Origin of the sequence: uncultured Gemella sp. (genome assembly GCF_963525875.1) — a bacterium.
Lineage (GTDB): Bacteria > Bacillota > Bacilli > Staphylococcales > Gemellaceae > Gemella.
The window spans coordinates 1-41,187 of record NZ_CAURMG010000015.1; the positions used below are offsets into that span (position 1 = coordinate 1).

At 30.6% G+C, this 41,187-nt stretch carries 32 protein-coding genes and 3 pseudogenes; 4 read left to right on the top strand and 31 right to left on the bottom strand.

What is annotated here, in order from left to right; all coding sequences use genetic code 11:
• The 10 genes from RWQ73_RS04150 to RWQ73_RS04195 all read right to left on the bottom strand — a co-directional run.
• On the bottom strand, positions 1-835 hold an 835-nt coding region (locus tag RWQ73_RS04150; protein WP_314406802.1), incomplete at its 3' end, for a YSIRK-type signal peptide-containing protein.
• Positions 836-1,550: 715 nt separating this feature from the next.
• Entirely contained in the window at positions 1,551-6,500 is a 4,950-nt protein-coding gene (locus RWQ73_RS04155; RefSeq protein WP_314406803.1) for a YPDG domain-containing protein, read from the bottom strand.
• 363 nt (positions 6,501-6,863) lie between these two features.
• Positions 6,864-7,247: a hypothetical protein gene (locus tag RWQ73_RS04160; RefSeq protein ID WP_314406804.1), complete on the bottom strand. Its 384-nt coding sequence runs from the start codon at positions 7,245-7,247 to the stop codon at positions 6,864-6,866.
• A 359-nt stretch (positions 7,248-7,606) separates the two neighbouring features.
• Entirely contained in the window at positions 7,607-9,274 is a 1,668-nt protein-coding gene (locus tag RWQ73_RS04165; protein WP_314406805.1) for a SulP family inorganic anion transporter, read from the bottom strand.
• A 328-nt stretch (positions 9,275-9,602) separates the two neighbouring features.
• Positions 9,603-10,502: a tRNA (adenosine(37)-N6)-dimethylallyltransferase MiaA gene (miaA, locus tag RWQ73_RS04170; RefSeq protein WP_314406806.1), complete on the bottom strand. Its 900-nt coding sequence runs from the start codon at positions 10,500-10,502 to the stop codon at positions 9,603-9,605.
• Positions 10,503-10,510: 8 nt separating this feature from the next.
• Positions 10,511-12,637 carry a DNA mismatch repair endonuclease MutL gene (gene mutL / locus RWQ73_RS04175; protein ID WP_314406807.1) on the bottom strand — a complete coding sequence of 709 codons (2,127 nt, stop codon included), beginning with the start codon at positions 12,635-12,637 and terminating at the stop codon, positions 10,511-10,513.
• 5 nt (positions 12,638-12,642) lie between these two features.
• The gene (gene mutS / locus RWQ73_RS04180; protein WP_314406808.1) at positions 12,643-15,405 is read right to left on the bottom strand and encodes a DNA mismatch repair protein MutS; all 2,763 of its coding nucleotides are present in this window, start codon (positions 15,403-15,405) and stop codon (positions 12,643-12,645) included.
• 410 nt (positions 15,406-15,815) lie between these two features.
• Positions 15,816-16,934, bottom strand: coding sequence for a Fic family protein (locus RWQ73_RS04185; protein ID WP_314406809.1), 1,119 nt, complete (start codon positions 16,932-16,934; stop codon positions 15,816-15,818).
• 316 nt (positions 16,935-17,250) lie between these two features.
• On the bottom strand, positions 17,251-17,487 hold the full coding sequence (locus RWQ73_RS04190) for a hypothetical protein (RefSeq protein WP_314406810.1): 237 nt from the start codon (positions 17,485-17,487) through the stop codon (positions 17,251-17,253).
• A 22-nt stretch (positions 17,488-17,509) separates the two neighbouring features.
• Positions 17,510-17,692 (bottom strand): hypothetical protein, encoded by a 183-nt coding sequence (locus RWQ73_RS04195; protein ID WP_314406811.1) that lies wholly within the window; start codon positions 17,690-17,692, stop codon positions 17,510-17,512.
• 514 nt (positions 17,693-18,206) lie between these two features.
• Here RWQ73_RS04195 and RWQ73_RS04200 point away from each other — a divergent pair.
• Positions 18,207-19,490 (top strand): FtsW/RodA/SpoVE family cell cycle protein, encoded by a 1,284-nt coding sequence (locus RWQ73_RS04200; protein ID WP_314406812.1) that lies wholly within the window; start codon positions 18,207-18,209, stop codon positions 19,488-19,490.
• Between the two features lie 41 nt (positions 19,491-19,531).
• On the opposite strand, the gene RWQ73_RS04205 is transcribed toward RWQ73_RS04200, so the two are convergent.
• The 15 genes from RWQ73_RS04205 to RWQ73_RS04275 all read right to left on the bottom strand — a co-directional run bounded on the left by RWQ73_RS04205 (position 19,532) and on the right by RWQ73_RS04275 (position 33,469).
• Positions 19,532-20,593 (bottom strand): M42 family metallopeptidase, encoded by a 1,062-nt coding sequence (locus RWQ73_RS04205; RefSeq protein WP_314406813.1) that lies wholly within the window; start codon positions 20,591-20,593, stop codon positions 19,532-19,534.
• Between the two features lie 4 nt (positions 20,594-20,597).
• Positions 20,598-20,867: a hypothetical protein gene (locus RWQ73_RS04210; RefSeq protein ID WP_314406814.1), complete on the bottom strand. Its 270-nt coding sequence runs from the start codon at positions 20,865-20,867 to the stop codon at positions 20,598-20,600.
• A 10-nt stretch (positions 20,868-20,877) separates the two neighbouring features.
• Positions 20,878-21,750 (bottom strand): 2-oxoacid:ferredoxin oxidoreductase subunit beta, encoded by an 873-nt coding sequence (locus RWQ73_RS04215; protein WP_314406815.1) that lies wholly within the window; start codon positions 21,748-21,750, stop codon positions 20,878-20,880.
• A 1-nt stretch (position 21,751) separates the two neighbouring features.
• A complete protein-coding gene (locus tag RWQ73_RS04220) occupies positions 21,752-23,494 on the bottom strand; it encodes a 2-oxoacid:acceptor oxidoreductase subunit alpha (RefSeq protein WP_314406816.1) in 1,743 nt (580 codons plus the stop codon).
• A 271-nt stretch (positions 23,495-23,765) separates the two neighbouring features.
• A complete protein-coding gene (nt5e, locus tag RWQ73_RS04225) occupies positions 23,766-25,976 on the bottom strand; it encodes a cell surface ecto-5'-nucleotidase Nt5e (protein ID WP_314406817.1) in 2,211 nt (736 codons plus the stop codon).
• A 354-nt stretch (positions 25,977-26,330) separates the two neighbouring features.
• A complete protein-coding gene (locus RWQ73_RS04230) occupies positions 26,331-27,104 on the bottom strand; it encodes an SDR family oxidoreductase (protein WP_314406818.1) in 774 nt (257 codons plus the stop codon).
• Positions 27,105-27,118: 14 nt separating this feature from the next.
• Positions 27,119-27,553: a CopY/TcrY family copper transport repressor gene (locus tag RWQ73_RS04235; protein ID WP_314406819.1), complete on the bottom strand. Its 435-nt coding sequence runs from the start codon at positions 27,551-27,553 to the stop codon at positions 27,119-27,121.
• A gap of 582 nt (positions 27,554-28,135) precedes the next feature.
• A complete protein-coding gene (locus tag RWQ73_RS04240; protein ID WP_314406820.1) occupies positions 28,136-28,855 on the bottom strand; it encodes a class I SAM-dependent methyltransferase in 720 nt (239 codons plus the stop codon).
• A gap of 1 nt (position 28,856) precedes the next feature.
• On the bottom strand, positions 28,857-29,195 hold the full coding sequence (gene rsfS, locus RWQ73_RS04245) for a ribosome silencing factor (protein ID WP_004264102.1): 339 nt from the start codon (positions 29,193-29,195) through the stop codon (positions 28,857-28,859).
• Between the two features lie 20 nt (positions 29,196-29,215).
• The gene (gene yqeK, locus RWQ73_RS04250; RefSeq protein ID WP_314406821.1) at positions 29,216-30,085 is read right to left on the bottom strand and encodes a bis(5'-nucleosyl)-tetraphosphatase (symmetrical) YqeK; all 870 of its coding nucleotides are present in this window, start codon (positions 30,083-30,085) and stop codon (positions 29,216-29,218) included.
• Positions 30,060-30,668, bottom strand: coding sequence for a nicotinate (nicotinamide) nucleotide adenylyltransferase (nadD, locus tag RWQ73_RS04255; RefSeq protein WP_314085338.1), 609 nt, complete (start codon positions 30,666-30,668; stop codon positions 30,060-30,062). Before nadD ends, yqeK begins: the two co-directional genes overlap by 26 nt.
• A 1-nt stretch (position 30,669) precedes the next feature.
• Positions 30,670-30,969: a ribosome assembly RNA-binding protein YhbY gene (gene yhbY / locus RWQ73_RS04260; RefSeq protein WP_003147122.1), complete on the bottom strand. Its 300-nt coding sequence runs from the start codon at positions 30,967-30,969 to the stop codon at positions 30,670-30,672.
• A 19-nt stretch (positions 30,970-30,988) separates the two neighbouring features.
• Positions 30,989-32,107 (bottom strand): ribosome biogenesis GTPase YqeH, encoded by a 1,119-nt coding sequence (gene yqeH / locus RWQ73_RS04265; RefSeq protein ID WP_314406822.1) that lies wholly within the window; start codon positions 32,105-32,107, stop codon positions 30,989-30,991.
• Positions 32,100-32,675 (bottom strand): YqeG family HAD IIIA-type phosphatase, encoded by a 576-nt coding sequence (locus RWQ73_RS04270; protein ID WP_314406823.1) that lies wholly within the window; start codon positions 32,673-32,675, stop codon positions 32,100-32,102. Before RWQ73_RS04270 ends, yqeH begins: the two co-directional genes overlap by 8 nt.
• Before the next feature lie 17 nt (positions 32,676-32,692).
• Positions 32,693-33,469 carry a phosphatidylserine decarboxylase gene (locus RWQ73_RS04275; protein WP_314406824.1) on the bottom strand — a complete coding sequence of 259 codons (777 nt, stop codon included), beginning with the start codon at positions 33,467-33,469 and terminating at the stop codon, positions 32,693-32,695.
• 403 nt (positions 33,470-33,872) lie between these two features.
• On the opposite strand from RWQ73_RS04275, the pseudogene RWQ73_RS07980 reads away from it, so the two are divergent.
• Positions 33,873-33,959: pseudogene (locus RWQ73_RS07980) on the top strand (TetR family transcriptional regulator); the annotation flags it as partial.
• A 75-nt stretch (positions 33,960-34,034) separates the two neighbouring features.
• Positions 34,035-34,421, top strand: a complete 387-nt coding sequence (locus tag RWQ73_RS04280) for a hdig domain-containing protein (RefSeq protein WP_314406825.1) — start codon at positions 34,035-34,037, stop codon at positions 34,419-34,421.
• A gap of 172 nt (positions 34,422-34,593) precedes the next feature.
• Here RWQ73_RS04280 and RWQ73_RS04285 read toward each other — a convergent pair whose 3' ends face one another.
• The 3 genes from RWQ73_RS04285 to RWQ73_RS04290 are packed head-to-tail and all read right to left on the bottom strand — an operon-like array spanning position 34,594 to position 35,810.
• Complete coding sequence (locus tag RWQ73_RS04285; RefSeq protein ID WP_314406826.1) at positions 34,594-35,142, bottom strand: hypothetical protein; 549 nt, start codon at positions 35,140-35,142, stop codon at positions 34,594-34,596.
• Positions 35,106-35,429 (bottom strand): PD-(D/E)XK nuclease family transposase, encoded by a 324-nt coding sequence (locus tag RWQ73_RS07985; RefSeq protein WP_399541047.1) that lies wholly within the window; start codon positions 35,427-35,429, stop codon positions 35,106-35,108. Before RWQ73_RS07985 ends, RWQ73_RS04285 begins: the two co-directional genes overlap by 37 nt.
• A 42-nt stretch (positions 35,430-35,471) precedes the next feature.
• Entirely contained in the window at positions 35,472-35,810 is a 339-nt protein-coding gene (locus RWQ73_RS04290) for a hypothetical protein (RefSeq protein ID WP_314406827.1), read from the bottom strand.
• A 170-nt stretch (positions 35,811-35,980) separates the two neighbouring features.
• Here RWQ73_RS04290 and RWQ73_RS04295 point away from each other — a divergent pair.
• Positions 35,981-36,659: pseudogene (locus RWQ73_RS04295) on the top strand (integrase core domain-containing protein).
• A gap of 198 nt (positions 36,660-36,857) precedes the next feature.
• On the opposite strand, the gene RWQ73_RS04300 reads toward RWQ73_RS04295, so the two are convergent.
• The 3 genes and pseudogenes from RWQ73_RS04300 to RWQ73_RS04315 form a co-directional block, all read right to left on the bottom strand.
• Positions 36,858-37,865, bottom strand: a complete 1,008-nt coding sequence (locus RWQ73_RS04300; protein WP_314406828.1) for a hypothetical protein — start codon at positions 37,863-37,865, stop codon at positions 36,858-36,860.
• A gap of 448 nt (positions 37,866-38,313) precedes the next feature.
• Positions 38,314-39,918, bottom strand: a pseudogene (locus tag RWQ73_RS07990) (RNA-binding domain-containing protein).
• 336 nt (positions 39,919-40,254) lie between these two features.
• Positions 40,255-41,187 (bottom strand): LPXTG cell wall anchor domain-containing protein (locus tag RWQ73_RS04315; protein WP_314406831.1); only part of this gene is annotated, 933 nt, incomplete at its 5' end.

Here is a 41,187-nt window from a genome sequence, read left to right on the forward strand (position 1 = left end):
CAATTGTTGTCGTTTTAGCGAACATATCTACTTTATTTTCTGTATATTCTCTTAATCCATTTCTTACGACTCTACCTCCATCACTTGCACGGTGACGTTGATAAATTAATAAGTTATCACCTGAATCCCATGTTGAAGAAATTGAAGCTGCTCTAACATTAGTCCCCTCTTCAATTTTATTTCCATTACGTGGATCACGAGATCCAGTATTAGTAATTGTATTTTCTCCTTCTTTTATTACTTTTTCAGGAGTATTAGCCTTCGGCATTGAAGATAATACAAAGATTTTCTCGCTTAGTTTTTTAGCTATTGCATCAATTTCGGCTTGTGTTAGCTCAGCACTAGTACTATTAAGTATATTTTTAGCATTTTCTAAATCTATTTTAATAGCTGCTAATGTAGATGCAGCTGCTTTGTCTTTATTGATTTTTTCTAGCAGTTCTTCTACTTTTTCAATATTAGTTTGTAATTTCGCTTTATCTAATACCTTTTCCTCTACTTTTTTATCAGTATTAGCATTGTTATTTACTGTTGAAGTAGCATCAATTGACACTTCCTCCTTTTTAGCAGGTTTTACAACTTCTTTTTCTGTTGAGATATTATTATTTAGAACATCTGTCTTTCCATCATTTGAACTATTTACTTTCTCAACACTAGTATCTTTTTCTATCTTTTCACCTGGTACTTCTCCCGCATTAGCTATACCAGCACCAAAGAAGATACTAGCTCCTATAACAACCGAAGCTGCACCAACTTTGAACTTTTTAATAGAGTAGGTTTCTACTTTTACTCCACTTTTTGTATCCTTTAAATACTTATTGTTTTTTCCTATCACTTACGTTTCTCCTTCCTCTTTTTGTTTCTTAAAGATAAATAAAAACAATTCTACAACTATAGTTATACATGATAAATAGCCATTTATAAACACTTCACCCTATCTACCTATGTTACTAATTATATATTATACTATTTATACTTTAAATGTACTTTAATTAACCTATTATTCTCTAAATGAAAACAGATAAAAATAATAATTAATTTGTACTTGTATTATAATATTATATCACAACATCTTTCATATTACTATATATATATATATATATATGCGTGATAAATATACTAGTAAAAAATAAAACAAAATTTTACCTTCTTAAAAAAATTCTTTTATTAAAAAATTTACTAAATCTATAATAATATAAACTATAAATTTAACACTCTATTTACTATATGACAACCATATTATACACCTATTCAAATTAATAAAATAGGGAGTGACTCAAAAATTACAATTTCAAAGAAATCGATTTTATTGAGTCACTCCCGCAAAGTTTGTTAGACATCTAAAAAGATTTTATAAAGTTAATTCAGATATCAACAAAACACTACGTCTATAAGTTATAATATACACTTTTTTTTAAAATTTAAGACTTTTGAGTCAGCCTCATTTTTACAAAATGAAAAGAAGCCCTATTAAGTATCTTTACTACTCTAGGACCCCTCATTCAATATTTATTTATTGTAGAAAAATTTAAGATTATATTCTATGTATTTTATTTTTCATCTTCTCTACGTCTTTTGACAACAGCTAGAAGATTTCCTAACATAGCTAATCCTAATCCTGCTAAAACTGTATTTGTTTCAGATTCGCCAGTATTTGCTAATCGTTTTGTAGATTTGTTCATTGTCGTATCTTTAGTATTATCTTCTATTTGTTTGCCATCATTACCATCAATTCTACCTAAAGCAATTTTTCTAAAGATGTGTGTTACAACATCTCCATCAGTATTAATCTCTGTTCTCACATATTCATATCCTGGTATTGTACCATGTTCATACACTTCATTAGGTTCTCCTAATTTAGATGGAGTTTTAGCATCTTTAGGTCTTAACTCATTTCCTTCTTCATCTACCCACTTAGTAATGATAAGTTTTGGTAAATCGATTGGATTTGGTAATTCTCCGTTTGCAGAAGTTCCAATCTTCGCTGGTGTTGTCACCACTGGTACTTCTACTATTGGTCTACCACCACTTTTAGCAACATTAATTACTGTAACTGTTACGGATACTTCTTCTGCTGATTTATCTGGATAACGTACAAAGATTCTACCTGTTACTTTATCTCCTGGGTTCTTATTCTCTGGAATTGTTACTGTTACTTTTCCTTGGTCGTCTACTGTAATTTTCCCTGGTGTTAAGCTTGTGTACGTTGTTCCTGCTGGGATTATTTTTCCGTTTGCTTCACTTACTGGAATGTCTACTGTCGTTCCTGGTTTCCCACTTCCATCATCATAATTTGGTGTATAGATATCTTTATCGCGGTTGACTACTGTTACACTTACTGGTACTTCTTCTGCTGATTTATCTGGATAACGTACAAAAATTCTACCTGTTACTTTATCGCCTGGGTTCTTATCTGAAGGAATTGCTACCGTTAATTTTCCTTGGTTGTCTACTATGATTTCCCCTGGTGTTAAACTTGTATAAATTGTTCCTACTGGAATATCTTTTCCATTTTCTTCTTTCAGTGGAATTTCTACTGATGCCCCTGGTTTTCCACTTCTATCATTGTACTGTGGTGTGTAGATGTCTTTATCTCGGTTAAGGACTGTGACACTTACTGGTACTTCTTCTACCGAATTATCTGGATAACGTACAAAGACTTTCCCTGTTACTTTATCTCCTGTGTTCTTATCTGAAGGAATTGTTACTGTTACTTTTCCTTGGTCATCTACTGTGATTTCCTCTGGTGTTAAGCTTGTGAATATTGTTCCTGCTGGAATATCTTTTTTATTTTCTTCTTTCAGTGGAATTTCTACTCTAGCTCCTGGTTTTCCAGTACCATCATCATACTTCGGTGTATAATCGCCTTTATCACGGTCTACTACTGTGACTATTACTGGTGCTTCTTCTGATGATTCATCTGGATATCTTACTAGAACTTTTCCTGTTATTTCCTCTCCTGGTTTCTTATTCGCTGGGATTGTTACTGTCACTTTTCCTTGGTCGTCTACTGTCACAACTTCTGGTGTTAAGCTTGTGTAAGTTGTTCCTGCTGGAATTATTTTTCCATTTTCTTCACTAACTGGAATTTCTACTCTAGCTCTTGGTTTTCCACGACCTTCATACTTTGGTGTATAATCATCTTTATCTCTATTGAGTACTGTTACACTTACTGGGACGTCTTCTTTTGAACCATCTGGATATGTTACCGTTACTTTTCCTGTGATTTTATCTCCTGGGTTCTTTTCCCTTGGGATTGTTACGGTTACTTTTCCTTTGGCATCTACTTTGATTACTCCTGGTTGATCGCTTACGTATGTTGTATTTGCTGGAATTGTTTTTCCATTTGCTTCACTTACTGGAATCTCTACTGATGCTCCTGGTTTTCCACTACCACCATTGTACTGTGGTGTGTAATCATCTCTATCACGATTGAGTACTGTTACACTTACTTCTACATTGTCTGTTGAATTATCTGGATAGGTTACTGTAATATTACCTGTTACTATATCTCCTGGGTTCTTTTCCGTTGGGATTCTTACTGTTACTTTTCCTGTAGTTTTATCTACTGTGATGATGCCTGGTGTTCCACTTGTGTAAGTTGTTCTTGCTGGAATTTTTTTCCCATTCACTTCACTTACTGGAATCTCTACTGATGCTCCTGGTTTCCCACGACCCTCATCATACTTCGGTGTATAATCATCTTTATCAGGGCTAATAACTATTACTCTTACCGGTACTTCTTCTTCTGATCCGTCTGGATATCTTACTAGAACCTTTCCTGTTACTTCATCTCCTGGTTTCTTTTCCTCTGGAATTCTTACAATTACTCTTCCACTGCTATATAATAAGATACCCTCAGGTGTTAGACTTTTATAAGTTGTTCTTGCTGGAATTTTTTTTCCATTCGCTTCACTTAACGGAATCTCTACTGTTGCACCTGGTTTTCCACGACCTTCTTCATACTTCGGTGTATAATTATTTTTATCAAGAATAATTACTGTTACACTTACTGGCACTTCTTCTTCTGACCTGTCTGGATATCTTACTAGAACTTTTCCTGTTACTTTATCACCTGGATTCTTATCCGCTGGAATTGTTACCGTTACTTTTCCTTGGTTGTCTACTGTGATTTCCCCTGGTGTTAAACTTGTATAAGTTGTACCTTCTGGAATTGTTTTTCCATTCGCTTCACTTACTGGAATCTCTACTCTAGCTCCTGGCTCCCCTTTACCATCAGGATACTTCAGTGTGTAATAATCTTTATCTAGGTTGACGACTATTACACTTACTGGTGCTTCGTCTATTGTTCCATCTGGATAGGTTACGGTAATCGTACCTGTTACTTTGTCTCCCGGATTCTTATCCGCTGGAATTGTTACAGTCACTTTTCCTTTGGAATCTACTGTGATTCCTGGTTGATCACTTTTAAATACGGTGTTTGATGGAATTGTTCTTCCTCTCGCTTCACTTACTGGAATCTCTACTGATAAACCTGGTTTTCCACGACCTTCTTCATAGTACGGTGTGTAAATAACTTTCTCACGCTCAACATGTACTATTGGTTTATTGTCAACTAATCCATAGTCTTTGTCTGGTACTTCGACTGTTACTTCGACTGATTCTTTACCTGGAATTTCTACCTTAGTTCCTGGTGGATATGTTGACCCATCTGGTTTCTTAGGTGTTACCGTTACCTCGACTGGTACTTCGACTGGAATTGGTTCGGGTACTTTTTCTTTTTCGTCTTCGACTGGAATTTCTACACTAGTTCCTGGTTTCCCGCCACCGTCATCATACTTCGGTGTGTAATCGTCTTTATCACGGTTAACTACTGTTACATTTACTAGTACTTCGTCCGTTGACCTATCTGGATATCGTACAAAAACTTTTCCTGTTACTTTATCTCCTGGATTCTTATCCGAAGGAACTACTACGGTTACTTTTCCTTTGTTATCTACTGTGATTTCATCTGGTGTTAAGCTTGTGTATGTTGTTCCTGCTGGAATTGTTTTTCCAGTTGCTTCAGTTAAAGGAATTTCTACACTAGTTCCTGATTTTCCATTGCTATCATCATACTTTGGTGTGTAATCATCTCTATCGCGGCTAAGGACTGTTACACTTACTGGCACTTCTTCTGTTGATTTATCTGGATAACGTACAAAGACTTTACCTGTTACTTTATCTCCAGGATTCTTATCTGAAGGAATTGTTACAGTTATCTTTCCTTGGTCGTCTACTGTGATTTCTTCTGGTGTTAAGCTTGTGTACGTTGTTCCTTCTGGGATTATTTTTCCAGTTGCTTCAGTTACCGAGATATCTACTGTTGCTCCTGGCTTTCCACTTCCATCATTGTACTGTGGTGTATAGTCATCCTTATCTTGATTGATGACTGTTACACTTACTGGTACTTCTTCTGTTGATTTATCTGGATAACGTACAAAAACTTTTCCCGTTACTTTATCTCTTGGGTTTTTATCTGAAGGAACTGTTACTGTTACTTTTCCTTTGGCATCTACTGTGATTTCTTCTGGTGTTAAGCTTGTGTACGTTGTTCCTTCTGGGATATCTTTTCCATTTTCTTCTTTCAATGAAATTTCTATTTTAGCTCCTGGTTTCCCACTGCCACCATCATACTTCGGTGTGTAATCATCCTTATTTTGGTTAATAACTGTTACACTTACTGGTACTTCTTTGGTTGATTTATCTGGATAAGTTACGATTACTACTGCATTCCCTACATTACCTGATGTATTTGTTGAAGGCTTGCTTTGTACCTTTAAAGTTCCTGGACCAAAGTTTCGTACCTTTGCCTTCACTTCATCATCCGTAATGTTATGGTTATACGGAACTGTTAATGTTTCTCCTGTTGGATTATGACTATCTGCTCTGAATTGAGTACCTTCATCCATACTTTGACCATTACGTGAATCACGAGTTCCAGTGTTAGCAATTGTATTTTCTCCTTCTTTTACTACTTTCTCAGAAGTATTAGCCTTCGGCATTGAAGATAATACAAAGATTTTCTCACTAAGTTTTTTAGCTAGCGCATCAACTTCAGCTTGTGTTAACTCAGCATCAGCACTATTAAGTATTTCTTTCGCATTTTCTAAATCTATTTTTATAGTTTCTAGTGTAGAAGCAGCTGCTTTATCTTTATTGATTTTTTCTAACAGTTCCTCTACTTTTTCAATATTAGTTTGTAATGTTTTTTTATCTAATACTTTTTTCTCTACTTGTTTGTTGGCATCAGTATTATTATTTAATGTTGAGTTAGCATCTGTTTTTTCATCAGTTGAACTAGTTACTTTCTCAATAACTATATTTTCTGTTTTGTCCCCAGATACTTCCGCAGCATTAGCTACCCCGGCTGCACCAAAGAAGATACTAGCTCCTATAATAACCGAAGCTGCACCAACTTTGAACTTTTTTATAGAGTAAGTTTCTACTTTTACTCCACTTTTCGTATTCCTCAAATACTTATTGTTTTTTCCTATCACTTACTTTTCTCCTTTCTTATTATTTCTTAAAGATAAATAAAAACAATTCTATAACTAAAGTAATACATGATAAACAGCAATTTATAAACATTTTATCCCATTTACCTACGTTTCCAATTATACATTATACTAATTATACTTTAAAAATACTTTAATTAATCTATTATTCTCTAGATAAAAATAATAATAAATTTTAATGTCTTAAGAATTTATTTATTAAAAAATATAATAATTCTTTAATAAAGTAAACTATAAATTTAACTCTTTATTTATTATGTGACAATCATGATATATACTTATTCATCTCAATAAAAAAAGACAATCAGTAAACATTTTACTAATTGTCTTAGAATTTATTATATCCTATTCGTTCCCTATTTTTTGTTTCACCTTATTATAACGACGAATAACATTAATACGCTCCAATAAGTGTGGCAATAATATAATAACAATAACAATTGAATTTATCACTTTATTTAGTGTCTCCCCAAAGAAACCTATTAATAGTCCTTTATTTACTATTGAAAGAACTAGATAGATACAACATAAAATTGCTGACACAAAATTCACCATCAAAAATATTCCCGAGTTACTATTCTTCTTCCTTATACTCTGTATTTCTTCATCCGATAACTTTTCTAAAAGTACTTTCTCTTTTTTAATCGTCTCTCTAGATATTCCAAATATAATCAAATAAAAAATACAGAATATCAATGAAAATACTTCTAATAAAATTTCTAAATTCATAATATTAACCTCCATTTAAATTTATTATACTATTCTATCTGTACAAAAAACTACCCACATATATATAACTAGACATAAAAAATTGTTATAAATTAATTTTTTACCATGCACTATACTGATTCAAAACTAAGCAGCCTTAGAAATGGAGAAAGAGGCTGATAAAACTATCAGCCCCTAATATTTTAAAAAAAATTATTAAGTTTGGTATGACTATATTATATATGGTAAACCTTATATGAAATTAAAATTATAATTAAAATTTACTTAAAATATCATTTTACACTTAACATATTTTAATTATTTTATGCATAGAAAAAAATACTCTCATACTAAATACACTCAGTAAAATTCTTTTATTTCTATACTCCTTGTGTTTCCCCTAACTTCTCTGCTCTTTCTAATGATGCATTGATATTTTCACATAGATTTTCTTTGCCTATTTTTTCAATAAACCCTGCTTTTTCCATAACATGATAAGGCTGTTCATTTACGTGCGATAATATTAGTGTTAGCCCACGTTTTTTACATGTTTCTAATATTTCTTCAAGCACTTCTAATCCTGAAATATCCATAACAGGAACATTACGCATTCTTATAATCAGAACATTTTTTCCTTCTCCATGTTCAAAGTTAGTAAATACGTTAGCTGCTCCGAAGAATAATGCTCCAAAAATTTCATAAACAATAGTATTTTTAGGAACATATTTTAAATCAACTTCCTCAGATAATTTATCATCATCAGATGAACCTTTATAAGTCCATTGCCTTACTTCTGCAATATCTGACATACGTTTTAAGAATAAGAATGCTGCTAATACCATACCGAACTCTATCGCAATAACTAAATCGAAGAATAACGTTAGCAAGAATGTAATAACTAACACTGCGATATCACTCTTCGGTGCAGTTTTCACCATACGTACACAAGTACGCCATCCACTCATGTTATACCCTACGATTATTAAAATAGCTGCTAGGCAACTCATAGGTATATACGATGCATATGGCATTAAAAATAATAGTATTAGTAATAAAGTAAATGCGTGTACCATTCCAGCTACTGGCGTTCTACCACCATTTTTTACGTTAGCTGCTGTTCTAGCAATAGCACCTGTAGCAGGTATTCCTCCAAAAAGTGCAGACATAAAGTTTCCTACACCTTGAGCTACTAACTCAGCATTAGATTTATGCTTACTTCCTGTCATACCATCAGATACTACAGCAGATAATAATGATTCTATAGCTGCCAATATTGCGATTGTAAATGCCGGTAAAATCATCTCTCTGATTAGTGAAAATGAAATTGTAGGCATTGCAAAGCTAGGAAGCCCTGCTTTAATCGTATATAGATCACCAATAGTTTTAACTGGCAATTTGAAAATAGCTACTAAGAGTGTTGTAACTATAATTGCTATTAAAGAACCTGGTATTTTTTTAGATACTTTATGCCAGAATACTTGGATTAATATTGCTAGAATCCCTATTGCTAAAGTTATAAAACTTATACTTTTTATGTTATGACTATACGCAACTATCTTTCCAACAAATTCAGCAGGAACTGCTCCCATACTTAATCCTAAAAAATCTTTAATTTGACCTACTACTATTCCCATTGCAATACCTAACGTAAATCCTATAGTAATTGTTTTGGGGATAAATTTAATCAAATCACCAAAGTGAAATATCCCCATTAGGATTAGCATAACTCCTGCCATCAGTGTTGCAACAGTCAGTCCTGCAATCCCATGTTCAGCTATAATTCCATAAATAATAACGACAAACGCTGCAGTAGGCCCACCAATCTGAACCCTACTCCCACCTAAAAATGAAATAAAAAAACCTGCTATAATCGCAGTATAAAGACCTTGTTCCGGATTAACTCCAGATGCAATCGCCAAAGCAATCGACAAAGGTAATGCTATAACAGCTACTATTAAACCTGCTATAATATCTTTTAAACATTGTTCCTTCGTATAATTTTTCATTACACTAAACAACTTCGGCTTAAGATACTTAAATGAATTCATCTTCTCCTCCTACTTCATGAGAATCTTCAGTATTACTAGTTTAGCATATAATGAACAAAAACTCTAGTTAAATCAGAAATACTCTTGAAATATTTTAAAATTTCATAATATATCTTCTCACAACTAGAGTTCAATCTATTATATAATAAATTTATTTGTTATAATTTTTTAAAAAGGGAGTGACTCAAAAATTATGATTCAATGTTGAGTCATCCCCACACAGTTTATTAGATATCTAAAAAGCTTTTATAAAGCGTATTTAGATATCAATAAACCACTGCGTCTATGAATTCTTATATGAACTTTGTTAAATTTTAGGATTTTTGAGTCACTCCCAATTAAATTTCCCCTTGATATCACTAACTACATCTGCCAATAGTTCCTCATTAGCAGTATCATACCACGTTCCATCCATTTTGTTTCTAAACCATGTTAACTGACGTTTAGCATAACGGCGTGAATTTTGAGAAATAGCTGCAATAGTATCTTCTTTAGAAACATTACCATTAAGATACGGAATCATCTCCTTATATCCTATTGCACCTAGAGCTTGCAGTTCAGGACCATACTCTTCTATAATCCCTTTAACTTCTTGTTCAAGCCCTTCTTCAAACATCAATTCGACTCGCTTATTAATACGATTATATAGAACTTCTCTATCGGTATTAAGAACTATTAAAAATGGATTATAACAATCAAGAACAGTATCCCCATTGTTGTTTGTTGTTACACTTTTCTTTTCATTCATTACATAATTGTATGCATTGATTACGCGACGGTGATTTTCTATATCAATCACATTATATGTATCTGGATAATTCTCTTTTAGATATTCTCTTGCCATATCTACATCAATGTCATAAGTTTTCTCCTCTAAATCAGTAAACTCATAATTATTTAGAACAGCATTCATATAAAAACCAGTTCCGCCGATTAATAAAGGCATCTTTCCTCGACCATGTATCTCTTCAATTTTCTTACGTGCTAGTTTTTGAAAATCATAGACAGAACAAGTATCAGTAGGCTCTAGTTCGTCTATTAAATGATGAACTACTCCATCTGTCTCTTCTTTTTTCACCTTTGCAGAACCTATATCAAACTTTTTATAAATTTGAACACTATCTATGGAGATTATTTCACAATTGAACTCTTTTGCAAGTTCAATACTAAGTGCAGTTTTCCCAACTGCAGTAGGTCCTACTATCGCTATTAAAGGTATTTTTTCCATCTTACCTCCTACACTATACGCTTAAACATTTTTTCTAAATCTTTTTTCTCCATTTTTGTAATTATCGGACGACCATGCGGACACGTAAATGGATTCTTACATTCATAAAGATCACTTATAACCTTATTCATCTCTACATCAGTAAGTACTTGATTCGCTTTTATAGACATTTTACAACTCGCCATCGCAATTGCATCATTTCTTAATTCGTTGAAAGTTATATTATTGTTTCTAAGAACCTTCTCTACAATAATTTTAATCATTTGCTCTTCGTCTTCTTCTATCCAACCAGGAAATTCACGAACAACATAAGAATTATCTCCAAATTCCTCAAAAACAATACCAAGTTCCTCGAATTTTTCTAAATTATTACGAACTTCAGCCGCTTCCTCTACAGAAAAATCAAACATAAGTGGGATTAACATCTGTTTTTTATAATTCTTTCTTTCTATAAATTCGCGTTGTAATTTCTCATAATTATATCTTTCTGCAGCTGCGTGCTGATCTATAAGGAATAGCTTGTTATCAGCCTCTGATAGGATATAAGTTTTAAAGATTTGTGCCAACACTTTTAAATCTGGTAAAGTTCTAACTTTTGTATTATCATCATCTTGAACAATTTTCACATCTTTGATTTCATTAAAGTGACTATCATCTTTTACTACATTAGAAACTACTTCTTCAGGGCTATCATCATAACTCACGTTATCTTCTTTTTTAGAGAAATTCATAAAGTTTTCTATTTCTTTTTTAGTTGGTTTATCACCAAACTTATTTCTATTATCACGAGAATGTGAACTGTAAGATAAATCCGGTAAGTCACTCTTAATTCTCTGAGTTTTATTTCTTTGAACATACGTGTTTTCTTTACTTTGTACTGGTGTTTTTTCTTCAGCAGAATTAGTTAACAAATCGCCTCCAAAAAGAAATTTATCTTCTTGAATTATATGACTCACAGATTCTTCTTGAGTATCAGAGAAACTAAGTTCAACTTCAAAATTTGCTTCAGGTTCTTTTTTCTCTTCTGAAAAAATAGCGTTATCTTCTACATCTCCAAACTTATTATCAAGTTCATCTAAGAAATTTATTTTTTCGATTTTCGCTTTTTCTTTTTTCGTAAGAACATTATTCATTCCTTGTGGAATATATGTATAATTACTTAATCTTTCAGCGATAACTTCTTTGATTAGACGAATTAACTCCGCTTCTTTCGATAATCTGACTTCTTGCTTAGTTGGATGCACGTTAACGTCTAATAAAATTGGATCCATCTCGATATTAATTACACATAATGGATACCTATTTATCATTAAAAGCGTGCCATACGCATCGATTATAGCATTTTGAATTCCATAATTTTTAATATAACGACCATTGATAAAAATATTTATATAATTCTTACTAGCTCTTGTCTCTTCAGGAACAGAAATATAACCAAATACTTTGTAATCATCGTTACTTCCACTAAAATCTATCATATTTCTAGCGACACCCATATTATAGATTTTAGATAAAATCTTATGAACATCCCCATCGCCATATGTTTTAAATGTGATTTTCCCGTCTACATGCAACTCAAAAGCCACATTAGGATAAGACAGAGCAAACTTATGAATAATATTAGTAATATTAGCTTGTTCCGTATGTGGATTACGCAGATATTTCAACCTTGCTGGTGTATTATAAAATAAATTCTCTACACTTAAATCCGTCCCTTTTATAGGAGCGTAATATTCCTCTGAAACTACTTTTCCACCTTCAAGAACTAGCATCTTCCCTTGTGCTTCTCCTGCACAACTCTTAATTACTACTTTACTCACAGAGGAAATACTCGCTAATGCCTCACCTCTAAAACCTAGTGTTTCTATGTGAAATAAATCATAGTCAGCACTTATTTTACTAGTCGCGTGACGTAAAAATGCACGTACCAAATCATCATTAGAAATACCACTACCATTATCAATAATTCTAATTTGTTGAATACCAAATTCTTTAATTATAACTTTGATACTAGTACTTCCTGCATCGATAGAGTTTTCTACAAGCTCTTTAACAACAGAAGAAGGTCTTTCGACAACTTCTCCTGCTGCTATTTTATTTGATAATTCTGCAGATAATATATTTATTTTTCCCATTTAATTTATTTCACATCCTCACTTATTTTTCGTTGTAATTCATAAAGAAGATTGAAAGCCTGCATTGGTGTTGTCTCTAAGAAGTTTACACTCTCTAATTGCTTTTTGATTTCATCGAATTTCTCATTATCACCATCAAAATCCAATTGTAATTTCGCATAATTTTTTCCCGACTTTTCTTCGGCTTTTAATTGTTTTCTAATATTCTTTTCTAATTCTTCTTTAAATTCTTTTTCTAACTCAGTACGAAGTTGTAATCTTAGAGACTCTACGTCTGTTTTTACAACATCTTCTTTAACTACTTTGCTGCTATATTCTTTTTCCAGTTCTTGACGTATTTTTTCTCTTAATTTTTCTTCAGACTCTTGCGCTGAAGCATCACTTAATAATACTTTATTATATCTAGCATTATCAACAAAATCCTCACTACCTTTATTACCACTTTCTAATTCTCTTAAGATTTCATTAGCACCTACGATAACATCTTCTGGTAGATGGGCAAGCCTAGCAACATGAATACCATAACTCTTCTCGATAGGGCCTTCATTGATTTTGTATAAGAAAGTTAGCTTTCCATGATCCTCTTTTGCAGAAACATGAATATTCTTTATCCCCTGGGTAATATTTTCTAATTTTGTAAGCTCATGATAATGAGTTGAGAATAATGTTTTACATTTAATAGTATTATTAATGTATTCTAATATCGATTGAGCTAAGGCAATACCATCATATGTCGATGTACCACGACCAATTTCATCAAAAATTAATAATGAATTTGCAGTAGATTCGACTAAAGCATTCTTCGCCTCAATCATCTCAACCATAAACGTCGATTTCCCACCAGCAAGATCATCACTTGCACCAATTCTCGTAAATATTTTATCGAAAATCGGTAAATTCGCAGAAGTCGCTGGCACGAAAGAGCCTATTTGCGCAAGAATCACTATAAGAGCAAGTTGTCTCATATAAGTAGATTTACCAGACATATTCGGTCCTGTAATAAGCAAGATATTATTATCTTTATCTACTTTACAATCATTACTAATATAACTATCAGCACTCACATTTCTCTCAACAATTGGATGACGTCCATCAATGATATCGATAATATTATTATCATTAAACTCAGGTTTTACATACCCATATTCTTCTGCCACATCAGATAATGAAACGAAAACATCAATATCACTTAGAGTATTCGCTACTTTCTGTAATCTTACTATATAATTATGAATCTTCGTCTTAACTTCTTGGAATAATTGCAATTCTAATTCTTCGATTTTTGTTTTAGAATTTACGATATGTTCTTCAACTTTTTTCAGTTCTTCAGATACGAATCTCTCACAGTTAGAAAGTGTTTGTTTCCTATGATAACCTAGTTCTATTGGATCTATAGTTTTAAGCCCTACTTTAGACACTTCGATAAAGTAACCAAAAATCTTATTGTATCCAACTTTTAGATTTTTAACCCCAGTTCTCTCTTTTTCACGTTCTTCGATTTCTAATAATATTCTATTACCATTTTTACTAGCATTCTTATAACTATCTAACTCTTCATTAAAGCCTAATTTAATTACATTACCCTCTTTAACTGTTTGCCCAGCTTCTTCATGGATTGTTGCTTCAAGATAATCGTATAAGTCTGTTAATTCATCAATATTCTCTGCGATATCTTTTAGTTTAGTAGATTCAAATCCTGATAACAATTTCTTAATTTCTGGTATTTGAGCTAATGTTTTCTTCAGATTTAATAATTCCTTAGGACTTACAATATTATAAGAAACTTTTGTAGAAATTCTCTCAAGGTCATATACTTCTTTCAAACTAGTTTTCACATCAGCTTTTTCAAAATAATGTTTAGTAAAATCTTCTACAATTTCCTGACGTTTTTTAATTTCTTTAAGATCTAACAATGGATTTTCTAACCATTTTTTCAGTTTTCTAGAACCCGCAGCTGTTGAAGTTTTATCTACAATACTAAGAAGAGAACCTTTTTTACCACCATTAGCCATGTTCTGAGTAACTTCTAAGTTTTTTAATGAGTAGTTCGTCATATAAACAAACTTATCTTTAAAATATACTTCAAAATCTTTAAGGCTTGAAATATCTTTATTTTGAGTTTTTTCAATATAATCTAAAAGAACATCACAGGCTACACGAAGATTGATATCAGTAATATTACTTGTTTTCTGTTTTGTAATATCATTAGGTAATTCAACTTCAGTAATATAAGCACTAATATCCAACTCTTGATCTTTTACGCTAATTACTTCTTTAATATTATTTTTTAATATCTCATCTTGAAGATCAGCCATTGTTTTAAGTACAGTACAACGGCTATCTCCTGTCATAATGTCACAAAATGCAAAGTAAATATTATTATCCTTTACATATGCACTACCTAAATAGTTATTCTCATCATAGTTTTTGTAGTTCATGTAAGTTCCTGGTGTAATTACCTGAACTACCTTACGCTCTACGATTTTCCCTTGACCAGGTTCAGAAACTTGTTCGCATATCGCTACTTTATATCCATTATTTACTAAAGTATCTATATAAGTTGCTGATGAATGAAATGGAACTCCACACATAGGAATTTTTTCAGCTCCCCCATCACGAGCAGTTAAGGTTATTTCTAATATTTTTGATGCTCTAGTCGCATCTTCAAAGAACATCTCATAAAAATCACCAAGACGGTAAAATACAAACGTATCTTGATAATCTTTTTTTATCTTCAGATATTGTTCTATCATTGGAGTATATTTCATCTCAAAAGTTCCTTTCTCTTTATTTCTTCCATATATTTATAACATATATAATTTTAGCATAAAACACGAGTTTTTTAAAATAAATCCTTTAATAATTAATTATTAGATTTTTATTTGATATAATCGAGTTAGAAAGAGTAGTTAGGGAGTGTAATATCTTCTAAATAAGGATTGCGGTAGTCGTTTATTTTTCAAAGTCAAAGACTGAAGAAAAATATTACGAATAGCGTACTTAAAAAAGGGAGTGACCCAAAAATCTTGATTTCGTAAAAATCATGATTTTTAAGTCACCATCATATTTCAATTAAGTAATTTTATTGAACAACTTTATAACTACCTATTCACAAAATCATATTATATTACTATAGCTATAGCCATAAAAATAATCTTAGTCTTTTAAATTTTTAGTATTATCCTATAGTTCTGATTAGATCATAGTTATAATATTTTATATTTCTTCTAGACGATTTATCCTTATCTAATAAATTATTAACAACAAGGTAATCCAACGCTTTTTTTACCGTTTGTTTATGGTACCCTGTTATCTCGGCTATATCAGTTGCTGTTGCTATTGGCTCTCTAAATGTTGCTAACCACACGTCCGATTGAACTGATGTTTTACATTTATTTAATCCTGTAGATGCGAGTGTTTCTGCAGTTTCTATTTTTTCTATAATTTTATTAGCCATTCTTTCACTTGCATTCAAGAAGAAAATTATCCAACTTATCCAACTTGGCGTTTCTCCTCTTGTTTCATTTAAAGTATTATAATATCTAATTCTTTCCACTTCTAACTCTTCACTAACGAAAAATAACGGAGCTTCCATTATTTTTTCTTTTATCGCCATTAAAACTATTAATATACGTCCTAATCTACCATTCCCATCCAAAAACGGATGAATAGATTCAAATTGTGCATGCATTATCGCTATTCTAAGAAGTGAATCTATTTGGTGATCAAATAATTCTTTATCCTCACCCACTTTTTTATCGAAATCTCTATGATATTCTCCATTTATAAAATATTCTAAATTTGTCATATATTCATTTATTAAATTTGCATTTATTGGAATATAAACTGCATTTTCTATTTTTTTATCTGGTCCAATAAAGTTTTGTATCTTTCTAAATTCCCCTTTATTTGAAACCGTTCCTCGTGCATCTTCCATTAAAATAGCATGTAATTCTTTAATCATTCTGGTAGAAATTACATCACCACTTTTTATCAATTTAACTCCATGTTCTATTGCTTTATGATAATTAAGGACTTCAGTTTGTTGCCAAGATTTATTTTTTTTACTTTTATTTTCCATGATTTCATAAAATGTAACTTGTGTCCCTTCAATTCTAGTAGATTGAACTGATTCATTAAGTGTTAGCAAACTTAATATCGACTTATTTACTATCGATTTTCTTAAAATTGTGTCAAGTTTTCCTATTTTTTTATTGACACTTGATAATTTCTTAAAGATTTCTATAGCATCTTTATTTTGTATTTCTATTGGTAATTTTTTTATTCCTTCTAACATCCCTTTATACTCCTTAGTATATTTTTTTCTTTTTTTTGTATTATAATCAATTATAATATATTATTTTTAGAATTACAATGCTTTTGTATCTGTATTTTTAAATCAATTTCTATAAATAGAATATTATATAATTAAGTACAAAATACATACAATAACAACATAGTTGTAAATAAGGAAAAATAAACAAGGAATTATTGTATGTCTGAAAAAATATTACAAATATCATATACAACAGAAACTTAAAAAGGGAGCGACTAAAAAATCCCGATTTCTTCGAAATTACGATTTTTGAGTCACTCCCTCTCTTTTACGTTTTCTAATACCAAGCAACTACTCTTCTATCTGAAAAATCATTTTCATCTAACATTCTCAATAATCCTTGGTATGCATGCATTAAGTACATCGTTTGTTTGTATTTATCTGCTCGTTTAATTAACCTAACCTCTCTTGAAAGTAAATCTAACTCTATCGTTCCATAATCTTCAGTGTTCTCTGGAAAATAATTATATACAACAACATTATTATTAATTTTTACCAGTTTTAAAAGTAACATAACCTTTCTTCCTTTACTAAAATCAAAAAGTGCTCATTATTTTATATTTTTCTTCTTCTGTTAAATCATCTAGGGATATATTATTCTCTTTCACGTATTCCCTTAACTTACCTATATTAAAATGTGTTGGTATATCTTCTCCGGTTGTAAATGTACCATCTGGAGAAAGTTCATCTAATTTATATAGATCTTCTTTATTTATCATCAGAAACACTCCGTTATATTGTATTATTCTTTTATATCTAAAATTTATTATACCACTTTTTAAATTATAATCTCAATAAATATGTTATATTATGAGACATACAAAAACTAAAAATAGATAACAGAATAATTTATATTCTTCATACTTTTTTTAGAAAAACTCCTCTGTCAATTGATTATTAAATTTTTATTTGATATAATCAAGCTGGAGAGAGAAGTTAAGGGATGGAATGTCTTCTAAATAAGGATTACGGTAGTCGTTTATTTTTCAAAGTCATAGACTAAAGAAAAATACTACGAATAATTTATACTACGACTACTATAATTTCTACAAACGTAGTGAGTTAAGAAATTATTAGTAAAGTCAGTGTCAAACAGCTCTCTCTTTTATATTTTTTTCTAACATAAATAAATTTAGAATACAATATTCTTGATAAACAGTAAATATACATATAAACTATTTATTTTTAAGAATAACTAGTTAAATTGTATAATTACATCAAAGGAGTTGACTTATGTTAAATTTCATAAAAAATAAAACAAATTTATCAATATTGATATTTTATTTTATATTTAGCTTTTCTAGTTTACTATTTATACTATTAGCTGAATATAACAATAATAAAACACCTACATTATTCCTTAAGCAATTTATTTTCTATGCTGTTGGTCTTGGAATAATATATTTACTTCAAAAAATACCAATAGATTATATAGAACGATTTTCTATATTCTTCTATTTACTTGCACTAGTTCTTTTGGTCGGTATATTTTTAGTCCCACCTACTCTTGCTCCAATAGTTAATGGTGCTCGTAGCTGGTATAACTTTAGAATATTTACCTTACAACCTTCAGAATTTAGTAAAATAGCTACTGTAGCAATGGTTAGTATGCTTATTAAAGAAAAGAGTTTTAAAGAAAACACAGATACAATTAAACTTTTAAAAATAGCTTTAATAATTTCTATACCTTTTATACTAGTCCTAAAAGAAAATGACTTAGGAAATGGATTGTTTTTCATCTTTTTATTCCTAGGATTAGTCTTCTTAGTTTGTAACAAAGGTAAAACGTTATTTAGAATTTATTCAGTAGTTATAGCAGGACTAGCAGTTATTATTCTAGCTGCTTTATACTTCCCGAGGTTACTTAGCTTGGTTGGTTTAAAATCTTATCAACTAAATCGAATTCTATCATGGCTAAATCCTGAAGCATATAAGTTAGATTATTCTTATCAAATTACTCAAGTACTTAGAGAGATTAAACTAGGTGGATTAACTGGTACATTTATTAAGAATAAAAACTATATAGATGAACAATTTAATGATTTTATTTTCTCTATAATCGCAAAGAACTTTGGATTTATAGGTGCAGCAATATTCTTATTTATCTTCTTCATCTTTGTTCTGAGATTATTTAATATAATGAAAAAATGTGAACAAGGTAACTATAGCTACTACTTTATTCTTCTTAGTGTTTGTAGCTTTTGCTTTTCATTTTTCATCAATATATTCTCAACACTGAGCATTATTCCAGTTATCGGTATTAGTATGCCATTTATAAGTTATGGTGGTAGTTCTCTAATCGCAAATAGCATTTTATTCGGAATAATAGTAAAAATTCATGCGACAATACAAGAAGAATATATGGAAGATGAATACTATGATAACTACGAAGAAGATTATGATGAGGTTCAATATGAAGAAGATTATGATCCTTTAGAACCTGTATACGAAAATAACAACAATAGGTATTATGAAGAAGAACCTCAACAATTTCGTCGAAGTAAGAGAAAAAGATAAAAAAATGAGGATAGAAAAAACTTCTATCCTCATTTTTCTTTTTATTTTCTTACATCTTCAATGAATTTATCATCGATAGTTTCAATAAGTTTCCCTAGAATTGCTTTTGCAGCATAATAGTCACGTATATCAAATACGGCATTATGAGTATGGATATAACGAGCACAAATTCCAATTACAGTTGTTGGAATACCATTTAATGCTTGGTGAATATTACCCGCATCTGTTCCACCTGGTGAAGTGAAGTATTGGTATTTAATTCCATTTTCTTCTGCAAGTGCTACAATTTTTTCTCTCATATTAGCACGAAGTACCATAGTTCTATCAACTAATCTTACTAAGAATCCTTCTCCTAAGCGTCCATTGCTTGTTTCTTTTCCATCCATATCGTTTGCTGGACTACAGTCTACAACGAAACATACATCAGGTTTAATCATATTAGCAGCAACTGTTGCACCACGTAGACCCACCTCTTCTTGAACTGTAGCACAAGCCACCAAGTTAAAGTCTAGTTCCTTATCAGCAAATTGTTCTAGAATTTCTGTAATAATTACACATCCGTAACGATTATCTACTGCCTTACTCATAAATCTATTTTCAGTAAGTTGTTCAAATGTTGTTTTTGGTGTAACAAACGCACCTTCACGAATTCCCATCGCTAACGCTTCTTCTCTCGAAGATGCACCAACATCGATAGTCATGTCACTAATTTTTACATTTTGAGCCACTCCAGCAGTGAAGTGTTTAGGTATTGAACCGATAACACCCGTGAATTTTTTCCCTTCATATGAAGTCACTGTATATGTTTGAGCTAAAAGAACATCTTCTCTGAAACCACCAAGTGTTTCAAACTTAAGCATACCATTCGGTAACACCTTAGTTACTATAAACCCTACTTCATCCATATGAGCTGCTATCATGACAGTTTTAGCATTCTCTTTTTTAGATTTTTTAATAGCATAGATTCCACCTAGATTATCGAATTTAATCTCATCAGCATACTTAGATAGGTTTTCTTCTAAATATCTTGAAATCTCACTTTCAAATCCTGATGTACCATCTAACATTGTTAATTCTTTGAATCTTTCTATTGATTTACTCATTTTCTTATACCTCTTTTATGTACTCTATTGTTTCACTTTCTTTATTATAACGAACTTCGTACTTAATATTATCATTATCAAAATAGAACATTAAATATGAATTTTCTTTTAAGTTAAGCGTATAACTATCAATAACATCATATCCTAAAGCTATTAATTTGTTTCTACACCTATCTATGTGATCATTATCCAATTCTTGTTCTTCTGTTTTTTGATAAATACGATATCCAGCATAAGCTGCTACTAATGGAACTAGTATTTTTATGAATTTCATATTTTACCTCTTATCTGAACTCATCACATAACGCGTTAAACATTTCTTCACTAAATTCTAAGTTTTGGTGAGCAATTGGTTCATCACGTTTATAGTTACGCAAAGTATCTTCGTAATGAGGCTTCTTCTCATTTTTATAAATTACACCTGTTACAAGGTCATTGTACTCTTCTAATACTCTGTATGCTTCTAATTTATTAGTATTATCATAACCCTCAATATCAGAAAGTTTTGTTAAATTCTCTTTGTACCAAGCCGGTGTATTTTTGTAGTTATATGTTTTACATGGGCTAAATACATTGACTAATGAGAATCCGTCATGATTGATAGCTTCTTCAAAAATTTGCATCATTTCTTTCATATCACCAGTAAAGGCTTGAGCTAGGAAAGTAACCTCACATGATAAGGCAATTTTCATCGCTGATAATGGTTTTTCCATTACACCTTCTAATGTTGTAGTTGTTATTAAACCTTCATCAGATTTAGGCGACATTTGACCTTTAGTTAAGGCATAAAGTTGGTTATCCATTACTACATAAGTCATATTTACATTACGTTTCATAGCGTGAACAGCATGCCCTATACCAATGGCGTATCCATCTCCATCTCCACCCATAGCGAAAACTGTTAGATCTTGGTTAGCTAGTTTTATTCCTTGAGCTACCGGAAGTGAACGTCCATGTAATCCTTGTACTCCATATGCTTTTGTATATCCACTAATCTTTCCAGAACATCCAATTCCCGCAGAAATTACAACATTCTCAGGTTTAATCCCTAGATTTACAACAGCTCTATTTATACCCGCAAGTACCGAGAAGTCTCCACAACCGGCACACCAATCGGGCTTAACATCATTTTTATAATCTTTTAATGTTACTTTCAAATTATTTCTCCTCCTCTAGTAATTGTTCAACAAGTTGATGAGTATAATAAATATCTCCATCATATTTTAGTAAACTTCCAATTTTTTCTGAATTGTGATATTTACTTGCGATTACTGTACGTAATTGCTTATTATGATTGTGTTCAACAATATATACTTTTCTATATTTATCAAAAGTATCACGAATAGACTGAGCAACCGGATAAATTTGACGGATTTGCATAGTATCAATCTTCATACCTTGTTCTTTTAGTTGCTTAGCTGCTTTATTTAATACTCCATAAGTTGAGTTAACACCTACTAATAGAATATCTTTTTCATCATTATACTCATTTAATATAAATGGTCTTTCAACTAATGCTGATTCAATCTTGTTAGCACGTTTTTCTTTTTGACGTACCGTGTTACGTTTAACTTCTGAAGGTAATCCTACAACAGAGTGTTCATAACTATTTGCGTTGTGAATTCCACCTTTTTGACCAGGAATTGTTCTATTAGAAACTAGTACATCAGTAGCATAACGTTTGAAATAGATAATATCTTCTTCAGTAATTTCTTCTTGTTTTAATAAGTTTCCACGATCAATTTGAACCCTGCTAAAATCAAAACTAGGAACTGTTTCTTTGTTCATTCCTAATTGTAAATCCATTAAAACAATGACTGGAGTTTGGTATTTTTCTGCCATATTAAATGCATCAATCATAGTATAGAAACAATCTTCCACAGATGTAGGAGCCAATACAATACGAGAAGCATCCCCTGTTCCACCATATACAGCGTGGAAAATATCAGATTGTTCTGTTTTAGTTGGAAGACCTGAAGAAGGTCCACCCCTTTGAACATCTACAATTACAACTGGTTGTTCTGCCATTGCTGCCATACCTAAGAACTCAGTCATAAGCGAAATACCAGGTCCAGAAGTAGCTGTCATAGCACGAACACCTGCGAAGTTCGCTCCGATAGCAACACCTAGAGCTGCAATCTCATCTTCAGTCTGAATATAAGCACCATTTACTAGTGGAAGTTTATCAAATAAATATTCCATTATCTCTGTAGCCGGCGTAATAGGATATCCTGCATAAAGTCTGCATCCCGCAACCAACGCTCCTAGCCCTGCTGCATGGTTACCGATTAACCACATGTTCTTATGAGTTGGATTTAATTTTTTAAGATAATATTTATCATTTATATTATTCTCAGCCATGAATTCACTCATAATTTCACGACCTTTATCAAAAGCTTGAATATTAGTATTTACAATTTCTTCACCTTTACTAGAAAATTTAGATTCAATCATATCATAGAATATTTTTGAATCAATATCTAATAATGCTGAACAAATTCCAAGTGTAATAATGTTTTTAATAATTGGATTAGCAATCTCTTTTGCTAAATCTGTAATTGGGAATATCGCTACTAAACCTTTAATCTCTTCCGAAATTTCAGGTTTAATTTTAGCATCCGCAATAATAATACTATTTTCATCTAATTCTGGGATATAGCTGTCCAGTGTAGCTTGGTCAAAAGCTATAAGAATATCAGTCTTGTAATCAATAACATTAATTTTATCTTCCGATATACAAATCTTACTATTACTGTGCCCACCTTTAATTCTACTTGCGAAGTCTCTTGTAGAATACATGTGATAGCCTAGTGTATTTATTACTGTAGAGAATATCTCGGCTGTACTTTCTAAACCTTCACCTTGTTCTCCACCAATTTTCCATCCTAATTTATTAATCATATAATCTCCTTTAATCTCTTTCATTAGAAATTTACTCGTTGATTTCTCAATACTTTATTTTATCATATTTAAAAAAATTTTTCCATCTAATAGTATTTATTATCAATACGAAAAACTCTTTAAAAATATTATTATTTCATATTTTTTTCTGATATAGATTTTTAATATATTATTTTTAAAATTTGTATAATATTTAGGAGAAGTTATTTTTTATTAAAAAATACTAGCCTTATTCTATTACCCATAAGACTAGTATATTCATTATTATTTATTAATTATTTTTTCTTCTTAGAATCAGTGATACTAATAATCCAATCACACCTAACGAAGCCGTTGTTACTGAGTTTAATCCTGTATTTGGTAACTTAGTATTACTAACTACACTATTATTTTGTTTTTCTAAAGCTGCAGTTACATTTCTTATTTCTTCTGAACTTCTAGAAATAAAAATTGATCTTTCAACTTCTTTCTTACCATTTGGAGTTTGTGATGTATAAACATGTGTAACAATTCCATCTTTTTTAGTTGTAGTTACTGTATCAAATCCTTTAATAACTTTTGCAGTAAGTTCTCCCACTTCTGTTGAAGATACTTCATTACCATTTTCATCAACAAAACGCGTAACTACTAATTCCGTTTTTTCTAAGATTGCAGCTTCTTCAGCATTTTGAGAAGTAACATCTACTTCTTCTACTGTTGGAATAACTTGTTTTGGTTCTTCTACTTTTTCTTCTTTAAACTTATATGTTTTTGAATCGATAGAAATCGTACGTGAGTTTGGATTCACTACTGCGTATTTAGTTAAATCTGCTTTTTCTAAATAATTTTTGAATGCTTCATCCATAGATGGTCCTTCTTGGCGTTCTCCACCAAGCATTGTGTATCCATCACCACCTGCTGCTAAGAAGTCATTTGTAGTTAAGTAATATGTTCTATTTAAGTCTAATTTATCGTATGACCCTGTATCATGATTCTTAACTTCTACACGTAATACACGTTTCCCTGCTGGTAAGTTTGTATCGTAGTAAACTTTCGCTCCTGATACATGCAAGAAACCTCCGCTTGGCTCTAATAATGGTTGTCCATTTTCATCTAAGACAGTTTTCCCAGCTTTATCAACTTGTAAAATTGATCCTAGAGATTTTTCAAACATTTCTAAGACATTTTTACCAGATACTTTTATTTGAGAAATAGTGTTACCGAATGGAAGAACAGCTATTACACTACCTTTTGTGATAGGTTTATCTTTTGCAATAGTCTCTCTTAAACCACCACCGTTTGTTACTGCGATATCTGTTTTATTTTGGAATCCAGTTTGTCCATATTCGTAAAGTGAATCCGCTACTACATTACCTAAGTTTGTTTCACGTACACGAACATTTTCACGAGTACCACTTAATTCAACCGGGCTGTTTTTAACCACTACAACAGCATTTTCTGCATCATATTTCGCTTTAATTTCATCAACTAACTTTTTAACTTCAGCATTCGGAGTTACATTAGTAGTTTCTGAAGCTTTAATTAAACTTGGAGTTCCTAATAAACTATTTGGTTTTAATGTAACTTTACCAATATTGTTTAAATAACTTCCAGTTTGGTTATAAGTAACATTGTCTCCATATGTTTTTGATTCTACTGTATGCGAGTGACCATCAATTACTACTACACGTTTTCCTTTTAGAAGAGGACTTTTAGATAATTCGTCAGCAAGAGTAGAACCTCTCCATGCATCTGGAGTTGTAGTATCTACACCTAGGTGAGCTAGAACAACATAAGTTTTATAATCATCACCAGTAGCTTTTGCTTTTGCTTGAATTTCTTTAACTACATTCAGTACTTCTGGAATAGGATCTTTAAATATTACACCTTGAACATTTTTAGGGTGTGTTTTTGTCGCAGTTTCTGGTGTTGTTACCCCAATAACAACAACCTCATCACCTTTAACATTTTTATCTTTATCGATAATTGTAGAAGCTTCAAATAATCGTGCTCCATTCACATAGGTATTCGAGCTCAATAGTGGAAACTTGAGTATTTGTTTATATTTTTTTGCCTCATCTAAACCGAAGTCGAATTCATGATTTCCTACAGCCATGGCATCGTAATTTATTTTATTTAAAATTTCTGCACGAGCTTCCCCTTTTGTTGAGTTAGAAATAGGTAATCCTTGGAATGCATCCCCGGCATCTAGAACTACTGTTGTTTGATCTCTTTTAGCACGTTCATTCTCAATTACAGTTGCTAACTTAGCATCCCCAACAACTGATGTATTCTTATCACGTCCAGTTTCTTCAACAATACGTCCATGAACATCATTGGTATGAACTAATACTAAATCTTTTTCAGCTGTTTCCTTTGGTGCAGTAGCTGAAGATGGAGTTGTAGTTGTCTCATCTGAATTTGCTAAAGCAGCTCCTCCTGAAGTTGCAATTGCTAATCCTACTATCGTAGCTGATGCTAGTGTATAAATTTTTTTCTTCATAATAAATTTTTTTCTCACTTTCAATTAAATTAATTATAATTTACATAATATCATAAACGTACGATTTTTTCAACTTAAATTTAAATATTTTTTTATGATATCGATTAAAAAACGTACTATTTAGAGAAGATTTATATTTCTTTATATATAATGTAAACAAAAAATGGAAGTAACTCGACAAAATCTTGATTTCAAAAAATCTATTTTATCGAGTTACTCCCACCAAAATTCATTAAACATCTGAAAGTATATATAAGATAAATTCAAATATTAATAAATCAGCGCTTCTATGAGTTCTCATATAAACATTTTATAATTCAGGACTTTTGGATAATCCTGATTCTTTATTTGTAATTATTTAAACATATTTAACAGCATTCTATCACTTAATCTAGGGAAAAATTGACTAATTTTTACCGCTAAAACTAGTTTAAATGGTAAATTAACTTCGCGTTTTTTCGTATCTATTCCTTTAATAATTTTTCCAACTACTAATTTTGGAGTTAATGTCTTTCCACCTAATGATTTTTGATAACTCTTATCTTCATCAGCAATATTGAAAAAATTCGTTGCCACTGGACCAGGATTAACCGTCATTACATGCACATTATCCTTTTTAAGTTCTAATCTTAACGCATTGAAGTACCCTATTAAAGCAAACTTCGTCGCTGAATAAACAGAACTTTTAGGAGTAGCGATTTTCCCGGCTATAGATGCAATTGTAACTATAGTCCCATTCTTTCTTTCTCTCATTCTTTTAGCTATTTCTGTAGTCAACTGTATTGTTCCTATAACATTAGTATCAAACATATTTACCACATCCGCATCACAAAATTCACTAAAATCCTTCATTATACCATATCCAGCGCCATTAATAAGAATATCAATATCAGTAATAGTTAATAATAATTGGTCAACTTGATCTTGTGAACCAATGTCCACGCTAAATACTCTAGTTTTTACATTATCAAAAGTTTCACATTTCTTGGCTACTTTTTCTAAAGCCTCTTTTCTACGAGCAACTAAAATCAATTCAACATTTCCTTTTTGAGCAAATTGATGAGCTATCTCACGCCCCAATCCACTTGAAGCTCCTGTTATAAGTATTTTTTTATTTTCATTTTCCATTGATTATCCCCTTTTTACCCGTGTTTTGCAGCACAGCTACATTGCCCTTTCAGACACTTACAAGTAATAACCTCTTCTGCAGTCTTTCTTTTTTCTTGCAATAATTCAATAATTTCATCAATATTACTCTTACTTAAATTATCAGTTGCGATTATATTTTTTACTATAATATGTGTTCTTCTCTCACATATTCTGTCTAAAAAGTTTTGCGTTAAAATATCCAGACATTCATCTTCAATACAGTTTGGTGAATACAAAAATTTATTCCCTATTTTTTTTGTAGATATGAATCCTTTTTCTACAAGTCTTGACAACAATGTCTTAATCGTTGATGCCGTCCATGACTTTTCTTCACTTAGAGTATCAATTACAAACTTGCTGGTAGTTTCTTGATTACTCCAGATAACTCTCATTACTTCCCACTCGGCTTCTGAAATATTAATCTCCATTTAAAATCATCCTTTTTTATCAGTTACATCTGTAACTATAATACTATTTTCACGTTATAATGTCAATTCATAAAAAGAGAGTGACTCAAAAATCAAGATTTCAGAGAAATTGATTATATCGAATCGTCTCCACTAAGTTTATTAAATATTTAAAAGACTTTTATAAAGCAAATTTAGGTATCAATAAACTACTACATCTAGAGAGTGACTCAAAAATCGAGATTTCAGAGAAACCGATTATATCGAATCATCTCCACTAAGTTTATTAAATATTTAAAAGACTTTTATAAATCTAATTTAGATATCAATAAACCACTGCGTCTATGTGTTCTCATATGAACTTTGTTAAAATTTAGAACTTTTAGGTCAGCCCATATGTTTTTCTAAAAAACTTATGACTTTTGAACAATCATTTAAGACTTTTCTTAATTGGATGCCTAATAACTGTTTTAATTATGTTTTGATATGTTTATCTCACATACTTAATAAGATTTTCTGCATTCATATCTCGGTCATTCACATATTCTAGAGACTATCTCATACTTTAGAATATACAATTCTACAATAATTCTTCTTAATAGTTTACTTCTCCAAAACAAAAATTATTCTATCTGATTCAGCATAATTTTTATTATTTTTCTCAAAATCACAGAAATAATCTTTAACTTTAAAACCGATACTATTTATCTCTTTTAAAACTTCTTCAATTACATATGTTCTTTGAGAATGAAACTGCTCAAGCTTTTTATATAAACCATTGTTTTCTTTGATAAAGAACGATAGTTCACTCTCAACTTCCAATTCATTCTCTGTCTCATATGTAAACCATAAATAACTAATTTCTTCATCTTCATAGCCAAAAACTTGTTTTTCTAACATATCTTTGACTTTTTTGGGCGTATGTATATCAAAAACAAATTTCCCACCTTCTTTTAAAGATGAATATACTTCTTTTAATCCTAGTTTAAACTCTTCAAAGTCTGATAAATAATTAAAAACATCAAATGCACTTAATATAAAATCAAACTCCATATTTAACGAAGAGATTTCTAATAAATCCATCGAAAAATAATTACAACCAGGAACTTTTTCACTAGCTATCGCTAACATTTGTTCGCTATTGTCTACTGCGAATACTTCTCCATATTTTTTCAGCGTTGGCAGCATTGTTCCACTACCGCAACCTAAATCAAGAACTAGAAGATTTTCTCTACCTTCTAATTCTTGATCAATAATATTTTTATAAGCATCGTAATCGACATCCATTAGTTTATCATAAACAATACTTAAATTTTCGTACATATTATACACCTTTTATAGGATATTTTTCGAATAGTGCATCTAACTCATAGTACTCTCTATCATCGCGTGTCATAATATTTACTACAACATCTCCTAAATCCATTAGAATCCATTTAGCTTCTCTTAGACCTTCTGTGCTATGAATTTCTCCACCATTTTCTAATACTTGTTCTCTAACTTCTTGTGCAATTGCTTCTACTTGTCTGTTTGTAGGTGCATGACAAATTACAGAATAGTCATATAATACTCCTGCTTGAGTTAAATCATAAGCAACAATATCATAACCATGCTTATCATCACATGCATCTACAACAACTTTTAATAAGTTTTCTACTTCCATTTTCATCCTCTTTCTTTATTTTATTTCTTTATAATATGGAACATTACCACATATAGTACATCATCTTCTGGGTATCTTTTTGCTAGTTTATCGATTAATTGATCTAGAGTAACACCATAATATTTTGCGTAACGCTCTGTTAAAGTATCTCTTGTTACAGGTTTAACTAGATCAACTTCTAATGTAGCAAACACTGTATCAGGATCTTCATAAGTTGTAGCTTCTAATAAATCACCCTTTTTAAAGTGTGCCTCACTCTTATTTCTAATAGTAATTGTTTTTTCATCTGTTAAGATTTTATCTTTATTTTTTTCTTTAAATCCTACACGATAATTTTTAATATTATAATAGTTATAACATTCTAATAGCGAAGGATAAATTCTTTCATCATTATCTATTAAATATACCAATGTATTCTTCGCAGCAAGCCTCACCGCTTCATCTAAGTCATATTGAGATACTTCTGTCACCTCTGTTAAATGAGGGTGCTTTCTTTGTGGATCTGTGTAATCTGCGATAAAGATAATTTTTTCTAATAAAGTCATATATTTTCTGCCAAATGTATGGTTGGCAACAGCAAGTTTAACCTCTTCATCTTCAATACCAAACTTTTCCTCAATATATGCACTTGCTACAGGACCATGAAGTACCTCTACTGGATAATCTAGTAAGTTTACATCTAAATTATGTAAAATCACATACTTTTTCATCAGTACCTCATCCATAGGTTTACAAACATCATGTAATAAGGCTGCCAACGCTGCTCTATCTACATTAGCTCCGTGAATTTTTGCTAAATTTTTAGCCACTTCGACTACCCTTAAGGTATGCTCATATCTTTTTTCTGGTAATAACTCTTTTACTTTATTTTGAATCTCTTGAAATTCCATATAAACCCAACTCCTCTATATATGACCTACATTCATCTGTTATCATATATTTAATACTATTCTTATTTTTTATTTTATCTCTAATAAAACTAGAACTTATCTCAATTATCGGTGATTTCATAATCTCATAACTTATGGATTTATAAAATACATCTCCATCTACTACCTTATATAAATCTTCTTCATCTCTAGCTACAAAAACAAAAGTTACTAGTTTTGATAGTTCTTCTATATTATACCATTTTTTTAAATCTTTCGCTCTATCTGTCCCTATAATAAAATAAATTTTTTCATTTTTATATAATTCACTAAAATATTTAACGGTATTATAGCTATAACTAACTCCCTCATTCGAAATTTCAAAGTCACTAACTTCAAACTTCATATTATCTTTAGTACTTAGTTTTGTCATTTCAAATCTATTTTTATCGCTAGCTTCGAGTTTGCGATCCTTTAACGGAGTAATATACGAAGGAATAAAAATAACTCTCTCTAAATTATAAGTTTCTAGTGCAGTTTCAGCGGTGATTAGATGCCCTATATGTATTGGATCAAAACTACCACCATAAAGTGCAATCGACATATTACTTCACCAACTCAATTTTTCTATACTTTTCTTTAGAACTTTGTTTATATAAAACAATTGTATGTCCAATTACTTGAACTAATTCAGAAGAAGTACGCTCTGATAAAATTTTTGCTACTTCATCTTTATCCTCTTCACAATTTTGTAGAATACTTACTTTTAATAATTCACGTTTTTCTAACGCATCTCTAATCCCTTGAATCATATCACTATTTACACCTGATTTTCCTACTTGGAAGATTGGCGATAAATGATGTGCTAATGCTCTTAGTTGTCTTTTTTGTTTTCCTTTTAACATCTTATCCTCTTTTCTTTTACTATATTATCGATTCACGAACAAATACTTCGATTTCCTCTGGTACATGAATATCTATCTTGCATCCACTATCACTATTAACAGTAATCCAACCTAATCCTGAAATTACAATATCCATCTTTCTACTATCAATTGTGAAACTTTTCTTAACTTGATTATTGAATATAGAAATATTATCCTCAAAAGGTGGTTTCAATAGTGTTCCTAAGTGTTTTTCAAACAGTTGATCTGCATTGCTAAGTTTTGTACGATGTATTTCAACCAAATTTGAAGCATAAAGTGTGAAACTTTGACGTTCACCTTCCACGAAATCCATCCTTGCCATTCCACCAAAAAATAAACTTTGTTCAGCATTTAACTGGAATACACGTGCTTTAATTTCTTTTTTAGGCATTACTAATTTCAAACTTTGAGCATCTAAATAATGTGCAATATCATAATCTAATATAATACCCGGTGTATCATAAATACTAGTAGATCTATCTAAGGGAATTTCTATCATTCCTAGTGTTGTTCCAGGAAAATGAGAAGTTGTAATAACATTCTTGTCCCCAGTTGTAAGTTCGATAAGTTTATTAATAAATGTAGATTTACCAACATTTGTTGCTCCTACAATATATACATCCTTACCATTGCGAAGCTCATCTATACGTCCTGCCGCCTCTTCAACACCTTGATTTTTAATAGCACTAATTAAAAGAATATCTTTTACCTTAATACCCTTAGCTTTTAACATTTTAAATAACCATTGTTTAACTTTATTTTGCTTAACAGACTTAGGTAATAAATCTAACTTATTAGCCACTAGCACAATATCCTTGTTATTTCCTACAATGTCGACAACACCCTCAATCCAACTTCCAGAAAAATCGAATATATCAACAACCTTAACTATTAACGCGTCTTTTTTTGACAATGTTTTAATAAGTTGATAGAAATCCTCAGCACCTAGTTGAACATCCGATACCTCATTATAATTTTTCAGTCGGAAACATCTTTTACAAACTAAATTGCCATCAATACTTTTTTCTACAACACTTTTTGGTAAGTACCCTTGTTTGTTTTGGTCCTCACTTTGAATCTCAACACCGCAACCTATACAATAAACTCTATTACTCAATATATCCTCCATTGTTCTCTTTCTTATGTTTTAATCTATAACCTACTTTTTTCATTTTAGGAAATGCTTTTCTTCTAGTTAAATTATGTATTATCAATGCTTCAAAAAATCTATTAATTCTAGTTTTAAAAGCATCCGTCTTAGATATCGGTTTAACTAATACACTCATAGCTCCAAAGCTTTTGGCACCTAGAACATCAGTTAATACCTGATCTCCTAAAATAATCGCTTCTTCTGGTTTTCTATTTAGCTTTCTAAGAGCTTTCTTAAACCCAATTGTTAAAGGTTTTTTTGCTCCCGCAACATACTGAAGATTCAACTTACGACAGAATTCCTCCACTCGCTCTTCAGTATTATTTGATACGACAATAATATCAAAACCAGCTTTTTTCATCTTTTTCAACCACTTATTTAACTCTTTAGTATCTTTTTTACTATCCCAAGAAATAAGAGTATTATCCAAATCTGAAATAATAACCTTCTTATTGTGCATATTCATATATTCAACATCAATAAACTCATACTTTTCTACAAAATCATCTGGTGAAAAATATCTTTTTAATACCATTTATTATCACTAATAGCCTATAAAATAGTCGCTATTTTCTCTCCCATCTTGATTTCTCTATTATCCAAATTTTCCTCAAGAAGAATATTATTTTTTTCAAATAATAATACAACTGTAGAACCAAACTCAAAATATCCTAACTCATCACCTTTTTTAACATAAATACTCTCGTATGTTGGAATAATTGAGTTAACGTTTTGTGCTCCTACTGGTATCATAGTATAATTGATTTTTCCATTTAATTTATATACTTGTCTATAATTATAGCTCAGAATATTTTCTCCTAATTCTAGCCCTAGATTGTTAACTGGATATGAATATTTTCCTAAGCTATAAGCATCTACAACATGGCTATTCATAGGAAAATGTATACGATGATAATTCTTAGGACTAAGATATATTATCATATACGTTCCATCTTTATATTTATCAGCAAGTTCACTATCACCAACCAAGGTTTGAACATTATAAACTTGGTTTTTAACAACAAATGTTCTTTCATTGCTGATAGTACCTATCTCTGAAATAACTCCATCTGTTGGACTAACTAAAGCATCCTCTTCTTGATTAATCGGTCTAGCATCTGGATGTAATTTCCTAATAAAAAACTCATTAAGATTTTTAAAATCATCAATTTCATCTAAAATCTCATCAGTATTAATATCATATACCTTAGCAAAAGGTTGAATCATTAATCTACTTAAATTAGATTTTGTTAGTTTTTTTAGAGCTTTTGAGCTCATATTTCCATTCGTCAATTCAACACAAAGTTGAAACATTTTCTTTTTTAACATATCTGTCTCCTTATTGAACATCATGTTATATTTTACTATAAAAGACGAGTAAATACAAATATTGAAAGGAAAAACCCTACTAATATTTGATTATTTTCAATGAAATATCCAACATTTAAAAAATTTAGTTATTATAGTATAATTTTTATATTATTGCATCTTAAATTATTATTAAATAATAATCTATATCTTTGTTCTACGTTATCATCATTAATATTTCTTGATTTGTATATTCAAATAAAAAATAGAATTTTTGTTATAGATTATTGATTTTACCATCATAAAATTGTATAATTAAATTATACAAATAAGCAAGGGAGTGAATGACATGACGTTAAATAATAAAGTTAAAGAAAACATTATTTTAACAACTGTCCAAAACGTTTGAACTAAGGGCTACTCTCTGACAAGTGTTCAGGATATCATAAAAAAAGCTAAAGCCCCTAAGGGAAGCGTATATTATTATTTTCCAAAAGGAAAAGACGAAATTTATTTAGAAGCACTCGAGAAAATCAACAGTAATGTTAAAAAAGAATTTAAATCGATTTCTCCTAAAATAGGGACTTTGGAGGAGTATTTAACAACTGTATTTGAACTTTTTATATCAAAAGGTAAAGCCTGCAAACGTAGTGGATTTTCACTTACATTACTAGCAATGGAAACCGCTGAAGTTTCTCCAATAATTGCAGAAAAATGTAGTGATATACTTGAAAATTGGCGTCTACTTCTTGCTGATGGACTTTTCGACAGAAACTTACCAGAAGATGTTTGTAACCCTATTAGTGAGTGGTTATTTACTAGTATTCAAGGTGCATTAACTGCAAATAGAATTCATAAAGACGAAGCATTTCTTTTAAATATAAAAACCTCAATTAAATTTGTTGCTACCTCTTCTCCTGAAACACTTAGAGAAATATTCTCTAGGCCAGATGAAGACGAAATAATTGCATAAGATAAAAACCCACGAGAGAATTTCTTTCCCGTGGGTTTTATTTCATTAATAATTTACTTCAGCTCGTACTACTGCATCTCCTCATTCAATATACTGCTTCTTTCCCTTGGTTAATTTGCTAAAAATATACTCAGCTTGAATAAAGAAAGAGATTACTAAAAATAGAAGTTTATTATAAATATTTATCCAATTCTTCAATACTTATATTCAATTTTTCAGCAGCAACTTTTGGAGAAATATAACCATCTTTCAACAAACCAATTAATATATCCAATCTCTCCTCAGCTCGTCCTTCAGCAAGCCCAATTGCTCTTGCTTCTTCTTGAGCATAAGCTAATGAAGCCCAGTAATGGTCTTGTTGCCTTGTTATTTCATCATACATAAGTTTTTCCTCCTTACTCCAATTTCTAAGATTTAACAAATTATCAGCTTGAATAAGTACGTCGTCTGGCTTGCTTGTGTACTGTTTATTTCCGAAAAATTCTAGCCATCTAATTTTCTTATAATCGTTGTTCAAACCTTCTTTATATTTTTTTAATTCCAAAAATACTATTTTCAATAGTGGCATTTCTTTAGTATCACTATCTACATACATTTTTAATTCGGTGTTTCTTGTTTCTTCTTTGATTAAAAAAGTACTTATGGCTTCATCGCCATCAAAATAATTTTGATCGACGATAGCTGCTACATAAACAGGTGGTAATTTTTTATAAATAGCCAACTTTTCTTCTTTGTTTTGTTTAATTTTTCGATATTTTCATTAACCTGTTTACACAGATATGCCCAAATACGATTAACGAAAAATACTTGCTTAGCTAGTTGAACTTCGATAATCACCTGTGCATGGTTATCTAGTTCAACAAGAATATCTACTGCTATATTAAAATCCGACGCGACATTACTATTAGCAGTAAAGATTTGATTTCCTTCTATAAGCTTTGCAGTTTTCGCAGGTAAATCAAAAATATCTTTTACAAACTGTAACGCTACTTCTTCATTACGAAATATTTTTTTACAACTAAATCATAAATAGGTTTTATATATAATTCTTTAATTATTTGCCATTTTATGAGTTACTATTTCTATATTTTTATTTACTTCAAAAATTAATTCTCTTGTCTCTACTAGTATATTTTTAGATAAACTCCCAGAAACTATTTTTTCTTGAATTTCAATCATTTTATTATAAAGGCAATTAACTAAGTTTAGTAAGTCTTCTCCCTCTTTCTTTAATCCGATAAGCTTATATGCTAACTTTAGATTATTAAAAGAGTACACTGGTATACTAGCTATAAACTCTTGATTTTTTTCTACAGAACTTTTATTAGAATCTTTTAATTCGTATCCCCTATTATTATTAATTAAAAAAGCAATTTCTAGATTATTCAACTTCATTTCTTGTGAAATATTAAAATTATTTTCGAATATTTTATTTTTTTATTATTCAAATATTTCTTTTTTAAATCAAGATAATACATAGTATTGATATAGTAAAATAAGTAGACACAAAAATAAACAATATAATATAATAAAATAGACACAGAAAGGATGTATTTCAAATGACTAAAAATATCTATGATGAAGATTTTAAAAAATCAATAGTTAGTCTATATCAAGATGGTAAGACTCAAACTCAACTAAGTAAGAACTATGGTATTTCTTTGAGTATCACTAATAACTGGGTGAAACAGTATTCTGAGATTAAAACTGAAGATAGCGATGTATTTACCGCTAAACAAATAAAAGAACTTCAAAAACGAAATGCTCTATTGGAGGAAGAAAATCAAATTTTAAAAAAGGCGATTGCCATCTTCACTCCACACTCAAACAAAGATTAAACGTTATTTTCCCCCTTAGAACTCAACACAATATTATACTTTTATGTAAAGTATTCAACATTAATAGAAACACATACTATAAATATATCTCAAATGATGTACCTCCTAGAATTGAAGAAAATCAAATGATTTCTAGAGTTATTTTAAAAATTTTTTGGGCAAATTTAACGTAGTTCACTCTCTTTCTAAAAAAGAATATCCTTCCGATAATACTTGTTGTGAATCTTTCTTTAAGTATCTAAAGAAAGAGAAGTGCAATAGAAAAAATTATCACTCTATAGGAAAATTAAAACTTTCTTTATTTGAGTACATTGAGGGATTTTACAATCTTAAAAGACCACACTATTCATTAGGTCTTATGACTCCTAACGAGAAAGAATTAACGTTTAATGAACATTAAAAATTTATTTTACACTGAGCCTCTCTTGATGTGGTTCTTAATGTGGAAAAAGTGGTATTGCCACATTTCCCTCACAGGATACTACATCTATTTCTCAGTATAAAACAAATTTCACTTGAATTTTTTAAACTAATTTTCATATTTTCATGTCTATTTACTTGATTATAGTACAGTACCATTCTTTAGATTCAACATATCTTATAGTTTTTTTTCTAGCAAATCCACACATACTAATTGAAGAGGTTCAGTAATTCTATCTAATTCTAATAAATTAGCATTAAAAATTAAAAAATTAGCAGGAATTTGTTCACCATGAAAAAATTTACATCTTAAATAATACCCATATTTTAATATTATAAATCGAATAACATCTGTATTTTTTTTGTTTTTTTTCTTGATTTCACTGTCAATATATCCCTTTATATTATCATACTCTTTTGGTTCCATTTTATTTTTTTGGTAATCAAATACTTTTTTAAAAATACATAATACTCTTTTATCATTGAAGGAACGAACAGATTCAATCATACTTTTCGCCCCCCCTTGCCTTAAAATATTATTGTAAATCATACCATTAACAAAGTATTTATCTAAATAATTATAGTCAACCTCATCTGCAAATTTTATACTTTTTTCATATAGCTTACTATTTTCTTCTAAATCTTCTTTTAATTCTTTTAACATGTCAAAATCTTTATGTTTATTAAAAATAACTCTTATTAAAGTATTAAAACATTTCCATGTATAATCAAATTTTAAATCTTTATATTTATAAGACATTGTTAAGTTCATTAATGCATTCATCATTGTATCGGAGATATATTTTTCACCAAATAATTTCTCACTGTTAATTTCCAAAGATTTTTTTTCACTAAAAACTTGCATTATACTATCTTCTGAATATGCTACTACTTTATTACCATTTTTAAAAACTTTAATACTATTAACTTCAAAACAATCTATATTAAAGTAAACATATAAAAGAGATTTCACTAAACTATAGTAAAAAGTGCTGTTCTTAGACTCTAATAGATTTTTACTTTCATCAATTTTACTACGATTCCCTGATATTTTAATTGTGTCTTTAGAATATTCCACTTTATCATAGTAATTATTATCTTTCTTTGAATAATAAATAATTTTTTTATTTATCTTATCGTCTAATTTTTCAGGAAATAATTGTTTACTGATTTTTATTATTATCATAAACTTCATCATAAATTTACCTTTCTAATTTTTTAATTATTTTAATAACACATCTTCGGGGATTAGTACATTTAATTAAACTATATATCATAACTCCATAGTTTATCACTTAGAGAAAATATAAAACCGCTATGAGCACTTGGTGTACTAGTGTTTACAGCGGTTATTTTTTCGGGGAAATTTGTTATACACGAATTATAAGGAATACCTATTTAATTCTTCATATTTTACTATTCCTTTTTTCCATGTTAACCCTAATAACCTATTTAATAATTTCAAATCTTCACTCTCTTATAGCCTATAATAACCTTAATGAAATATCTAAAAAGATTTTTCAAGTCGAATTTTGATACCAATAAATCACTGCATCTATGAGTTTTCATGTAAACTTTTTTTAATTCAGAACTTTTGAAAAATTCCTTTAAATTCTTTATATTTCAACTTACTTTTACTCATTAAGTTCCCAGCGACCATTACGTCCTCTACCTACATACTTAAGGATATCTATTTCTTTTATAGCCCTTTCAATAGTCTTTACACTAACTCCAGCTTCTTCGGCAATGACTTTTCTTGTAATCTTATCATTGCTTCTTATTTTTTCTTTGATAAACTCTATGAGAACTACCTTATCACAAACGACTCCCTGAGCAATTTCCTGAGAGGTGAGACACTATGAGCATCACACTGAACGGCATCTTGAGAAACACCATGAGTATAATTCTGAGCGTCATTCTGAGCGTCATCCTTAACAACACCGCGAGCGACACTATGAGCAACTGCCTGAGTGGTATCCTTAACAACACTCTGAACGACATCTTGAGCGACACCATGAGCGTCATTCTGAGAAATGCTTCGAATAATATTATTACCTCCGACTTTCTGCGTTACTATCTTTTTAAGAGGAATAATTGTTTTGAATACATCTCCTTCCTCAAACACTGGACTTTGCCCTGAATAAAGCTGTGTATATTTGTAAGTATTTCTCATTCCTGAACCTAATTCATCAGCAAGACCTATTTCTCTAAACACCTTCGATATAGCCGGATTCTTAAGAAACGGCTCAAATTTCTGCAAATCTAATACTCCCATACCATGAATAAAGTTGCTATTTTCAATAATAATTTTCTCATCATCAATAATCATCTTTGCAGGATACCCACTTGAATAATCTCTATGAGCTAATGTATTAGAAACTATCTCTCGAAGTATTCTATCTCTCGCACTAATATTTACAATTCCGTCCAATACAAACAAATCATTCAAGTGTTTTTGTCCAAACTCTATAAGTCTATCATAGCTATCAATAAGGTTTGTTATAACAACATCTCTATCGTCATATCTATCCTTATTTTCAACTCTGAATATTGCATCTGTTTTGTGTTGCGGAAGGACAGACATAATAGAATTATCTTTTCCAAATAACAAAATAGCTGCTAATGTGATTCCCTCACATTTAGTTTCTAGATCGGTCAAAATCAAATTTGCACTTCTGAGAAGTTCCTCATTATTCATATTTTTCCAAACATGATTCCTATTTCTTACTACAGCCATTTTCCTAACCTTATCAATTACAGAATCATCAAGAAAATCAATATCAAGATTCGGATATACTTTATTAACAAAGTAGCTTCCTTGCGTATAATTTGAAAACACGTTCAGAATGGTCTGTTATATTGATGTCTCCCTCATATGCCCTATCCCAAATTCTTCCATTATGCCTGCATACTCGATATCCTTCCGGTACTCTGATATAAATTACTTTTTTTTCATCTATGTCAAAAACTTCAGGAACCAAATAAAGCGGCGGATTCATCTTTTGCGGATTATTTATTGCCGTAGTAAATTCCTTGATCACTTTATCAACTTTATCTTCACTAATACCAACGATCTCACTTTTATCATTTACACCAAGTAAAATATGTCCACCATTTCTATTGTTGAAAGAACATACTGTATCAAAGACATCCTTAGTTAAAGCATTTTTAGATTCTTTAAACTCAACATCTATCTTCTCTCCATTTTGAATTAACTTCTTTATTTCATCTATCATCATTTACTTCTTCACCACCTTTATTTACCAGTATTCTCATTAATAACACCTTTGCTGTTTTGAACTTCTATCTTTATTGACTATAAAAGTAACATAATCTCCATTTTTCAAAATAATAAGCTCTCCTTTAACCATGACTTTTACAGTATACGAAAAAATCTCTCATACTTACTTCCTTTTTGCTTACTTTCCCTACAAAAATTATAGCATTTTTAGGGCATTATTTCCACAATCCTAACCAAAACCAAAAATCCAAGAAATGAACCTTTTGATTCACTCTTGGATTTCTTGATTTCTCAATTATCTAAATAGATAATGATAATGATTTATTTTTGATGATTATTCTTCATCTTCTCTACGTCTCTTAGCAACTGCAAGTAGGCTTCCTAATACAGCTAATCCTAAGCCAGCCATTCCTGTATTAGTTTCAGCTTCACCTGTATTTGCTAATCGTTTTGTAGATTTTTCAACTTTACCAGTTGATGTTTGTTTAATGTTTTCATTAACTTCTGGTAATGTTGAAATTCCTTGTGGTTTAGTTGCTGTAACTTTTCTAAAGATGTGAGTTACAACATCACCTTTAGTTTCTGTTCTTACAAACATATAACCTTCAATTTCACCTGCTTCAAATGCTCCATTAGATTCACCTAAAATTTTTGGAGTTTTAGTATCTGCTGGTTTTAGCTCATTACCTTTTTCATCAACCCATTTAGTAATGATAAGTTCAGTTTGATGCTTAATTGGAGGTTCAATAAGATTTCCATTTTCATCAACACCTGTTGTTCCTACTGGACCTGTATATTCAGGAAGTTCAAATACCGGAGGATCAAGAGTTATTAATTTTTCTCCTGGTATCTCATGACTTATATTAGTATTTGGATCAGTTATTGTAACTTTTCCAGTTTTATCTACTGTTACTTTTTTACCTGGATTAGATTTTTCAACTGATTTTTTAACCTTCTCTTGTTCTTCTTGTGTTAAGTTAGCAGGATCTTTTACTGGAATCTTATCAGTTGGTATTACTGGTTCGAAGTCTTGGTTTACTAGCTCTGTTCCTGGAATTGTATGACTGATTCCTGTTGTAGGGTCTGTCACTGTTGCTGTTCCGTCGTCTCCTACCGTTACATTCTTACCTGGGTTTTGTGCTTTGACTTTGTCTTCCACTTGTTTTTTCTCTTCTGGAGTTAAGTGGGCTTTGTCTTTAACTGTAACCTTCTCTGTTGGTTTCACTGGTTCGAAGTCTTGGTTCACTAGCTCTGTTCCTGGAATTGT

Bases quoted from the DNA above. Each gene is read 5' to 3' on its own strand.
- RWQ73_RS04185 (WP_314406809.1), bottom strand. From the start codon at position 16,934: ATGTTAGAAGGAATAAAAAAATTACCAATAGAAATACAAAATAAAGAT.
- RWQ73_RS04220 (WP_314406816.1), bottom strand. From the start codon at position 23,494: ATGATTAATAAATTAGGATGGAAAATTGGTGGAGAACAAGGTGAAGGT.
- RWQ73_RS04165 (WP_314406805.1), bottom strand. From the start codon at position 9,274: ATGAATTCATTTAAGTATCTTAAGCCGAAGTTGTTTAGTGTAATGAAA.
- nadD (WP_314085338.1), bottom strand. From the start codon at position 30,668: ATGTCGATTGCACTTTATGGTGGTAGTTTTGATCCAATACATATAGGG.
- rsfS (WP_004264102.1), bottom strand. From the start codon at position 29,195: ATGGAAGTAGAAAACTTATTAAAAGTTGTTGTAGATGCATGTGATGAT.
- mutS (WP_314406808.1), bottom strand. From the start codon at position 15,405: ATGAAATATACTCCAATGATAGAACAATATCTGAAGATAAAAAAAGAT.
- RWQ73_RS04210 (WP_314406814.1), bottom strand. From the start codon at position 20,867: ATGAAATTCATAAAAATACTAGTTCCATTAGTAGCAGCTTATGCTGGA.
- RWQ73_RS04240 (WP_314406820.1), bottom strand. From the start codon at position 28,855: ATGTACGAAAATTTAAGTATTGTTTATGATAAACTAATGGATGTCGAT.
- RWQ73_RS04275 (WP_314406824.1), bottom strand. From the start codon at position 33,469: ATGTTAAAAAAGAAAATGTTTCAACTTTGTGTTGAATTGACGAATGGA.
- RWQ73_RS04300 (WP_314406828.1), bottom strand. From the start codon at position 37,865: ATGATAATAATAAAAATCAGTAAACAATTATTTCCTGAAAAATTAGAC.
- RWQ73_RS04190 (WP_314406810.1), bottom strand. From the start codon at position 17,487: ATGTTACTTTTAAAACTGGTAAAAATTAATAATAATGTTGTTGTATAT.
- yqeK (WP_314406821.1), bottom strand. From the start codon at position 30,085: ATGGAATTTCAAGAGATTCAAAATAAAGTAAAAGAGTTATTACCAGAA.
- miaA (WP_314406806.1), bottom strand. From the start codon at position 10,502: ATGGAAAAAATACCTTTAATAGCGATAGTAGGACCTACTGCAGTTGGG.
- RWQ73_RS04270 (WP_314406823.1), bottom strand. From the start codon at position 32,675: ATGGTATTAAAAAGATATTTTTCACCAGATGATTTTGTAGAAAAGTAT.
- RWQ73_RS04235 (WP_314406819.1), bottom strand. From the start codon at position 27,553: ATGGAGATTAATATTTCAGAAGCCGAGTGGGAAGTAATGAGAGTTATC.
- RWQ73_RS04200 (WP_314406812.1), top strand. From the start codon at position 18,207: ATGTTAAATTTCATAAAAAATAAAACAAATTTATCAATATTGATATTT.
- RWQ73_RS04195 (WP_314406811.1), bottom strand. From the start codon at position 17,692: ATGATAAATAAAGAAGATCTATATAAATTAGATGAACTTTCTCCAGAT.
- RWQ73_RS04205 (WP_314406813.1), bottom strand. From the start codon at position 20,593: ATGAGTAAATCAATAGAAAGATTCAAAGAATTAACAATGTTAGATGGT.
- RWQ73_RS04160 (WP_314406804.1), bottom strand. From the start codon at position 7,247: ATGAATTTAGAAATTTTATTAGAAGTATTTTCATTGATATTCTGTATT.
- mutL (WP_314406807.1), bottom strand. From the start codon at position 12,637: ATGGGAAAAATAAATATATTATCTGCAGAATTATCAAATAAAATAGCA.
- nt5e (WP_314406817.1), bottom strand. From the start codon at position 25,976: ATGAAGAAAAAAATTTATACACTAGCATCAGCTACGATAGTAGGATTA.
- yhbY (WP_003147122.1), bottom strand. From the start codon at position 30,969: ATGTTAAAAGGAAAACAAAAAAGACAACTAAGAGCATTAGCACATCAT.
- RWQ73_RS04230 (WP_314406818.1), bottom strand. From the start codon at position 27,104: ATGGAAAATGAAAATAAAAAAATACTTATAACAGGAGCTTCAAGTGGA.